This window comes from Olsenella uli, from assembly GCF_016900775.1.
Classification (GTDB): Bacteria; Actinomycetota; Coriobacteriia; order Coriobacteriales; family Atopobiaceae; genus Thermophilibacter; species Thermophilibacter uli_A.
This window is the reverse complement of the sequence record NZ_JACJKN010000001.1, coordinates 225955-283039: the sequence shown is the minus strand read 5'-3', so window position 1 is coordinate 283039 and position 57085 is coordinate 225955. Positions and strand designations below refer to the sequence as shown.

The 57085-nt window shown below is 68.7% G+C and carries 52 protein-coding genes (1 of these 52 cut by a window edge); 14 read left to right on the top strand and 38 right to left on the bottom strand.

What is annotated here, in order from left to right; all coding sequences use genetic code 11:
- The 14 genes from H6A23_RS01285 to rsgA all read right to left on the bottom strand — a co-directional run.
- On the bottom strand, positions 1-410 hold the 5' portion of the coding sequence (locus H6A23_RS01285) for an FHA domain-containing protein (RefSeq protein WP_204830385.1). It extends 127 nt beyond the left edge of the window; the window shows 410 of its 537 coding nt (coding positions 1-410); its start codon is at positions 408-410; the stop codon falls past the left edge of the window.
- A 13-nt stretch (positions 411-423) separates the two neighbouring features.
- On the bottom strand, positions 424-780 hold the full coding sequence (locus H6A23_RS01280) for a DUF192 domain-containing protein (RefSeq protein ID WP_204830384.1): 357 nt from the start codon (positions 778-780) through the stop codon (positions 424-426).
- The gene (locus tag H6A23_RS01275; RefSeq protein WP_286165710.1) at positions 780-1259 is read right to left on the bottom strand and encodes a hypothetical protein; all 480 of its coding nucleotides are present in this window, start codon (positions 1257-1259) and stop codon (positions 780-782) included. Before H6A23_RS01275 ends, H6A23_RS01280 begins: the two co-directional genes overlap by 1 nt.
- Positions 1256-3304, bottom strand: a complete 2049-nt coding sequence (locus H6A23_RS01270; RefSeq protein ID WP_286165709.1) for a hypothetical protein — start codon at positions 3302-3304, stop codon at positions 1256-1258. Before H6A23_RS01270 ends, H6A23_RS01275 begins: the two co-directional genes overlap by 4 nt.
- Entirely contained in the window at positions 3288-3761 is a 474-nt protein-coding gene (locus H6A23_RS01265) for a TadE/TadG family type IV pilus assembly protein (RefSeq protein ID WP_204830382.1), read from the bottom strand. The genes H6A23_RS01270 and H6A23_RS01265 overlap by 17 nt, the downstream gene beginning before the upstream one ends.
- A 1-nt stretch (position 3762) precedes the next feature.
- Positions 3763-3963, bottom strand: coding sequence for a hypothetical protein (locus H6A23_RS01260; protein ID WP_204830381.1), 201 nt, complete (start codon positions 3961-3963; stop codon positions 3763-3765).
- On the bottom strand, positions 3960-4391 hold the full coding sequence (locus H6A23_RS01255; protein WP_204830380.1) for a hypothetical protein: 432 nt from the start codon (positions 4389-4391) through the stop codon (positions 3960-3962). The genes H6A23_RS01260 and H6A23_RS01255 overlap by 4 nt, the downstream gene beginning before the upstream one ends.
- On the bottom strand, positions 4388-4567 hold the full coding sequence (locus tag H6A23_RS01250) for a Flp family type IVb pilin (protein ID WP_353652988.1): 180 nt from the start codon (positions 4565-4567) through the stop codon (positions 4388-4390). The genes H6A23_RS01255 and H6A23_RS01250 overlap by 4 nt, the downstream gene beginning before the upstream one ends.
- A 49-nt stretch (positions 4568-4616) precedes the next feature.
- Entirely contained in the window at positions 4617-5258 is a 642-nt protein-coding gene (locus H6A23_RS01245; RefSeq protein ID WP_204830378.1) for a type II secretion system F family protein, read from the bottom strand.
- Positions 5258-6199, bottom strand: coding sequence for a type II secretion system F family protein (locus H6A23_RS01240; RefSeq protein ID WP_286165708.1), 942 nt, complete (start codon positions 6197-6199; stop codon positions 5258-5260). Before H6A23_RS01240 ends, H6A23_RS01245 begins: the two co-directional genes overlap by 1 nt.
- A complete protein-coding gene (locus H6A23_RS01235; RefSeq protein WP_204830377.1) occupies positions 6166-7500 on the bottom strand; it encodes a CpaF family protein in 1335 nt (444 codons plus the stop codon). Before H6A23_RS01235 ends, H6A23_RS01240 begins: the two co-directional genes overlap by 34 nt.
- A complete protein-coding gene (locus tag H6A23_RS01230; RefSeq protein ID WP_204830376.1) occupies positions 7501-8739 on the bottom strand; it encodes a MinD/ParA family ATP-binding protein in 1239 nt (412 codons plus the stop codon). It abuts the gene before it with no gap.
- On the bottom strand, positions 8736-9473 hold the full coding sequence (locus H6A23_RS01225) for a hypothetical protein (RefSeq protein ID WP_204830375.1): 738 nt from the start codon (positions 9471-9473) through the stop codon (positions 8736-8738). The genes H6A23_RS01230 and H6A23_RS01225 overlap by 4 nt, the downstream gene beginning before the upstream one ends.
- 564 nt (positions 9474-10037) lie before the next feature.
- Positions 10038-11237 (bottom strand): ribosome small subunit-dependent GTPase A, encoded by a 1200-nt coding sequence (rsgA, locus tag H6A23_RS01220; protein WP_204830374.1) that lies wholly within the window; start codon positions 11235-11237, stop codon positions 10038-10040.
- Positions 11238-11421: 184 nt separating this feature from the next.
- Between rsgA and H6A23_RS01215 the strand changes: the two genes are divergently transcribed.
- Positions 11422-12732, top strand: a complete 1311-nt coding sequence (locus H6A23_RS01215; protein ID WP_204830373.1) for a GntP family permease — start codon at positions 11422-11424, stop codon at positions 12730-12732.
- A 74-nt stretch (positions 12733-12806) separates the two neighbouring features.
- Here the strand turns inward: H6A23_RS01215 and H6A23_RS01210 are convergent, their stop codons facing one another.
- From H6A23_RS01210 to H6A23_RS01200, 3 genes are all read right to left on the bottom strand, one after another.
- Positions 12807-13823 carry a hypothetical protein gene (locus H6A23_RS01210; RefSeq protein WP_204830372.1) on the bottom strand — a complete coding sequence of 339 codons (1017 nt, stop codon included), beginning with the start codon at positions 13821-13823 and terminating at the stop codon, positions 12807-12809.
- 337 nt (positions 13824-14160) lie between these two features.
- On the bottom strand, positions 14161-16836 hold the full coding sequence (locus tag H6A23_RS01205; protein WP_204830371.1) for a cation-translocating P-type ATPase: 2676 nt from the start codon (positions 16834-16836) through the stop codon (positions 14161-14163).
- A 140-nt stretch (positions 16837-16976) separates the two neighbouring features.
- Entirely contained in the window at positions 16977-18179 is a 1203-nt protein-coding gene (locus H6A23_RS01200; RefSeq protein ID WP_204830370.1) for an MFS transporter, read from the bottom strand.
- 279 nt (positions 18180-18458) lie between these two features.
- Between H6A23_RS01200 and H6A23_RS01195 the strand changes: the two genes are divergently transcribed.
- The 3 genes from H6A23_RS01195 to ucpA all read left to right on the top strand — a co-directional run bounded on the left by H6A23_RS01195 (position 18459) and on the right by ucpA (position 22206).
- The gene (locus H6A23_RS01195) at positions 18459-19463 is read left to right on the top strand and encodes a 2-hydroxyacid dehydrogenase (protein WP_204830369.1); all 1005 of its coding nucleotides are present in this window, start codon (positions 18459-18461) and stop codon (positions 19461-19463) included.
- A 49-nt stretch (positions 19464-19512) separates the two neighbouring features.
- A complete protein-coding gene (gene pyk, locus H6A23_RS01190) occupies positions 19513-20961 on the top strand; it encodes a pyruvate kinase (protein WP_204830368.1) in 1449 nt (482 codons plus the stop codon).
- A 453-nt stretch (positions 20962-21414) separates the two neighbouring features.
- Positions 21415-22206: an SDR family oxidoreductase UcpA gene (gene ucpA / locus H6A23_RS01185; RefSeq protein WP_204830367.1), complete on the top strand. Its 792-nt coding sequence runs from the start codon at positions 21415-21417 to the stop codon at positions 22204-22206.
- A gap of 222 nt (positions 22207-22428) precedes the next feature.
- Here ucpA and H6A23_RS01180 read toward each other — a convergent pair whose 3' ends face one another.
- The 6 genes from H6A23_RS01180 to H6A23_RS01155 all read right to left on the bottom strand — a co-directional run bounded on the left by H6A23_RS01180 (position 22429) and on the right by H6A23_RS01155 (position 28766).
- Positions 22429-23760, bottom strand: coding sequence for an alpha-amylase family glycosyl hydrolase (locus tag H6A23_RS01180; protein ID WP_204830366.1), 1332 nt, complete (start codon positions 23758-23760; stop codon positions 22429-22431).
- Between the two features lie 158 nt (positions 23761-23918).
- The gene (gene nagA / locus H6A23_RS01175) at positions 23919-25079 is read right to left on the bottom strand and encodes an N-acetylglucosamine-6-phosphate deacetylase (protein ID WP_204830365.1); all 1161 of its coding nucleotides are present in this window, start codon (positions 25077-25079) and stop codon (positions 23919-23921) included.
- A 12-nt stretch (positions 25080-25091) separates the two neighbouring features.
- A complete protein-coding gene (locus H6A23_RS01170; RefSeq protein WP_204830364.1) occupies positions 25092-25907 on the bottom strand; it encodes a glucosamine-6-phosphate isomerase in 816 nt (271 codons plus the stop codon).
- Positions 25908-26032: 125 nt separating this feature from the next.
- Positions 26033-27127, bottom strand: a complete 1095-nt coding sequence (locus H6A23_RS01165) for a substrate-binding domain-containing protein (RefSeq protein ID WP_204830363.1) — start codon at positions 27125-27127, stop codon at positions 26033-26035.
- A gap of 92 nt (positions 27128-27219) precedes the next feature.
- Positions 27220-28011: an ABC transporter ATP-binding protein gene (locus H6A23_RS01160; protein ID WP_204830362.1), complete on the bottom strand. Its 792-nt coding sequence runs from the start codon at positions 28009-28011 to the stop codon at positions 27220-27222.
- Positions 27987-28766, bottom strand: a complete 780-nt coding sequence (locus H6A23_RS01155) for an ABC transporter permease (protein WP_204830361.1) — start codon at positions 28764-28766, stop codon at positions 27987-27989. Before H6A23_RS01155 ends, H6A23_RS01160 begins: the two co-directional genes overlap by 25 nt.
- Positions 28767-29168: 402 nt before the next feature.
- Between H6A23_RS01155 and H6A23_RS01150 the strand changes: the two genes are divergently transcribed.
- The 6 genes from H6A23_RS01150 to H6A23_RS01125 all read left to right on the top strand — a co-directional run bounded on the left by H6A23_RS01150 (position 29169) and on the right by H6A23_RS01125 (position 36409).
- Positions 29169-30227: a LacI family DNA-binding transcriptional regulator gene (locus tag H6A23_RS01150; protein ID WP_204830360.1), complete on the top strand. Its 1059-nt coding sequence runs from the start codon at positions 29169-29171 to the stop codon at positions 30225-30227.
- Between the two features lie 118 nt (positions 30228-30345).
- A complete protein-coding gene (locus tag H6A23_RS01145) occupies positions 30346-31503 on the top strand; it encodes a class II fructose-bisphosphate aldolase (protein WP_204830359.1) in 1158 nt (385 codons plus the stop codon).
- On the top strand, positions 31504-32670 hold the full coding sequence (locus tag H6A23_RS01140) for a diphosphate--fructose-6-phosphate 1-phosphotransferase (protein ID WP_204830358.1): 1167 nt from the start codon (positions 31504-31506) through the stop codon (positions 32668-32670).
- Between the two features lie 42 nt (positions 32671-32712).
- Positions 32713-33549 (top strand): triose-phosphate isomerase, encoded by an 837-nt coding sequence (locus H6A23_RS01135; RefSeq protein WP_204830357.1) that lies wholly within the window; start codon positions 32713-32715, stop codon positions 33547-33549.
- 64 nt (positions 33550-33613) lie between these two features.
- Positions 33614-35110, top strand: a complete 1497-nt coding sequence (locus H6A23_RS01130; RefSeq protein ID WP_204830356.1) for a lactate racemase domain-containing protein — start codon at positions 33614-33616, stop codon at positions 35108-35110.
- A 9-nt stretch (positions 35111-35119) separates the two neighbouring features.
- A complete protein-coding gene (locus tag H6A23_RS01125) occupies positions 35120-36409 on the top strand; it encodes a hypothetical protein (RefSeq protein WP_204830355.1) in 1290 nt (429 codons plus the stop codon).
- A gap of 107 nt (positions 36410-36516) precedes the next feature.
- On the opposite strand, the gene H6A23_RS01120 is transcribed toward H6A23_RS01125, so the two are convergent.
- From H6A23_RS01120 to H6A23_RS01055, 14 genes are all read right to left on the bottom strand, one after another.
- Positions 36517-37182 carry a hypothetical protein gene (locus H6A23_RS01120; protein WP_204830354.1) on the bottom strand — a complete coding sequence of 222 codons (666 nt, stop codon included), beginning with the start codon at positions 37180-37182 and terminating at the stop codon, positions 36517-36519.
- 12 nt (positions 37183-37194) lie between these two features.
- The gene (locus H6A23_RS01115; protein ID WP_204830353.1) at positions 37195-38016 is read right to left on the bottom strand and encodes a YARHG domain-containing protein; all 822 of its coding nucleotides are present in this window, start codon (positions 38014-38016) and stop codon (positions 37195-37197) included.
- Positions 38017-38129: 113 nt separating this feature from the next.
- Positions 38130-40595, bottom strand: a complete 2466-nt coding sequence (pheT, locus tag H6A23_RS01110; protein ID WP_204830352.1) for a phenylalanine--tRNA ligase subunit beta — start codon at positions 40593-40595, stop codon at positions 38130-38132.
- Positions 40596-40732: 137 nt separating this feature from the next.
- Positions 40733-41812: a phenylalanine--tRNA ligase subunit alpha gene (gene pheS / locus H6A23_RS01105; protein WP_286165707.1), complete on the bottom strand. Its 1080-nt coding sequence runs from the start codon at positions 41810-41812 to the stop codon at positions 40733-40735.
- 681 nt (positions 41813-42493) lie between these two features.
- Complete coding sequence (locus H6A23_RS01100) at positions 42494-43819, bottom strand: lipase family protein (RefSeq protein ID WP_204830351.1); 1326 nt, start codon at positions 43817-43819, stop codon at positions 42494-42496.
- A 118-nt stretch (positions 43820-43937) separates the two neighbouring features.
- Positions 43938-44735 (bottom strand): sulfite exporter TauE/SafE family protein, encoded by a 798-nt coding sequence (locus H6A23_RS01095; RefSeq protein WP_204830350.1) that lies wholly within the window; start codon positions 44733-44735, stop codon positions 43938-43940.
- A gap of 72 nt (positions 44736-44807) precedes the next feature.
- A complete protein-coding gene (locus tag H6A23_RS01090) occupies positions 44808-45419 on the bottom strand; it encodes a hypothetical protein (RefSeq protein ID WP_204830349.1) in 612 nt (203 codons plus the stop codon).
- A gap of 32 nt (positions 45420-45451) precedes the next feature.
- On the bottom strand, positions 45452-46939 hold the full coding sequence (locus H6A23_RS01085) for an arylsulfatase (RefSeq protein WP_204830348.1): 1488 nt from the start codon (positions 46937-46939) through the stop codon (positions 45452-45454).
- A 51-nt stretch (positions 46940-46990) separates the two neighbouring features.
- Positions 46991-48112, bottom strand: coding sequence for a radical SAM/SPASM domain-containing protein (locus tag H6A23_RS01080; protein ID WP_204830347.1), 1122 nt, complete (start codon positions 48110-48112; stop codon positions 46991-46993).
- Positions 48113-48172: 60 nt separating this feature from the next.
- The gene (locus tag H6A23_RS01075) at positions 48173-49672 is read right to left on the bottom strand and encodes a sulfatase-like hydrolase/transferase (RefSeq protein ID WP_204830346.1); all 1500 of its coding nucleotides are present in this window, start codon (positions 49670-49672) and stop codon (positions 48173-48175) included.
- A gap of 69 nt (positions 49673-49741) precedes the next feature.
- Positions 49742-50575 carry a PTS system mannose/fructose/sorbose family transporter subunit IID gene (locus H6A23_RS01070; RefSeq protein WP_204830345.1) on the bottom strand — a complete coding sequence of 278 codons (834 nt, stop codon included), beginning with the start codon at positions 50573-50575 and terminating at the stop codon, positions 49742-49744.
- Positions 50575-51384 carry a PTS mannose/fructose/sorbose/N-acetylgalactosamine transporter subunit IIC gene (locus tag H6A23_RS01065; RefSeq protein WP_204830344.1) on the bottom strand — a complete coding sequence of 270 codons (810 nt, stop codon included), beginning with the start codon at positions 51382-51384 and terminating at the stop codon, positions 50575-50577. The genes H6A23_RS01070 and H6A23_RS01065 overlap by 1 nt, the downstream gene beginning before the upstream one ends.
- Before the next feature lie 105 nt (positions 51385-51489).
- On the bottom strand, positions 51490-51978 hold the full coding sequence (locus H6A23_RS01060) for a PTS system mannose/fructose/N-acetylgalactosamine-transporter subunit IIB (protein WP_204830343.1): 489 nt from the start codon (positions 51976-51978) through the stop codon (positions 51490-51492).
- Positions 51979-52064: 86 nt separating this feature from the next.
- On the bottom strand, positions 52065-52505 hold the full coding sequence (locus tag H6A23_RS01055) for a PTS sugar transporter subunit IIA (RefSeq protein WP_204830342.1): 441 nt from the start codon (positions 52503-52505) through the stop codon (positions 52065-52067).
- 306 nt (positions 52506-52811) lie between these two features.
- Between H6A23_RS01055 and H6A23_RS01050 the strand changes: the two genes are divergently transcribed.
- The 3 genes from H6A23_RS01050 (at position 52812) to lacB (ending at position 55070) form a co-directional block, all read left to right on the top strand.
- Positions 52812-53576 (top strand): DeoR/GlpR family DNA-binding transcription regulator, encoded by a 765-nt coding sequence (locus H6A23_RS01050; RefSeq protein WP_204830341.1) that lies wholly within the window; start codon positions 52812-52814, stop codon positions 53574-53576.
- Between the two features lie 481 nt (positions 53577-54057).
- Positions 54058-54486 carry a galactose-6-phosphate isomerase subunit LacA gene (lacA, locus tag H6A23_RS01045; RefSeq protein ID WP_204830340.1) on the top strand — a complete coding sequence of 143 codons (429 nt, stop codon included), beginning with the start codon at positions 54058-54060 and terminating at the stop codon, positions 54484-54486.
- Between the two features lie 62 nt (positions 54487-54548).
- Positions 54549-55070, top strand: a complete 522-nt coding sequence (gene lacB / locus H6A23_RS01040) for a galactose-6-phosphate isomerase subunit LacB (RefSeq protein ID WP_075279557.1) — start codon at positions 54549-54551, stop codon at positions 55068-55070.
- Positions 55071-55315: 245 nt separating this feature from the next.
- On the opposite strand, the gene H6A23_RS01035 is transcribed toward lacB, so the two are convergent.
- The gene (locus H6A23_RS01035; protein WP_204830339.1) at positions 55316-55789 is read right to left on the bottom strand and encodes a PTS sugar transporter subunit IIB; all 474 of its coding nucleotides are present in this window, start codon (positions 55787-55789) and stop codon (positions 55316-55318) included.
- Positions 55790-55893: 104 nt separating this feature from the next.
- Between H6A23_RS01035 and H6A23_RS01030 the strand changes: the two genes are divergently transcribed.
- Complete coding sequence (locus H6A23_RS01030; RefSeq protein WP_204830338.1) at positions 55894-56829, top strand: 1-phosphofructokinase family hexose kinase; 936 nt, start codon at positions 55894-55896, stop codon at positions 56827-56829.
- The last annotated feature ends 256 nt before the right edge of the window (positions 56830-57085 follow it).

Sequence of the window (57085 nt, the reverse complement as noted above, 5' to 3'; positions counted from 1 at the left end):
TCCTCGACCTCCATGCCGTCCGGGGTCGGTACCATGCTCAGGTGGCGCCGCGAGACGGCGAGCGAGTGGAGGACCACGTCGTTCGACGGGTCCCTCCCCACGCGGACGCCTCCCTCGGGCACGGGCGCCCAGAGGTCGACCGACGCCGTACGGACGACGATCCCGACCTCATCCCCCCTCCGCCGGGCAAGCGCCGTGGCGGCCGAGAGGTCCTCCGTGTCGCCCTCCCGCACGTCGGGCGCAGACGCTGCGGGAGCCGAAGACGGGAGCACGGGGGCCGGGCGCCCCACGTCCCGCATGAAGTCATAGAGGCACCCGTAGCAGATGCCCATGTCCGCATAGAGCTCCGCCCCGCAGCGAGGGCACCGCTTGGTCTTGTAGCTCCCTCGCGCGCTTCTGGTCATCCCCATCTCTCCTCCTTCGTCACATGGCGGGGGAGACGGCGAGCGAGACGACCCACAGGTGCTCCCCCTCCTCGATCCACTCCCCCTCGCCCGCCGGCCGCTCGACCGTGCACTCCGCCGCGGGGTGCGAGAGGAACGTCCCCGGAGCCACCCCGCGTCGGACCTCGAGGACCTCGCCGCGCTCCCCCACGAACGCCACGTCGAGCGCATAGCGCATGCCGAGCGTGTGGACGGACCCGCATCTCAGGAGCAGGACCGGCATGGCGTCCTCGCCCGTCCCGAGCAGCCCGCGCAGCCGCTCCGCCCACGTTGAGAGCACCCTGAGCTCGTGGCGAAGCCACGGTCGCTCGTCGGAGCACACCCTCACGACGCCCATCAGACCACCACGCCGGGCCGGTAGCGGTCGACCACGAGCTCGCGATCGTGCCGAAGGGCAAGAGGGGCCTCGTACGTCACCCCAGGCATCCTCAGCAGCCGGGGCCACGGGCGATAGATCAGCGTGCAGGTGTAGCGCGTGAGCAGCGGCGAGATGGCGAGGGACGTGGGCTCGTCCCCGCCGGAGACCGCCTGGGCGCTCACCTCGACCTCGCAGGCGCCCTCCCTTCCGAGCGCCTGCTCGAGCGCGGACTCGACCTGCGCGACGGCCGCCGCCTGCGTCTGCTCGCCCGCGGGAGAGATCCCATGAGCCACGACGGCGTCGAGCGCGGCCTGGTCGAACGCGGCGCATGCCTCGACAAACCACATGAGGTTGAGCACGATCAGCGCCACGACGATGGTCACGGGCACCATGACCGCAAGCTCCACGGTCATCTGGCCGCCCTCCCCCGCGCCCGCGCGGGCCCCCTCGGGCCTCATGACCCGCCTCCCAGCTCCGAGAGATTGATGGTGAGCGGAATGGAGAGGTCGGTCCCCGGGACGGGAATCTCCGCCACGGTGAACCTGTCCCCGCCCACCTCGTCCACGAGCCAGAGGCCCGCCGCGCGGGCGAGGTCGAAGGCGGAGCCGGAATCGGGCAGGGCGTTGACGAGCGAGCGCACCGTCGAGAGGCTCTCGAGGCCCGCCTGGTCGAGCACGTCCTGCGTGTTGGTGAGCACCGGCTTTCTCAGGCGCATGTCAACGGGCTCGAAGCCCGCCGCGCGCAGCACCTGCTCGAGGCGCTCCCGCAGCCATGCCCCCACGCTCCCGCCGAGAACCCCGTCAAGGCCGTCGAGAAACTCCGCGCCCGCGTCCCCCACGCTCTGATATGCCGAGCCATAGCCGACGAGCAGGTCCCCCCAGAGCCCCATCACCCCGTCAAGCGCGCCGCCGAGGGCGGAGTCCCCCGCCCCAAGGGCGTCAAAGAAGCTCGAGAGCACGTTGTTCTCCGCCGTGGCCTCATCCGGCGCGAGCGTCGCCGCCGAGACCGCAACGCCGTCGGGCAGCTCCGTCGCCGAGAGAAACGACGCGGTCAGCTCCGAGGGGACGGTCGAGCCCGAGCGCGCCACCACGGCGACGCACCCCCACGCCCCGGGCGGACAGAGCGAGGGGCGCGAGACGGAGAGCTCCTCGAGGGCCTGCTCGAAGGCACCCTCCCCCTGCTCGGCGAGGTCCCTCAGCCGCGCCTGCGCCTCGGCCTCGTCCCAGCGCGCCGCCTCATAGTCCCACGAGGCCTCGACGATGATGCGCCAGTGATGCTCGAACCCGTTGGCGATGGAGGTCGACGCCGAGGCGACGCGCCCCATGTCCCCGATGTCCATCCGGCACTCATCGCATGTGGCCACCGCACCCGCCTCGGCATCCGCAAGAGAGGCGTTCCCGGAGCGTGCGCCCGTGGCGCCGGGGCAGAGCGTCGAGGAATGCAGCGTGCGCGCGCCCTCCTCCACGGTGCACGGCCAGGCGGGATCGGTGTAGAGCCTGGTCCCGCGCGTCTGGTCGGCATTCCTCGGTAGGCTTGGCAGGTCGACGCCCACCGTCCCGTCGCCATACTCCTCATAGGAGCCGGACCGCACCTCCTCGAGCGCGTACTCGTAGAACGCGCGGCGGCAGGCCGAGTCCGTGATCTCCTCCGCGCTCGAGCCGCCGACGTGGGCCGACGCCAGCCGCGCGGCGTAATAGGCGCGAGCGCGCAGGAGCGGGACCCCGAAGGTCCACCCGTCGACCGTCGGGTAGTCGGGGTTCTCGCCCGCGCCGAGTCCCGCAAGCGAGGCGGCCCGCTCCCGCAGGCAGTACGGCTCGGTGACGCAGTCCGCCTGCCACGCCCGCTCCCGGGCCGCATCGGCGCGACGCTGCGCCTCGTCGACCTCGTCGGAGACGCCCTGCATCTGATCGGAGAGCTCGAGCAGCCCAGTCTCGTCGACGTCGGCCTCGAGGGCCGAGAAGTCAGACCGCGACTCCGTGGGAAACGGAATCGCGCATCCCACGTACGAGACGCCGCCGGCCTCGTTCGCCTCGACGCACGATGCCGAGTTGGCCACGATGAGCAGCGGCAGCGTCGCCTCGAGCCGCTCGATCCCCTCCCCCGCGCTCGACGCGAACGACCTGCGCGCCTCCAGTATCCTGCCGCCCGCCGACGTGACCTCGGCCCCGATGGCGGAGAGCCCGGGCACGCACGAGACCACGAGCCCCGCGCCGAGCACGATGACGCCCGTGAGGCCCATGCTGAGCACGCACGCGTCGACCACCTGGACCACCGTCGAGAAGCCCGCCACCGCATTCTCCCCCGCAAGGGCGCAGGCGTCCGCGACGCGCTGCACCTCGGAGGAGCGGCCCGCCACCCACGTCGCGCCAGCGGCGCTGAACACGAGTGAGAGGCTCAGGACGAGGGCGACGGCGACCGCGACGGTCGTGAAGCCGCCTTCGTCGTCCCTGAAGAGCGAGAGGACGGTCGCGCCGCGCGGGCGCAGCTCATCCCCAGATGCCAACCCATTCGCCATAGCTTCCCCCAATCCAGCTCGCGCGCAGGTCGCAGTCCGCCTCCACCCGCACGAGCACCACATCCCCCTCCGCCGTCCCCAGGGCGGAGACGATCGCGCCCAGGAGCGGCAGGGGCCGCACGCGCCCCTCGATCGACACGCTCACGCGCCCCGCGTCATCTGGTCCCTCGGCGCTTACCTCCCAGGCGTCGGGCCCGCCCTCATGGAACATCGGCACCTCGGGGACGGCCGCAAGCCTCCTCAGGGCGTACGAGCGCACGTCCTCGGCAGACCCCCGGCCCGTCGCGACCACGCGGGCGAGCTCGTGGGCGGTCGCCGCCATCACCGACCTCGTGTAGAGAACGCACGCCGGCTGCACGAGCAGCGCGACGATCGTGAGCACCACGGGAATGAGCAGGGCCGCCTCGACGGTCGACTGGCCGCTCCTTGAGAACGCCGCGCCCATCTCAGAACGCCGCCACGTCTTTGAGGAGCGCCGCGGCCCCCTGCCCCGAGCCGTGTGACGCCGCGCCCGTGGCAAGCGCGAGCAGCCTCCCGTCGCGCGCCGCGTGCCAGACGAGCGCGAGGGCGGCGATCATCGCCATGAAGCCGAGAAGGACGAGCAGGTACTCGAGGGTCGACTGACCCGAGCGACCAGGCCCCATCACGTCCCGCCCGCGACGTCGCCCGCGTCCATGTGCCACGAGGTGACCGAGCACCCTCCGGAGGGCCCCTCGCGAACCACGCATATCTCCACCCATCCCCCTCCGCGCACGACGCATGCCCACGCCCTCCCCGAAAGATCGATGTACCCGGCGTGGGCGAGGACGCAGTCGCCGCGCGCCTCATACCTCTCCAGCACGCCCGCGCCCTCGTCCACGACCGACCGACCGCTCTCGTATTCCGTCACCTCGGCCCCTGCCGGGACGGCCGCCCCCATGCCCGACGCCCCCTCGTCGACCCCCGGGGCGCCCACGCCCACGGCGTCGCCCTTTCCCGACGGGCCGCCCGCCCCTCCCCACAGCAGGGCCGTCGCCACCAGCACGCACGCAAAGGCGACGAGGGCGAGGGCCTCGCCGAGACGAAGGCTCCTCACAGCGAGTTGATGCCGTTTGCGATGGCGTCCCACAGCTCCGCCACCCGGTCCCTGAACGCGATGATCGCAACGATGGCCAAAACGACGAGCACCCCCACCAGGATCGCGTACTCGGTCGTCCCCTGGCCCTCCTCGTCGCGCGCGAGCGCGCGCACGCGGGTGGCAACGCCTCTCATGAGCGCCTTCTCAGCCATGTCCTTCTCCTCTCTCGAACGGGCCTTCGCCCTAGCCGACAACCGTTGCGGACCCGAGCAGCGGGCCCAGAATCGCCAGGAACATCGCGGGGACGATGAGCGTCCCCAGCGGGACGAGCATCTTCACCGGAACCTTCTCTATCTCCTCCTCCACCTGCGAGCGCTGCTCGTCGCGCATCGCCTGCGCCTGCCGCTCGAGGGCCCCGGCGAGCGGCGTCCCGAAGGCGAGCGACTCCCCCACGACCGTCGCAAAGCGCCTGAGCGGGGCGAGGTCGAGCCTCTCCGCGAGCGAGAGCAGCGCCTCCTCCCTCCCGCTCACCCCGATGTGCCAGCCGAGCATCGCCTCCTCGAGCGAGCGGGCGAGCTCGTTCTCACACCGCTCGCAGTACAGCCCCAGCGACGAGTCGAAGGAGAGCCCGGCCGAGAGGCCAAGCGTCACCACGTCGAGAAGGACAGGCAGCTCGGAGAGGCACTCCGCCCTCCTCCTCGCGGCCGCGCCGGCCAGGCGGGCCCGGCGCACGGGAGGCATCGAGCCCACAAGATCGCTCGCCCATGCGAGCAGCCGAGGCGCCTGCCGCCCCCGCCGCGGCGCGGGCGCGTCCGGGAGCGCGAGCGCGGCGGCACCGCAGAGCACGAAGGCGGCCAGGGGGGCGCCGAGGTCCTCGGGGGACATCACATCACCTCCCGCATCATCCGGCGGATGATTGCCAGCGCGAGCCCGTCGAGCGCCGCCGCGGCACAGACGCACCCGATGCCCGCCGGGGTGAGAAGGCCCCTCTGGAAGTCCGGGGAGAGCAGCGTCAGCGCACCCACCATGATCGCGGGCAGCAGGCAGACGATTCTCACGGAGAGGCGCACCTGGGCGGTCTTCACCGAGAGCAACCGCTCAAACTCGCCCTGGCGCTCGGCGAGGCGTGCCGACCTGAGCAGCAGGTCGCGCAGGGGGCTGCCCGTCCTGTGTGAGATGACGAGCGCGGTCGCGAGCAGCTCGGCGCCCGGCACGTCCAGCTCTCCCGAGAGCGCCTCAACGGCCTCCTCGGTGCCCATCCCGCAGCGAAGGCGCAGCGACATCCGGGCAAACGCCGTCGACGCAGGGCCACGCTCGTGCGTCCCCACGTACTCGACCGCCTGCGCGAGCGTCTGCCCCGAGCCCATCGCAACCGAGAGCGTCCGGTAGATGCCCGGCATGGCGTCGACGACCTCGCGCCTGAGGCGCCTTCCCCTTGCGGCGTCGCGCGACACGACGAGGCCGACGAGCACGATCCCCATCACGGGGCACGCGAGCGGGGATGCCAGCAGAACCCCGAAGATCGAGCAGAGGAGCGCGCCGGCGCACAGCAGCGCGGCGAGCGCCGCCTCGGGGCCGATCTCGAGCGCCGCCATGGCGGGAGACGAGGCCGCCTCCATCGCAAGCCTACGCCCCACCCCCGTCTCGAGCAGCGCGGCAATCGGCGATGACTCCCCCGCGCGCCGCAGGGCCCTCACGGCTCGGTGGCTGGCCAGGCGAGCGAGGCGCTCCGTCTGCCACGCGCCGCCCTCGGCCCCTCCGGGCACCAGGGCGAGCACCCCCGCGAACGTCATCAGCGCGACGACCGCGACAAGCAGTCCCTCCATCGGCTCACCTCCCCCTCGTCGAGCACGCCGTTCCCGACGGCTCGTCCCACGAACGACGGCTCCCGGACGACCCTCCACGACCGATCCGCCCGCTCGAAGGAGACGCACTCCTCCAGGAGGGCGCGCCCGTCCGGCCCGCGCGACACCTCCGTCATGGACGTCACGACGCGCCTGCCGTCCGCAAGGCGGCACATCATGACGATGAGGTCGATGGCGGTGGCGATCTGCTCCTCGATGAGGGCCGTCGGCAGGTCCATCCCAAACCGCGCCATGAGGATGAGGCGCAGGACCGCCTCCTCGGCACTGCCGGCGTGGAGCGTGGTGAGCGAGCCGTCGTGCCCCGTGTTGAGCGCGTTCAGCATGTCCACGCACTCCTCGCCGCGGACCTCCCCCACGACGATGCGGTCGGGCCGCATGCGCAGCGCGTTTTTCACGAGGTCCCTGATCGTCACCTCGCCCGAACCCTCGATCGAGGCGTCCCTCGCCTCGAGGCGCACCACGTTGGGGTGGGCGTCAAAGCGCAGCTCCGCCGAGTCCTCGATGGTGACGATCCTCTCGCCGGGCGGTATCTCGCATGAGAGCGCGTTGAGCAGCGTCGTCTTGCCCGATCCCGTGCCGCCGGCGACGGCCACCGAGGAGCGGGCCCTCACGGCCCACGTGAGGAGCGTCGCGTACCATCCGGGCAGAGAGCCCAGCTCCACCAAGCGCGCGAGCGTGCGAATGCGATCGGAGAACTTGCGAATGGTGACGGCCGGCCCGTCGATTGCGATGGGCGCCGCAACCGCGTTCACGCGGTCGCCGTTGGCGAGGCGGGCGCTCACGAGGGGGCTCGACCGATCGAGGCGCCTTCCCAGCGGGGCGAGAATCCGGTCCAGGACGATCATGATCTGCTCGGGGGAGTCAAAGACGGTGTCCGCGGCGTGAAGCTCTCCGTCACGCTCGTAGAACAGCGCGTCGCACCCGTTGATCATGACCTCGGTTATCCCGTCGTCCTCGAGCAGCGGCTGTATGGGCCCGAGACCGCAGACCTCGTCCAGGATCTGGCGGGAGAGAAGCGTCCGCTCGTCGGGGCCCAGCGACCCGAACCCCCGCGTGTTGAGAATCGCCTCGAGCGCCACGCCCAGCTCCGCGCGCGCCCTCCCCGGATCCTCGTGGGAGAGCATGCCGGCGATGATGGCGAGGCCGAGCCTCTCGACGAGCGCCGCCTTGAGCTGCTCGCGGGCAGCCCTCAGGTCCTGCCCGCGGGGCTCGCCCGTGCCCTGGGCGGACTCCGCCTCCCGCACCCTCTCGAGCAGCGACATCTATCTCGCCTCCCTTCTCAGCCCAAACAGGGCGGGCCTGCGGCGCGCCGTCGACCCCTCGGCGGCGCGGGCGGCGTCCTCGCACTCCGGGAGCCTCCCGAGCTCCGCGAGGAGCTGCGCAAGCGAGATGGCCACCGACTCCGCGAAGGGCCCGCCCGACTCGGGAAGCTCGAGTGCAAGTCCCTCGGCGAGAAGGTCCGCGACCTCGTCTCCCCCGTCAAACGCGCGATATACCCGAGCCACCTCGAGCCCGACCTCCGCCCGCGCCAGGGCGAGGTCCGGCCCGCGCCGGGGGCTCGCCCGGTTCTCGAGGCGTGCCACGCGCGTGCGGGCGACCCCGAGCCGCACCGCAAGGCTCCCGACGCGCGCGAGCGCCGCCGTCGTGCCCGGGCGGTCGTCCGAGACGATGACGAGCCGGTCCGCGAGCTGGGCCGCCTGCGCCACCGCGTCGGTGAACGTCGCAGACGTGTCAACGAGCAGGAGGTCGCACTCCCGTGCGAGCGCGGAGACGATCTCCGTGACGCGGGGCGAGACGAGCTCTGCGGACTCCGGCCTCTCGCACGGCCCCGCAAGCCCCAGCAGGGGCGTCACCGCAACGCTTGCCTCGGGCCCCGCGCCCTCGTGGCCCACGACCTCGGCCAGGCGGGCGAGGTCCGTCCCTCGCGGCAGGCCGAAGCAGCTGAATAGGTTTCCGCAGGAGAGGTCCAGGTCGAGGGCGCGCACCCGCATGCCCCACCGCTGTGCCTGCGCGGCGGCGGCCGCCACGACGGAGGTCTTCCCCACGCCCCCGCGCCCGGAGCAAAACGTCAGCACGGCCGCACCGTCCCGCCCGGGAGACGGCCCGGGCACCCTCTCGGGTTCCCCGACCGAGCGACCCCCATCGCTCCCGGGAGATCCCGCGCCCGGGCCGCCTCCGCCCTCGTCGAGGTCAACCACGTCGTCTATTCCCGCGCGCGCCGCGCGGGAGCGAAGCGAGCCAGAGACCCCGTGACGCGCGAGCACCACCCGACGGGCGTTCCCGTCGTGCGCGACCGCCGCTGCGAGGTTCACGTCAGAGACGCCGCCGTCGACCTGCCCCACAATCACGCCCAGCTCGCCGGGGGCCGCCTCGAACACCATCCTCCTCAGGGCATCCGGCGTCCCGACGAGCTCGACCTCCGCCGAGGCGTCGAGGGAGCGCGCGACGCGCCCCATCAGCTCGTAGTCCTTCTCGCCGCACACCGCGACCCACTCGCTCACGCGACATCCCCTCCCCCGTCAGGCGCCTTCTGCTCCGCCGCCCCCTCGGCCGGCGCCGCCGCGGAATCCGGCTGCACGACCTCCGCCCCGGTCTCGAGCCCCTCCGCGTCATCGGCGGGAAGCGCGAGGCGCAGGCTTCCCTCGGCGCTCGAGGCGAGAACGCTCGCCACGCTCCCGGGTGACACCGCAAGCGTGACCGCGCCGCGCGAGCCCACGGAGGAGCGCTCCGCGGGGGAGCACAGCACGGTGAGGTCGGCCGCGAGGAGGCTCACCCCCGAGTCGGTGACCTCATAGGCGGCGAGGGTGGTGCCCTCGGCGGCGGACGCGGGCAGGCCCAAGTCCTCCGTCACCGGAATCGACAGGGCCACGCGCCCCGAGGGGACGTCGATGGCATCCTCGCTGTCGCGGAAGTTGAGGTTGGTGAGCGGCGCCCCGGCCGCCGCCGGAACGGTCACCTCCTCGCCAATCACCGAGTCGATCCCGACGACGGCGCCCTCCGGTGCGAGGTCGGCGAGCCAGTCCCTCTCGACGACGTTCTGCCCGTCGACGACCTCCCCCACCTCGAGCCCATCCGGGGCCACGAGCAGGCTCACGACCTCTCCCCCGTAGCGCTCGAACGCCTCCGTCCGCACGCGCTCGGCCTCGTCGCGGACGTGCTGACCGTAGAGACCGCAGACCAGCGCCGCCGCCAGCGCGCAGGCGCCCGAGACCACCAACCTGAACCGCCGCCTCATCCGAACCCCCTTCCATGCCCCTGAAGACGTGTGAGGGGGATTCTCCGCCCCGTGGGCCCCCGCTCGGGCCCTCTTTCGGGAAAACCGCCCCCGGAGCCATACCGCTCGCTGACCGCACGCCGACCGAACGGCATCAATCCGCAGCGCAGTTTGGTTGACATAAGTTATTCGAACCGACGTGCAAAAAATCGCCTCCACAGGGCGTGCGCAATCGGTCCAAATCTTGTCCACATCGCCGTTCTTCTCGCCGCGCGGCGCTTAGGAAGGAGGGGTGATTGCACCAGAGGGCCACCGCCGCGTTATAAAGTCGGGCTCGTTGCAGCCCCCGCCGCGCTCAAAGGCCGTACCGGACAGCATCCGAAAAACCGCCATCAGGGAAAATGCAAAAGGCGACGCATCGGGACGGGCCGCGGCGCGCCGGCACGCGCGTCCCACGGGCGCCCACGAGGGCGGATTCATGCAACGCGCCCCGTTTTCTAACGAATCCGGGGGCCGGAGGGGCATCAACCCGCAATCCTTAAGCACGCGGCCACCCAGCGCACGCGGCCCCCAGCGCCCGGCCCCCTACAGCACGACGTCCGGGTCGAGCGAGGCCGCGCTCTCGCGCATCTCGGCGGCAAGCGCCACGTAGGTCTCGGCGCGGGCCGGCAGGATCTCCCCGACGTCCCGCCTCGCCAGCACCTCGCACCCCGGCTCGTGGGTGTGGGTACAGTCGCGGAAGCGACAGCCTTGGGCGGCCTCGGAGACCTCGGGGAAGACCATGGCGAGTCCGCGCTCGTGGCCCACTATCGGAAGGCTCCTGAGGCCTGGCTCGTCGACGATCACGCCCGCGCCCGGGAGCGACACCATCCGGCGCGCGACCGTGGTGTGGCGCCCCATGTCGTCTGCGGCGCGCACGGCGCCCGTCTCCAGCACCTCGCGGCCGAGAAGGGCGTTGAGCAGCGTGGACTTGCCCGCGCCGGACTCCCCCAGCACGATTGCCACCACGCCCCCCGGAACGAGCGACCGCACGGCGTCGACCCCCCAGGGCACGCCCAGTGCCCGCGCGCACGCAGAAACGCGCCCGACCTCGTCTTCCCGCTCGGTCGAGGACGTGAGCGCGAGCGGGCACGCCTCCCCGAGCACCTCGCGCACGGCCGCGACGTCACGCGCGAGGACGTCGTCCGAGGCACGGTCCGCCTTCGTGAGCACGACGGCGACATCGGCGCCGCAGTCGCGCGCGATCACCGCCGAGCGGGCGAGCCGCTCGCAGGACACGGGTCGCTCGCCGAGCTGCTGCACCACCAGCACGAGGTCGACGTTGGCGGCAAGCGTCTGGCGCTCGCCCCGCGCGCCGCCGCGCCAGCGGGCGATGTCGCTCTCGCGCGGGAGGATCTCCTCGATGAGGCCCATGTCGTGGCCGTGCGGCCGTCGTGCGCAGACCCAGTCCCCCACCGCGGCGCGGGACTCCGCCCTTCCCGCGAGCCCGCCCTTGGTAAGCCGCGCCGAGAACTCGGCACGAAAGACGGCGTCCTCGCAGAGCACGGCGGGAAAGCCCCGGTCAAGGCGCACGACGCAGCCCATGACGAGCTCGTCCTTCTCGGCCCCCGCCGCCACGGCCCGGTCCCGGGCGGCGCCGAAGGCGGAGCGCTGGCGCTCGGAGCAGGAGAGCTCGCCGAAGGCGGGAAGCTCGGTCAGGGAGGAGAGCGTCGGCAGCGAGGGAGCACCTGCCGTCGCGCCGCTCCCGCGCCTTCTCTTGGATGATTTGGGTGACCGTCGTGCCACGCGCGCCCTTCCGTCGTCCTGTCCGCAGCCAGTATAGCGCCAGGCTGACGCGGGACGCCCCCGTTGTTATCGCGCCGCTTCTGGCATGTAACGCGTCAGCGACGATACGTCGTCGACGAGGCGTCGACGCCGCGGGCGGCATACACTGACACCGCCTCGGAAGGCCCAGCGGATTGGAGCCCCCATGCTCGGCATCGCCGGACTCGTCCTCGCCGTCATCGCCATCGTCGCCCTCATCTGGCGCGGCTGGCACATGGTGGTGGTCTCGCTCGTCGCCTCGCTCATCGTCATCCTCGCCAACGGGATGGACGTCCTTTCCGCCATCAACGAGAGCTACATGGGCGACATGGCGGCCTTCGCGGGCAGCTGGTTCCTGCTCTTCGCCCTCGGGTCCGTCTTCGGGCGCGTCATGGGCGACTCCGGGGCCTCGGCGGGCATCGCCAGCAGCATGCTGCGCCTCGTGGGCGAGAAGCACGTGCTGCTCGTGATCATGGTCACCGGCCTCGTGCTCTCCTACGGCGGCATCAGCGCGTTCATCATCGCGTTCTCGGTCTACCCCATCGCGGCCGAGCTCTTCGAGCGCGCGGACATCCCCAAGAAGCTCGTCGTGGCCGCCATCATGGTCTGCCCCGCCACGCTCGGCATGGTCATGATGCCGGGCATCCCCTCCACGCAGAACCTCATCCCCGCGAGCTTCCTCGGGACGGACGCCTACGCGGGCGCGCTTCTCGGCGTCATCTGCTCCGTGGTGATGTTCGCGCTCTCCTACGCCTACCTGCAGTGGGAGATCGGACGCTGCCGCAGGCGCGGGGAGCACTTCTCCCCCAGCCCCGGGGAGGCGCTCGCCCGTCCGGACGATGCCGACACCCCGCCCGTCTGGGCGTGCTTCGCGCCGATTGCGCTTCTCGTCGTGCTGGTCTTCGTGCTGCAGCGTGCGGCGGGCATGCAGGCCACCGACGCCGTGGCCGTCTCGATGCTCGCCTCGGTGATCGCGTCGTGCCTGCTCTACCGCGGGCGGATCGAAAACGTCAGGCGCGCCATCGGCGAGTCCTGCACGAGCGGCCTGAGCTCGCTCGTCTCCGTTGCGGCCATCATGGGCTTTGGCGGCGTGGTGGTAGCATCGCCCGCCTACCAGGGCATCATCGAGGCGCTCATGTCCACGAGCCTGAACCCCCTCTGGCAGGGCTTCATCACGATCTTCGCCATCGCCGGCATCACGGGCTCGGCCATCGGGGCGCTCAACATCTACCTCGGCAGCATGGCGCAGACGCTGCTGGCCACCGGACTCGACCCGGCGATGATGCACCGCGTGCTCTGCATGGCGTCCGTGGGGCCGGCCACGCTGCTGCCCCACACCTCGGCGATGCTCGCCGCAAACCAGGCCGCCAAGACCGAGGTCCGTGACACGTACCGCTACGTGCTCGTCTCGTGCGCGCTGCTGCCGATCGCGGTGTCGCTGCTGGGCATGGCCCTCGGTCTCGCGGGCGTGGCGTAGGAACGGAGGTCTCCGTCAAGCCCCCGCCAGGGAGAACTGCCTTCTGACTCCCTGCAACCGCGTGCCGCCAGGCCCTACACGTGCACCCTCACCGCGCCGTGCGAAACCGGCACGCCAAAGAGCGCCCGCTCGAGCCCCATCCCGCACCGCGTTGCGCGCAGGAGCCGCTGGTGCAGCTCCGCCACCTCCTCCTCAGAGGCGGGACCGCCCGGCTGGCGCGGGACGGCACCCTCGAAGAGCGCGACCGCGCGCATGAGGGCCGCATGGTCTGCCATCTGGTCGAGCTTGATGGTGTTTATCGTCCATCCCATGTGCTCGAGCGCCTCCTTGCGACGCAGGTCCTTCTCGGGATCGAGGTGAAACTCCAGGCTGTCGTACTCCACGCCGCGACGAACGCCCGGCCAGGCAACGTCTATCGAGCAGCTCTTCGTCCCCGTGATGATCGCCGCGGCCTCGTCGAGCGGCACCTCGTAGTTGAGCTCGGGCCTCACGAAGGCGAGGCCCTTGTGCCGCCCGGGCAGGAAGAGCTCCGCCGACAGCGCCGTCTCCATCGGCGAGCGGGCGCCGTCACGCACCCAGCGCAGGGCCTCGCGCGCCCGGCTGACGCCATAGAGCCCGGGAAGGGCGCTCACGGCCTCCCCGATCTTCTCGACGGACGTGAGCGGCGGGCGCTCGTAGTATCCGGAGACCATCTCAGAGAAGTGCGAGTATCGGCCGCAGAGCTCGCAGCCCAGCACGACGGCGCCCACGGGGGAGGACTTCCGCGCCATCTGAATGAAGCAGAGCTCGGGCCCGGCGGCATACACACCCGGGGAGAGCTCCAGTAGCAGGCCGCCCGGCATGACGGCGAGGCCGAAGTGATGCGTCTTCACGCCGGATGACTGAATCTCACGTGCGGACCTCGACACGAGAACGTGGACGGGATCCCTTCGGATGCCAAACGAGCGCACGTCGAGTGAGCGGAGCTCTCGGGAATCGGTTGAGATGTCCGCAAGCCGCAGCGGCTCCGCCACGTGCGGATACATCCTCACCTGCGGCGGAACGGCGCGCAGGAGCTCAAGGGCAGAGCTGTGAGAAAGGATGACCGGCATACCACTCCCCTCGCTTGGGAGCGATGGGGGTCGCCTGAGGACACTCTAACACAGACGGGCTTGGCGGTCAGTCCGGACCTCACGAAGGTAGTTCGATGATTTACCTACTTCAAAACCATGTAGCAACCCGCCTCGGAAGGGCCATTTCCGACATTTGACCCGAGTTACTACATGGTTTTCCATGTGCTAAATACCTGAATTACCTAGGCGGACCGCCAGGCGAGAAGAACGGGCGGGTCGGGCCGCGGAGACGACCCGCCCGAGCCGGGCCCGGACCACAGAAAACGGGGACGGGGCCGAAGCCCCGTCCCCGCGGACGCGCGCATGCTGAGAAGGACTACTGGTTCTTCTCGATGCCGCGCATGACGGCCTTGTAGACCTCCATGATCGGGATGATCAGGAACGCCAGGCCGATGGCCCAGGCAAGCGCCTCGATCGGCAGCTCCATGAAGCCGAACATCTCGGCCAGGAACGGCACCTCCACCACCACGACGGTGAGGATGAGGGCCAGCAGGGCGGCGCCCCACAGCCACTTGTTCTGCTTCTTCATGGAGAAGAGCGACGCGCGGCGGCTGCGCATGTTGAAGCAGTGGAAGATCTCCACCATGGACAGCGTGATGAACGCCATGGTGACGCCCTCTTCGTCGGCGGTGCCGGCGATCATGTCCGCGATGTCGATGTAGCCCATGTCAAAGTAGACGCCCACGAAGAAGCTCGCCAGCACGAGCACCGTGATGATGACGCCCTGGACCGCGATGTCGAGGCCCATGCCGCCCGCGAAGACGCCGTCGGAGGCGTTGCGCGGCTTGCGCTTCATGACGTTACCCTCGGCGTCCTCCATGCCGAGCGCGAGCGCCGGGAAGCAGTCCGTGATGAGGTTGATCCAGAGCAGCTGCACCGGCTGGAAGATCGTGAAGCCCACGAGGGTGGCAACAAAGACCGAGAGCACCTCGGCGATGTTGGCCGAGAGCAGGAACTGGATGACCTTGCGGATGTTGTCGTAGATCCGGCGGCCCTCCTCGACCGCGCTGATGATCGTGGCGAAGTTGTCGTCCGCAAGGACCATGTCGGCCACGTTCTTGGTGACGTCGGTGCCGGTGATGCCCATGCCCACGCCGATGTCGGCGCGCTTGATGGAGGGCGCGTCGTTCACGCCGTCACCGGTCATGGCCACGATCTTGTTCTTGGACTTCCACGCCTCGACGATGCGCGTCTTGTGCTCGGGCTGGACGCGCGCGTAGACGCAGTAGCGCTCGATGTTGCGGTCGAGCTCGTCCTCGGACATCTTGTCGAGCTCGGCGCCGGTGATGGCCTGGCTGCGGTCGGACGCGATGCCGAGGTTCTTGGCGATGGCGAAGGCGGTGTCGATGTGGTCGCCCGTGATCATGACGGTGCGCACGCCGGCGCCCTGGGCCTCGCTGATGGCCGCGGCCACCTCGGGGCGCTCGGGGTCGATCATGCCGGAGAGGCCGCAGAAGGTGAGGTCGTGCTCGAGCGCCTCGGGCGAGCAGTCGGCGGGCACGGCGTCCCAGGTACGGCTCGCCAGCGCGAGCACGCGCAGGGCCTCGTCGGCCATCGCCTTGTTGGCGGCGAGCAGCTCGGCGCGGCGCGCCTCGGTCATCGGGACGACCTTCTCGCCGTCATAGACCTTGGTGCACAGGCCCAGGACCACGTCGGGGGCGCCCTTGGTGTACTGCTCGTAGGAGCCGTCGGCCTCCTCGACCACCACGGACATCATCTTGCGGCTGGAGTCGAACGGGGCCTCGCCCACGCGCGGGTGCTCCACGTCGAGCCCGGTCATGCCCGCCTTGGCGGCGTCGTTGACCAGCGCGGCCTCGGTGGGCTCGCCCTGGGACTCGCCCTTCTCGGCATCCCACTTGGCGTCGGAGCAGAGGGCCATGCCGGCGAGCAGCTTCTCCTCGGGCGCGGCGGCCACGTGCTTCACAACGGTCATCTTGTTCTGGGTGAGCGTACCGGTCTTGTCCGAGCAGATGACCTGCGTGCAGCCCAGCGTCTCCACGGCGGTCATCTTGCGGATGATGGCCTGGCGCTTGGCCATCTTGGTCACGCCCATGGAGAGCACGATGGTAACCACGGCCACGAGGCCCTCGGGGATGGCGGCCACGGCCAGGGAGACGGCCACCATGAAGGTGTCGAGGATCATCTCGGGGTGGGAGCCCAGCTCGCCGAAGTGGCGCACGATGTCCACCGCAAAGATGATCACGCAGATGGCCAGGACCAGCTTGGTGAGGATGCCGGAGAGCTCGTTGAGCTTCATCTGGAGCGGCGTGAGCTCCTTCTTGGCGGTGGTGAGGGCGCCGGCGATCTTGCCCATCTCGGTCTTCATGCCGGTGCCCGCCACGACGGCCTTGCCGCGGCCGTAGACCACGGTGGAGCCCATGTAGCACATGTTCTTGCGGTCGCCCAGGGGCACGTCGTCGGCGCCGGCGGCCAGCGCGATGGCCTCGACATGCTTCTCCACCGGGACGGACTCGCCGGTGAGGGCGGCCTCCTCGATCTTCATCGAGGCGCTCTCGAGGATGCGGCAGTCCGCGGGCACGGAGTCGCCGGCCTCAAGGAGCACGATGTCGCCGGGCACGAGCTCGGCGGACGGCAGGTGCTCCATCTTGCCGTCGCGGATGACCTTGGACTGCGCGGCGCTCATCTGCTGCAGCGCCTCGAGGGCCTGCTCGGACTTGGCCTCCTGGACCACGCCGAGCACGGAGTTGATGATGACGACCGCCATGATGATGATGACGTCCGCCCACTCGGGCTCGCCCTGGACCATGCCGGTCACGGCGGAGATGACGGCCGCCACAATGAGCATGATGACCATCGGGTCGGCCATCTGCTCGAAGAAGCGCTTCCAGAGCGGGGTCTTCTCCTCCTTCTCAAGCTCGTTGGGCCCGTACTGCGACAGGCGGCTCGAGGCCTCCGCCGCAGTGAGGCCGCTCTCCTCGCTCGAGGAGAGCTCGCCCAGGACCTTGTCCTTGGACTCTAGGTACTCCTTCATTCAGTTCCCCTCCTGGGAAGTAGGCGCCCGGCAGATTGATGCCCGATCATAATTCCCCAGGAAGGGGCAAGGGCCCATCAAGGCTGCCATGCCGGACGCGTGGACAAAAAACACGAGGCCTATTCTACCCGACGCGCGGCTTACATTTCCCTGTTCCTTTTGCTCGCCCGGCGGTCACGGCCCGCCGCGGCGGACAGCGCGGCAACGGCGACGGCCGCGGGAGCCGCCAGCGTGAGCGCCGGGAAGAACCAGGCGAGGTCGACCGCGCCAAAGAGCGCCCCGCCAATCACGGGGCCGAGCGTCATGCCCACGTCGAACCCCATGTAGTAGGTGCTGTTGGCAAGCCCCACGCGCTCGGCCCCCACCGCGCGCACGGCCGTGGACTGGCAGACCGAGCACATGACGCCGTAGCCGCCGGCCATGAGGGGCGCCGCGAGCAAAAGCCCCGCGGGGCCGTCCATGGTGGCGAGAAGGACGAGCGACGCCACGGAGGACGCCCCCGACGCCACCACGAAGGGCACAAACCCCACGCGGTCGAACGCGCGGCCGAGAAGGACGCGCAGCGCCATGAGCGCGGCGGCGTAGACCGTGAAGAACGCACCCGTGGGGACATCGAGCCCGCGCGCCTCCGCATAGCTCACGAGAAACGACTGCGTGGCCATATACGGGATCGTGAAGAGCGCCACCACGACGGCGGCCGGGACCGCACGGCGGTCGAGCAGGCGCAGGCGCGGCGCGGGGCGCGCGTCCTTCTCGCCCTGCGCGTCCTTCTCGCCCTTCTCGCCGCGTGCGGGCGCCTCGCCGCGCACGAGGAGGATCCCCACGAGCGCGAGCGCCGCGAACGCAGCCGAGACGCCGAGCGCGAGACGATAGCCCAGCGCGTCGGAGACGGCAATTCCGAGGGCTGGCCCCACCGCCATGCCGAGGGCGTTCATGAGGCCGAAGATCCCCATGCCCTGCCCCAGCCGCGCGGGTGGGAGCGTCATGGCAAACCACGTGGACATGCACACCGAGCAGAGCGAGTAGCCCGCCCCGTTGGCAAGCCGCATGGCGGCGAGAAGGACGGTGCTCGGCGCCAGGGCCTGCCCCACCGCGGTCACGAGCATGAGGACCGCGCCCGCGGCGGCGAGGCGGCGCTTGGGAAGGCGGTCGGCGAGGTTGCCTGCGACGGGGCGCACCACGAGCGAGCACGCGTTCATGAGGGCGGTGAGGACGCCCATCATGGCCGCGGTGGCGCCGAGCGTCCCGGCAAAGCCCGCGACGAGCGGGTTTGCGAGCATGGTGCTCGCGAGGTAGCAAAACGTCGCGGCGAGCATGACCGCGCCGTCGCGCGTCACCAGCATCTCCTCACCTCCTTGCGTGGCAGGAGGAACGGAGGAGTGTCGCCGCTCCGTCCTCGTGACACATCAATACTACTCACGGAGCGGCGACACTCCTCCGTCCCTCCTGTCGCATGGCGCCTGCTGCGCTCGTGACGCGCGCCCTGGCGCGCGGGCGCGTCAAGAGTGTGAGAACGTTCCCCAAAGCGACAAACACACGGCTTACACGATGCTTGCGTGTACTAAACTGTGGGAACGTAGGATAAAGTCCGTGCGTGCAGGCGCACCATGAAAGGACCAGCCATGAACATCCTCTTCTATGGAACGGCAAGCTACGACCGCGCCTCCTTCACCAAGGAGCTCAAGGACTACCCCGAGCTCAAGATCGACTTCACCGAGACCAACCTCACGCCCATGACGGCCGCCCTCGCCAAGGGCTACGACGCCGTCTGCGCCTTCGTCAACGCCGACTGCGGCGCCATGACGCTCGAGATCCTGGCCGGCTTTGGCGTGAAGCTCCTCCTCATGCGCTGCGCCGGCTTCGACGCCGTCAACGTGGCCGTGGCCAAGGACCTCGGCATGAAGGTCACGCGCGTCCCCGCCTACTCCCCCGAGGCCATCGCGGAGCACGCCATGGCGCTCGCCCTGGCCGCCAACCGCCGCATCTGCAAGGGCTATATCCGCGTCCGCGAGAACGACTTCTCCCTCGACGGCCTCGTGGGCAACACCCTGCACGGCAAGACCGCCGGCATCATCGGCACCGGCCGCATCGGCGCCGCCCTCTGCCGCATCTGCAAGGGCTTTGGCATGAAGGTCCTGGGCTCCGACCTCTACCCCAACCAGAAGCTCGTGGACGAGGAGCGCGTGGTCGACGAGTACGTTGACTACGACGAGCTCTACCGTCGAAGCGACCTCATCTCCCTCCACGCCTTCCTGAACGAGGAGAGCCGCCACATGATCAACGACGAGTCCATCGCCAAGATGAAGGATGGTGTGATTTTCGTGAACACCGGCCGCGGCGGGCTCGTGGACACGCAGGCGCTCATCCGCGGCATCCTCTCCGGCAAGATCGGCGCCGCCGGCATCGACGTCTATGACGAGGAGGGCCCCAACGTCTACCAGAACCGCGCTGGTCAGGTCATTGACTCCGTCACCGCGCGCCTCTGCTCCTTCCCCAACGTCGTCATGACAAGCCACCAGGCGTTCTTCACCCACGAGGCACTCGCCGAGATCGCGCGCGTCACGCTCGACAACGCGCGGGCGTACGCCAACGGCACCGACTTCGTAGAGCGCAGCGTCGTCTGCTAACATCGGTCAGCTGGCTCAGGCCACCGCACATTACAAGAGAGAGGTACACATGGCGTTCAACAAGAAGAAGACCAAGATCGTCTGCACGATGGGACCCGCGACCGAGGACGAGGAGGTGCTGCGCCAGCTCATCCTCCACGGCATGAACGTCGCGCGCTTCAACTTCTCCCACGGCAGCCACGAGTACCACCGCAAGAACATCGAGCGCGTCCGTGCCCTCTCGCGCGAGCTCTCCATCCCCGTGGCCATCATGCTCGACACCAAGGGCCCCGAGGTCCGCACCGGCCTGCTCAAGGACGGCGAGAAGGTCCAGCTGGAGACCGGCAAGACCTGCATCGTGACCACCGATGACGACGTCGTCGGCACCGCCGAGCGCTTCTCGCTCGACTACAAGCCGCTCCCCTCCGAGGTCGAGGAGGGCACGGTCATCCTCATCGACGACGGCCTCATCGGCCTTGAGGTCCTGAGCGTCGAGGGCACCGACATCACCTGCAAGATCACCAACGGCGGCCTGCTCGGCGAGCGCAAGGGCGTGAACTTCCCCAACCTCAACATCAACCTGCCGTCCGTGACCGCCCAGGACCGCGCGGACATCATGTTTGGCTGCGAGCTTGGCATCGACGCCATCGCCGCGTCCTTCATCCGCGACGGCAAGGCCGTCGAGGAGATCCGCAAGATCTGCATCGAGATGGGCGCGCCCGACGTCCTCATCTTCCCCAAGATCGAGAGCGCCCTCGGCGTCAAGAACTTCGACGAGATCCTCCACGTATCCGACGGTTGCATGGTCGCCCGCGGCGACCTCGGCGTCGAGGTTCCCGCCGCGCAGGTCCCGCACATCCAGAAGACCATCATCCAGAAGTGCAAGCAGCACTACAAGCCGGTCATCACGGCGACGCAGATGCTCGACTCCATGCAGCGCAACCCGCGCCCCACGCGCGCCGAGGTCAACGACGTCGCCAACGCCGTCTATGACGGCACCGACTGCGTCATGCTCTCCGGCGAGACCGCGGCCGGCAAGTACCCGATCGAGGCCGTGAAGACCATGTCCGAGATCTGCAAGGAGACCGAGAAGTACCTGCCGGAGCGCAAGGAGTACTTCGACCGTGGCGGCGTGCGCAACGTCAACGGCGCCACCGGCTTTGCCGCGCTCGAGATGGCCGACCGTGTGAACGCCAAGTGCATCCTCGCGCCCACGAACTCCGGCCGCTCCGCGCGCCTGATCTCCACGTTCCGCCCGAGGATGCCGCTCTTCGCCACCTCGCCGCGCGAGCAGACCATCCGCCGCACCTGCTTCTACTGGGGCGTCTACGCGTACCGCACCACCGAGCAGGGCTCCCTCTCGAGCACGCTCTACGACGCGCTGCTCACCGCCAAGCGCAACGGGCTCGTTGACACCGGCGACATCGTGGTCATCACGGCCGGCGACCCGCAGACCTCGCCGCGCCTGGGCGACTACACCACGTCCACCAACGTTGCGATGGTGGCCCAGGTCCAGTAGGGACCTCTTCCCGCGAGCTGTGAGGCCCCGCGATGCTTCCTCCAGGCGTGCTCTTCGAGAGACGTCCTTCGGAAGCATCGCGGGGCCTCTCGCTGTCGGGGTGCCCTTACCGGCTGGGGCTTGGGGCTCGAGGTTCTTCTCGCTTGTTGCGCAAATTGGGGTTGTGGCAATCACGTCGCTTCCGGCGTTGCGGGAACGGGGGCTATGGCAGCAATCAGCCTGCCATAGCCCCCGTTCCCGCAACGCATGATGAGAAACGCCCTGTTGACATGATCCAGCGATTGCCACAACCCCAATCGGCGCAACGCGCGGGGGACCCGGACTGCCGCAACCCCAATTAACGCAACGCACGGAGGAATCCAAGCTGCCGCAGCCTCGCCCACCCGTTGAAAAAGCTCCCCCGCTCGGCCACCATGGAAGGCAGGGCACGGCAGCAACGGACAAGGAGGTCGCATGGGCAAACTTGAGGGAAAGGTCGCCATCGTCACGGGGGCGTCCAAGGGGATTGGCGAGGGCATCGCCCGCGTCTTTGCGCGCCATGGCGCCAAGGTGGTGCTCGCGGCGCGGGGCGAGGACGTGATGGCGCTCGCACAGGAGCTGCGCGACGCGGGCTTTGACGCGCTCGGCGTGCGCTGCGACGTGTCCAGCTACGAGGACTGCCGGCGGCTCGCCCAGGCGGCGCTCGACGCGTATGGCCGCATCGACGTGCTCGACTGCAACGCCGGCATCTGCGTCCTCGGCGACTTCCTCTCCGCGGACGACTCCTGGCGCGACTCCCACATCGACATCAACGTCAAGGGCGTCTGGAACGCCTGCAAGGCCGTGGCCCCCGCCATCATCGACGCCGGGGGCGGCGCCATCGTGATCACGAGCTCGGTCACCGGCGACATGGTGGCCGACCCCGGCGAGGTCGCCTACGCCACCACTAAGGCGGCGCTCGTCGGCTTCACCAAGGCCCTCGCGCGCGAGCTTGCGCCCAAGAACGTGCGCGTGAACTGCATCTGCCCCGGCTACGTGCGCACCCCGCTCGTCGACGGCATGGCGCGTCAGTCAGACCCCGACGACCCCGAGCGCGCCATCGCGGCCATCGCCTCGGCGGTGCCCCTCGGCCGGCTCGGCACGCCCGAGGAGTGCGGCGAGCTCTGCGCGTTTCTCGCCTCCAGCGAGTCGAGCTACCTCACCGGCACGCAGGTCGTCATCGACGGCGGCTCCACGCTGCCGGAGACCTCGTCGATGGGCCAGTAGGGCGGGCGTCTCCTCCCGCGAGGTATGAGGCCCCGGGCGTTCCGCCGAGAAGTGCGCTGCGCGGAACTTCTCTCCGGAATGCCCGGGGCCTCTCGCTGTCGGGATGCCCTCACCGTTAGGGAAATAGCTCCTTCGTCGGCTGCGGCCGGCACTTCATAGGTGCCGGCTGAGGCCTCTGATCGGTGGAAGATCGCCGCGAGGCAGCCCGCGCGGCTACCGTCCCTACCGCTCGCAGCGCCAGTAGTAGGCCGAGAAGGGCTTGAGCTCGGAGCCGCCGCCGAAGTCGTGCTCCTCGCCGGTGATGAGGTCCACGGCGCGGCCGCACTGGGCGTCAAAGTGCACCGTCGCGGGCTCGCCGCTCGCGTTGATGGCCACGATCACGCGCTCGCCCTCGCTGCGACGTTGGAACACCAGCTGCTGGGGCTGGCACTGGAGCTGCGCGTAGTCTCCCCAGACGAGCGCCTCGGAGCCGGCGCGCGCCTGGGCGAGGGCGGCAATCCAGTCCGTGAGGGCATTCCACTCCGGGGCGTCCAGCGCGGGGCGCAGCTCGTGGTCGCCGGGAAGCTGCTCGCCCTCGATCCCCCACTCCGAGCCATAGTAGACCGCCGGCACGCCGGACATGGCAAAGAGCAGGCCGTAGAGCGGAACCAGCTGGTTCTTGTCATCCAGCTTGGTGGCGATGCGGGGCACGTCGTGGTTGTCCACAAAGTCGAGCATGTGACGGCCGGCATAGAGGTCCCACGGGTGGCTGCCGCTCTGGCGCTCCAGCGCGTAGGCAATCTCGTGCATGTTAGCGGAGTTCATCGAGGACCACAGGCCCTTGTAGGCCTCGTAGTTGGTCACGGAGTCGCAGAGGTCCTCGCCCATCCACTGGTTGTAGTCGCCGAACATGGTCTCGCCCACGAGCGGGAACTTCTGCCCCCGCTCCTCGCCGATCTGGTTGGCCAGGGCGCGCAGGAAGCGCAGGAACCCCTGGTCCAGGCAGTAGGCCACATCCAGGCGCAGGCCGTCGATGTCAAACTCGCGCACCCAGCCGCGGATGACGTCGGCCAGGTAGTCGTTGAGCTCGCCGTTCCAGTGGTTGAGCTTCACCAGGTTGACCGCCCCCTCCCAGCAGCTGTAGGAGAGGCCGTCGTTGAAGCAGTTGTTGCCGTTGAAGTCTATCTCGAACCAGCCCGCGTAGGGGCTCTCGCCGCGATGCGCCAGCACGTCCTGGAACGCCCAGAAGCCGCGCCCCACGTGGTTGAACACGCCGTCCAGGAGCACCTTGATGCCGGCGGCGTGGCACGCGTCCACCACGGCGCGCAGATCGTCGTTGGTGCCCAGGCGGCAGTCCACCTTGGTGTAGTCGCGCGTGTCGTAGCCGTGGGCGTCGGACTCGAAGACGGGGTTGAGCAGGAGACACGTGGCGCCCATCTTGGCCATGTGGTCGACCCAGCCGTCGTCGATAAGTCTGAGCAGGCGATGCTCGAGCACGCCGTCGTTCTCGTGGGGGGCGCCGCAGAGGCCCAGCGGATAGACCTGATAGACGAAGGACGGCTCAAACCAGCTCATGGGAGCTCCTCTCCAAGACGGCGCGGGCGCGCCGGTGCGGGCAGACCAACCTATTCTAGCCGCGCGCCGCTCACCTAATTTGTCCGCGGCGAGCGGCAGAGGCCGCGGGGGGCGGCCCCGGAAGGGCCGCCCCGGGAAAGGGGGCTCAGGACGACGCCTCAGCGCTCGTAGACGGTACGTCCGCCCACGATCGTGCGGACGACGTCATATGCGGCGTCGAGGAGCACGAGATCCGCACGCGCGCCGACGGCGATGCGGCCGCGGTCCGTCCAGCCGAAGAGGCGGGCGGGGTTCTCCGAGAGCGGCTTGGCCGCCTTCTCCACCGGCGCCCCGGTGAACTTCATGAAGTTGCGCAGCGCCGTGACCTGCGTGAGGGTGGAGCCGGCGCGCACGCCCGTGGTGGCGAGCTTGGCGTCGCCGCCCTCCACCACCACGTCGTTGACGCCGAGCTTGTAGTTGCCGTCCGGCAGGCCGGCGGCCATAATCGAGTCCGTGATGCCGAGCAGCCGCTCCCAGCCCTTGGCCTTGACGTAGAGGCGCACCGTGCCCGGCACGAGGTGACGGCCGTCGCAGATGGTCTCCGCGTAGATGTCGCTCTCGAGCGCCACGCCAAAGATCGCGGGCTCGTGCTGGTGGAAGAGGCGCATCGCGTTGCCCACGTGCGTGGCGGCCTTGGCGCCCGCCCTCACGCACGCCCAGGAGAGCTCGTAGCCCGCCCCGCTGTGCCCGATGGCGCAGGTGATGCCCAGGGCCTCGAGCTGCGGGATGAGCTCGGGCACGCCGGGGACCTCCGGGGCGAGCGTGGTGTAGAGGACATGCCCGCCGGCCGCCTCCTGGTAGCGGCGGAAGAGGTCGGCCGAGGCCTCGTGCATGAGCAGGTGCTCGGGCATGGCCCCCTTGTACTCGCTCGAGAGGCACGGCCCCTCCAGGTGAATGCCGAGAAGCGCGGCGCCGTCATAGGGCCCGCCCTCGATGACCTGGCGGGCCTGCTCGATGCACCAGAGCGTCTGCTCCGGCGTGTCCGTGAGGATGGAGCAGAGCCAGCCTGTGGTGCCCTGGGAGGCGAAGAAGCGGCCGATGGCGCGCAGGCCCTCGGCGTCGGCGGCGTTCACGTCAAAGCCGGCGGCGCCGTGCGTGTGCACGTCGATGAAGCCCGGCAGGGCGAGAAGCCCGCTCGCGTCGACGACCGGAAGGTCCTTCTCGTTGTCATACGCCGAGGAGAGGGCGGTGATGACGCCGTCCTCCACGGTGACGTTCAGCCGCGCAAGCTCGTCGCCCGCGAGCACCCGCGCACCGGTGATGTAGCAGCTTGACAGCATGGCCGCGCCTCCCTAGTACGCCTGGTGACGGGCGACGTCGTTCACGTAGATCCTGGCGTCGGGATGGCCCTGCAGAAGCGTTGCCGGGAAGGCGGCGGTGGGCTCGCCGTAGGCGGCGCGGCGCACCACGGCGCGATGCCAGTCGCGGAACACGCCGAGGCGGACCTTGCGGGCGCCCAGAATCTCGCGCATGCCGATGGTCACGCAGCGGCGGGGCATGTCCTCGAGCGCGCCGCCGAGGTCGCCCACGGAGTTGGTGGCGCGGGTCTCCGGGCGGATGTCGAGGGCGCGGGTCTCGAGCGCGGCGAACTCCCCGCAGGTGAGCTCCGGCTGGGGCTCGTTGAAGGCGAGGTGCCCCGTGATGCCGATGCCGCCGAAGGCGATGTCCACGCCGCCGAGCTCGTCGATCACGCGGCCCACCCGGCCGGGGTCATGCGGGTCGGGGAAGATGCGCTGGCACTCGGGCATCACGAGCTCGGGATCGATCCTGTCATAGACGCTGCGCGCCATGAAGCCGCGGAAGGAGAGCGGACTTTGGGGATCGATCCACTCGTCGTTGTCGTCCAGGTACTCGTCCATGTTGATGAACCAGCAGTCCCTGAGGGAGATGCGCTGGTCGTTGACCATCTTCACGAAGTAGGGGTAGTGGCCGACGGGGCCGACGGGGCAGATGAAGACGGTCTTCTCGCCCCGCGCGTTGTGCTCGCGAATGGTGCTCACCATCTCGAGGGCGAGGTCGAAGAACACCTCGGCGGAGTCGGCGGCGCAGACGAGCGGGATGCGCGCGCCCGCGCCCAGGTCCTCGGCAGAGATGTGATAGTAGTCCATGCTTCCTCCTTGTCTCACGGGGGCGAGACGGCCTCCCCGCGCGGATGGGGAGGGACATCCCGCGGCGGAGAGGCCGTACGTAGGGGACCAGAAGGGCCCTCGGGAGCTCATCGCGTCAGAGCGCGCTACTTGATGGTCTCGTAGAGCTCGTCGGACTCGGTGATGACGTCGACCAGGACGTAGTCCTCGACGGGCACCTCGGCCTCGATCTGGCCGCCGTCCAGGAAGACCTTCTGCTGCGCCTCGTAGTAGCCGGTGATGACGTCGGTCTTGCCGATGGCGTCGACGGCGCCCTGCCAGTCGCCCTCGCCCGTGGACTGCAGGAGCGTGTCCTCGGGGACGCCGAGCTCGGTGGCGAGGAGCTTGGCGACGTCGTCGATGTGCTCGTTGCGGTAGACCTTGCCCTTGTCGAGCGCGGCGCCAAAGCGGACGAGGACGTCGTGGTTCTCCTCGGCGTACTCGGGCAGGCAGACGTAGGAGCCGGGGAAGGCGACCTCGTCGGAGTAGTCGGTGTTGGTGCCGAGGACGAGGTAGTCGTCGCCGAGCTGCTCCTCGAGGGTGACGGTGTTGGGCGACCAGGTGGCGGCGGCGTCGATCTGGCCGGAGATGAGGGCCGTCGTCATGCCCGAGACGTCCATCTCGACGGTGTTGATGTCTTCGGTGGTGAGGCCGGCGTCCCTCAGCACGTACTGGAGAATGATCTCCGAGGAGGTGCCGGAGGCGACGCCCACCGTCTTGCCGGCGAGGTCGGCGCCGGTCTCGATGCCGTGGGACTTGTTCGCGACGACGCAGTCGGCCTGGGAGAGCTGGTCGAAGGCGAAGATCTTGGCCTGGCCCTGGATGCAGAGGGAGTGCGCGCCGTGGCCGATCTGCGCGATGTCCACGGAACCAGACTGCATGGCCGTGATCTCGGCGGGGCCGGCCTGGAACTGCTCGGTCTCGACGGTGATGCCGACCTCGTCGAAGTAGCCCTGGTCGATGGCCGAGAAGAGCGTGGCGGCCGATCCCAGGTTGGGCATGAAGGCAACGTGCACGGTGACGGGCTCGTACTCGCTGTCGGCCGGCTCCCCGGAGGCGTCGTCGGAGGAGTCGTCCGCGGCGGGCTCCTTGGCGCCGCCGTCGCAGCCGGCGAGGACGAGTCCCGACCCCACGACGCCGACGGCGCCGGCGACCTTGAGGAACGAGCGGCGGGTGAGCTGGTTCTTGTCGAGCTTCTTCATTGCGTTTCCTTTCCTTCCGACGGCGAGTCCTTCTCGCCGGCCTCCCATGCTGCGGGGGCGCACCCCCGCGAGAATCCCACGTGCGCCATGCGCTACTTGCGGACGGACAGGTACTCCTGGTAGACCTGGCTCCAGATGTGGTTCTTGAGCTCGAGGAAGCGCGGGCTCATCTTGGTCTCCTGCGTGCGGGGGTACGGGATGTCGATGTCCACGATCTCCTTCACGCGGCCCGGGCGGGCGTACATGATGACGACGCGCTGGGCGAGGATGATGGCCTCCTCGACGTCATGCGTGATGAAGAAGCAGGTCTTCTGCTCCTTCTCCCAGGTCTCGAGCAGCTCGGACTGGAGCTGGGTGCGGGTCTGGGCGTCGAGGGCGCCGAAGGGCTCGTCCATGAGCAGGACCTTGGGGTTGACCGCGTAGGCGCGGGCGATGGCCACGCGCTGCTTCATGCCGCCCGAGAGCTCCTTGGGGTAGGAGTGCACGAAGTCCTGGAGCTCGACGAGCTTGATGTACCTGAGCGCGATCTCCTCGGCCTCCTTGTCGGGCTTGCCCTGGAGCTTGAGGCCAAACTTGACGTTCTCGAGCACCGTGAGCCAGGGGAAGAGCGCGTACTGCTGGAAGACGATGCCGCGGTCGGGGCCGGGGCCCGTGACCTCCTGCCCGTCGACGAGGACGCGGCCCTCGGTGGGCTCCTCGAGGCCGCCGATGATGTTCAGGAGCGTGGACTTGCCGCAGCCGGACGGCCCGACGACGCACACGAACTCGTTCTCGTGGATGTCGAAGTTGGCGCCGTTGAGGGCGACCACCTCGCCCTTGCGGGTGTTGAACTTCTTGACGACGTTCTCGATGTGGACCTTCACTGCTGAATCGTTTCCTGCCATCCCGTGAACCTCCTCTCAAGGAACCGGACGATCTTCTCGAAGCAGATGCCGATGATGCCGAGCAGGATGATGCCCAGGAGCACGACGTCCATCTGGTAGTAGCCGCTCGCCTGCTGGATCATCATGCCGATGCCCTTGTCACCGCCGACGATCTCGGACGCCATGAGCGTGGTGAGCGAAGTGGAGAGGCCCAGGCGCGCCGCGACGAGGATGAACGGCGTGGAGGCGGGGATGGTGACCTTGAAGAAGATGTCCCTCTGGGTGGCGCCGAGCACGCGCGCCGCCTTGATGAGGGTGACGTCCACGCCCTTGACGCCCTGGTAGATGGTGATGACCATGACGAGGAACGCGGCGATGAAGATGACCGTGATCTTGGAGACCTGGCCGATGCCGAGGGCCGCGATGATCAAGAAGACGTAGGCGAGCGGCGGAATGTTGCGGATGAACTGGATCCACGGCTCGACGACGTGGCGGAACGGGTCGTACCAGGCCATGAGAAACGCCACCGGGATGGACACCACGAAGGCGATGCCAAAGCCCGTGAGGACGCGGGAGACCGACGCCCAGACGTGCTCCCAGAGCAGGCCGCTCTCGGCGCGCTCGAGGAAGGCCGCAAGGACTTGCTCAGGTGACGCAAAGACGGCCGGCCACGCGCCCGATGCGGCAAGCCACAGGGCCACGGCCAGCGCCAGGGAGATCAGCGCCCAGGCCCAGCTCGGCACCTTGCTCCAGATGGATACTTTCCTCTCTTTCAATGACGGCCTCCTTCGTTCGATTCCGCCTTCGCCCCGCTGGCGACCCGCGGGGGCGCGATGGGGGCATCCGGCATGTGAGCGTGCGGTGGTGCTAGAGAGCAAGAGCTGCAAGCAAGAGAACGGGGAGAAGCACGGTGCGAATCAGGTGCGTTTCTACTCAAACGATTAAGTTATGGACATGTAAGCACAGCCCTCTGGGAATTCCTAGGCTCGGTTCTCACAAAGACCGCTCGCAGCGAATTTGGTACCGCTGAGGACCTGTACGAGTCTTTAGCTCGGTAAACGGTAGTTTTTCTACCGCGAGCGCGTTTCTTCAAGTTTCCGCGCCCGCGCGGCGCGGGTCATGATAAACAGATACTATCTCGCTTAATCGAAAAAGCGAGCATGATGACAGGAGGCGAGATGGGCAGGCGAACCACGCTCAAGGACGTCGCGCAGGAGGCCGGGGTCACGGCCGCGACCGTCTCCTACGTCATCAACAACACCCCCGGTCAGTCCATCAGGCCGGAGACGCGCGAGCGGGTGCTCCAGGCGGCGAGAAGGCTCAACTACATGCCCAACGCGCACGCGCGCACCCTGAGGAGCCGCAACATCCCCTGCGTGGGCGTCGTCCTCAGGAGAAACCTCGCCGTCCCCCGCTTCAGCCAGATGGCCTACGGCATCCAGACGCGGCTCGAGCAGGACGACTACAACGTCCTTCTCCTTGGCAACAAGATCGACGGCCTCGGGCACGCCGACTACGCGAGCGCCTACCTCGCCGGCCGCGTGGGCGGCATCATCTTCATCGGCATCGAGAACGAGGGCCCCGACAGGGAGAGCCTCGAGCTCCTCCGGGAGGAGGGCGCGCCGCTCGTGGTCTTTGACTGCCAGCAGCAGGCGGACTCCTACAGCACCGTCGACCTCGACTACCGCGGCGGCGCCCGGCTCGTCACCTCGCGCGTCGTGGAGCGGGGGTGCCGGCGCGTCCTGTACCTGCGGCCGCAGATCGACACCGCCCAGGAGCGCCTGCGCGAGCAGGGCGTGCGCGACGTCTGCGAGGAGACCGGCACGCGACTCGAGGTCCGCTACGCGCCCATCGACCTGAGCAACATCGACGTCTGGGACGAGCGCTACACGGTCGGCAACACCGAGGACGGCCTCGCGCTCACCGCCCGGCTCCTCGAGATGGCCTCGGGCATCCTCTCCGAGACGCGCGACGGGGACGCCATCATCACCAGCTGGGCCACGTGGACCCACTTCTTCCGCAAGGTGAGGCCCAACCGCGGCATCATCTACGCCGAGCTCGCCAACAACGGGGAGAACTGGCTCGCCGCCAACTTCTACACCCGCCTCCCCAACTACGAGACGGGCGTCGTCTGCGCCGACGAGATCATCTCGCTCATGCGCGGCGGCGCGCCGTCCGCACGCATCATCAAGCTCACCAACGTCATCGAGCCCAAGATCGAGCCGCAGCGGGGCTAGCCGAGAAGGGCCCCGCCGGCGCGCACGGAGCCAGCGCCACCGCACGAAGCAACGAGAAGCAGTCAGAGCCACAGCCAACCAGCGCCCGGGGCCCGGGCACGAACAAGGAGATGGTCACATGGCACTCGTTCCACTCAAGCCCGTCCTGGACGCCGCGCGCCGGGGCGGCTACGCACAGGGGGCGTTCAACGTCAACGCGGTCTGCCAGGCGAAGGCCGTGATCGAGGTCCACGAGATGCTGAGGAGCGCCGCCATCCTGCAGGGCGCCGACCTCGCCAACGCCTTCATGGGAGGGCGCGCGGACTTTGCCAACGGCACGGTCGAGGACAAGATCGTCGGCGCCAGGAACATCGGCGAGGCCGTGAAGAGGTACGGCGAGCACAGCCCCGTCCCCGTGGTCCTGCACCTCGACCACGGCCGTGACATGGAGAGCGTGAAGGCCGCCATCGCGGGCGGCTACACCTCCGTCATGATCGACGGCTCGTCGCTTCCGCTCAAGGAGAACATGGAGCTCACGCGCGAGGTCGTCAAGTACGCGCACCCGCGCGGCGTCTCCGTGGAGGGCGAGCTCGGCGTGCTCGCCGGCGTGGAGGACCACGTCTTTGCCGCGTCGAGCACCTACACCAACCCGCTCGCCGCGGTCGAGTTTGTCCGCAGCACCAAGGTGGACGCCCTCGCCATCAGCTACGGCACCATGCACGGCCCCTCCAAGGGCGCGGACGTCAAGCTCCGCCGCGAGATCCCCATCGCCATCCGCGAGTGCCTGGCCCACGAGGGGCTCGACTGCGCGCTCGTGAGCCACGGCTCCTCGACCGTCCCCGCCTACATCGTGCGTGAGATCAACGCCCTCGGCGGCAGCATCCAAAACGCCCACGGCATCAGCCTCGACGAGCTCAAGGCCGCGATCCCCGCCGGCATCAGCAAGATCAACGTGGACACCGACATCCGCCTCGCGGTGACCCGCAACATGCGCGAGCTCTTCGCCACGCGCCCGGAGCTCCGGGAGAGCCCGTCAATCGGCGGCGTCTACCAGCTGCTCAGGGAGCACCCCGAGAATCCCGACCCGCGCGTCTTCCTCCCCGCCGTCTACGACACCGTCATGTACGGCGTGGTGGAGGACGACGACCGCGCGGCACTCGTCCGGGCCATAGAGGCCGGCGTGAAGGAGGCCGTGGCCACCCTCATCGTCGAGTTCGGCAGCTACGGCCACGCGCCCGACGCCGAGCTCGTCACGCTCGAGGAGATGGCCGAGCGCTACGAGAGGGCGGGGATCTAGATGGCGGCAGACGGCCTGCTCGTCGTCCACGGCGGCGGTCCCACCGCGGTCATCAACGCGTCGCTCTATGGCGCCGTCGACGAGGCCCTGGGCACGCCGGGCGTCGGGCGGGTGCTCGGCGCTCTCGGCGGCGTGGGCGGCATCGCCGAGGGCAGGCTCGTGGACTTTGGCCAGGTGCCGCGCGAGAAGCTCGACCTGCTGCCCTTCTCGCCCTCCTCGGCCATCGGCACGAGCCGCACCCCCCTCGAGAACGAGGACTACCGCGCGCTCGCGCACGCCCTGCGCGACCAGGGCATCCGCTGGCTCCTCTGCACCGGCGGCAACGGGACGATGGACACCTGCGGCAAGATCTGGCGCGCCTGCCGCGAGGAGGGCGTGCCCGTCGACGTGGTGGGAATCCCCAAGACCATGGACAACGACATCGCGGTAACCGACCACGCGCCCGGCTTCGCGAGCGCGGCGCGCTACATGGCGGCGACCACGTCGGCCATCTGCTGCGACGTGCGCGGGCTGCCCATCCACATCGTCATCGTGGAGGCCATGGGCAGAAACGCCGGCTGGGTCACGGCCGCGAGCTGCTTTGCCGACGAGTCCGGCTGCGGCGGCCCCGACCTCATCTACCTGCCCGAGCGCGACTTCGACGAGCGCGCCTTCCTCGATGACGCCCAGCGCCTCATCGACGAGAAGGGCTCGGGCGTCGTGGTGGTGAGCGAGGGCCTGCACACAGCCGACGGGGCCCCCGTTGCCCCGCCCCTCATGACCGTGGGCAGGGCAACGTACTTCGGCGACGTCTCCGCGCACCTCGCCAGGCTCGTGATCTCCGAGCTCGGCTACAAGGCACGCTCCGAGAAGCCCGGCCTCATCGGCCGCGCCTCCATCGCCTGGCAGAGCCCCGTCGACCGCGAGGAGGCCGTCGCCTGCGGGCGCGAGGCCACCCGCGCCGTGCTCGAGGGCGACTCCGGCACGATGGTGGGCATCGAGCGCGTCTCCAGCGAGCCCTACGAGGCGCGTCTCACCCGCATCCCCATCGAGCGGGTGATGCTCGACGAGCGCACGATGCCAGACGAGTACATCAACGAGCGCGGCAACGGCGTGACCGACGCGTTCCGCAGCTGGTGCCGCCCGCTGCTGGGACCCGCCCTCCCCCGCTTCGCGAGCTTCGTCTGACGCGCGGGACGGTTGTAGCCAGCCAAAAGAGAGGACCCCTTCATGAAGCACATCTTCCTCAACCTCAAGCGCTTTGACATCACCCCCGAGCGCGGCGGCGTGAACCGCCTTGCCGAGCCCGCGCGTTGGGGCGAGGCCGTCGCCGCGTCCATCAGGGGCGTTGCCGAGAAGTACGCGGGCGTCGCGGAGTTTGCGGCGTTTCTCCCCGAGGCGCACCTTGTGGGCGCCTGCGCCGCCGCCGAGGGCAGCCCGCTCGGCATTGGCTGCCAGGGCGTCCATGGGGCCGACACCGCCCCGGGCGGCAACTTCGGCGCCTTCACCACGCTGCGCACCGCCAACTCCGTCGCCCAGCTCGGCTGCGGGTGGGCGCTCGTCGGCCACTGCGAGGAGCGCATGAACCTCCGCGCGATCCTCGGCGAGGTCGGGGCGGACCCGGCCGAGGTGGAGGCCGCCGTGAGCCGCATCCTCTCCCGCGAGGTCCGCGCCGCGCAGGCGGCCGGCCTCAAGGTGCTCTTCTGCATGGGCGAGCGCGAGGAGGAGGTCGACGACTGGGAGGCCGTCCTCACCGCCCAGCTGACCCAGGGCCTCGAGGGCGCGGACCTCTCCGGCGTGCGCATAGCCTACGAGCCCGTCTGGAGCATCGGCCCCGGCAAGACGCCCGCCGACGCGCCCTACATCGCCAAGGTCGCCCGCCTCGTCAAGGGCGTCGTGCCCGGCGTCGACGTGGTCTACGGCGGCGGCCTCAAGGCCGACAACGCCGAGATGCTCGCCGGCATCCCTGAGGTCGACGGCGGCCTCATCGCCCTCACGCGCTTCACCGGCGAGATCGGCTTCTACCCCGACGAGTACGCCCAGATCGTCGACCTCTACCTCTCGTGACTCAAAAGGGGACAGTCCCCTTTTGAGTCACTTTCGCACGCCACCCCCCACAGAAAGGAAACCCATGCATCTGGACTTTGAGTACGGCAACGGCATGCTCGGGGCCGAGCTGCCCGACAGCACCGACGTCTTCGTCACCGGCGAGACCGTCAAGGACCCCGAGTGCCTGCCCCAGGACTGGGACAGCCTCTATAACGCCACGCTCGAGAGCATCCGCAACCCCATCGGCATGGAGCCGCTCGCCGACCTCGCGCACCCCGGCGCCAAGGTCGTCATCGTCATCCCCGACATCGTGAAGGGCGGCACGCAGCCCACCGCGCACCGCAAGGTGGCCATCCGCGCCTGCCTCGACGAGCTCTTCGCCAACGGCGTCTCCCACGACGACGTGCTCCTGCTCTTCTCCAACGGCCTGCACCCCCGCACCTCCACCGCCGAGGCCAGGCTCATCCTGGGCGAGGAGCTCTACAGCGAGTTCGAGGGCACGGGGCAGATCACGAGCCACGACTCCGAGGACTACGACCACCTCGTCGACCTCGGCTTCACGCCGCAGGGCGACCACGTGATCATGAACAAGTACGTCTATGACGCCGACATCGCCATCCTCATCGGCCACACGCAGGGCAACCCCTACGGTGGCTACTCGGGCGGCTACAAGCACTGCGCCACCGGCATCACCCACTGGCGCTCCATCAGCGCGCACCACGTGCCGCGCGTCATGAGCCGCCCGGACTTCGTCCCCGTCTCCACCTCCTCCCTTATGCGCGACAAGTTCGACCAGCAGGGCATGTTCATGGAAGAGAAGATGGGCAAGAAGTTCTTCTGCGTGGACGCCGTGCTCGACACCTGGAGCCGCCAGATCGCCATCTTCTCCGGCTACGCCGCCGAGATGCAGCCCGTCTCCTGGAAGCTCGCCGACAAGCGCACCTACGTGCACTGGGCCGAGAAGAAGTACGACATCGTGGTCATGGGCATGCCCACCAACTTCCACTACGGCGACGGCATGGGCACCAACCCCATCCAGATGATGCAGGCCGTCTCCGCCCAGGTCATCCGCCACAAGCGCATCCTCTCCGACCACTGCGTCTTTGTCATCGCCAGCTACTGCAACGGCTGGTTCCACGACGAGCGCTGGCCCTACCTGCGCGAGCAGTGGGAGCTCTGGCAGTCAGACAAGATGAACACCCTCGACGAGATGATCAAGTACGGCGAGTACTTCGCCACCAACGAGGAGTACATCCGCAAGTACCGCTTTGCGGGCGCCTTCCACCCGTTCCACGGCTTCAGCATGATGACCTGCGGAAACCTTGCCGAGAAGTACCTCAGCGCCACCTACATCGTGGGCGCGCAGAAGCCCGGCATCGCCCGCACCATGGGCCTCAAGACCCGCCCGACCTTCGAGGAGGCCATCGCCGACGCCACGCGCAAGTTCACCGACGGCAACCCCACCATCCTGGCGCTGCCGCACGCCTACAACCGCGCCGTGCCGCACCTCTGCATGAAGGACCCGTCCCAGAACAGCCACTTCCGCGACGACGCCCCCGCGCACCCCTGCGGCTGTTAGGCACAGCGGATGCTTCGGCTTAACGAGACGTATCTCGGCGCCCGGGTGAGCTCGGAGGAGGTCACCCGGGCCTCGGTCGAGCGCGCGGACGTGCTCGCGCGCTGCCAGGCAGGCGAAGAGCGCCACGCGGGATCGCTCGGCTGGCTCCACGTGGATAACTGGGCCTCGGACGAGAAGATCGCCCAGATCGAGAGCCTTGCCGCGCAGCTGCGCGAGAGGGCGGACACCTTCGTCCTCATTGGCGTCGGCGGCTCCAACAACGCCACCCGCGCGGTGCTCGCCGCCCTGGGCGCCCGGGACGGCTCGCTCGACGGGGCGCACCGCATCATCTATGCGGGCAACACGCTCTCCGCCTTTGAGCTGCGGCGCGTCCTGGAGGACCTGGAGGGTCACGAGGTCGTCATCGACTGCGTGGCCAAGAACTTCGAGACGCTGGAGCCCGGCTCGTCCTTCCGGCTGCTGCGACAATGGCTCGACAGGAGATATGGCGAGAAGGACGCGGCGTCGCGCATCGTCTGCTGCGGCACGCCGGGCTCGCACCTCGAGGGGCTCTGCCACGCCCACGGCTACGCGTTCACGACCTTCCCCGAGCCCGTGGGCGGCCGATTCACCGCGCTCACCGAGGTGCACCTCCTGCCGCTCGCCTTCGCCGGCGCCGACGTCCGCGCCCTCGTGGCCGGCGCCCGCTCCGAGGAGGCGCTCCTGCGCGACGGCACGGGGGACCCCCTGGCAAACGCCGCCTGGCGCTACGCGCTCATCCGCAGGCTCGCCTGGGACGCGGGGCTGCGCGTGGAGCTCCTGAGCTTCTTCGAGCCACGCTTCCGGTGGCTCTCCAAATGGTACGAGCAGCTCTTTGCCGAGAGCGAGGGCAAGCGCGGACGTGGCCTCTTCCCCGCCTCGGCCGAGTACTCCGAGGAGCTCCACAGCCTGGGACAGTACGTCCAGGACGGAACCCGCCAGCTCATGGAGACCTTCCTCGACGTCGTCGAGCCCGGCGAGGGAGACTCCCTCGTCCTGGGGGGCTCGGACATCGACGACCGCTTCGGCTACCTCGACGGCGCCGACTTCTGGGACATCAACAAAGCGAGCTTCGCGGCCACGCGCGCCGCGCACGCGCCGACGCTCCCCTGCCCCACCATCGAGCTCGACCGCCTGGACGCCGAGCACCTGGGAAGGCTCCTCTACTTCCTCATGTTCTCGTGCTACCTCTCGGCGAGCCTGCTCGACGTCAACCCCTTCGACCAGCCGGGGGTGGAGGCCTACAAGCGGCTCATGTTCCGCACGCTCGGACGCCCCTAGGGCAGCGCCGCACGCCCCCTCAGGCACGCCCCCTGTGCCACGTTCTTCTCGCCATCTGCGGCAATGCGAGAAGGGCCGCGCAGGGGGCGCGCTTTCCCGTGCCGGGACTAGCCTCGGCGGCCGGCGAACAAGCGCAGGCCGCGCACGATGGTGTCATGCGCCTCCTGGCGGGCCGTTTCGAAGAACTCCGCGCTGAGCAGCTGGTAGACGGGTACGCCGCTCACGTGCTCCTCGCAGTTCTTCTCGACGATCCGTCGGGCCACGTCCGCGGCGGCGCGCGCGTCGCGCTCGAGGATCGTGTACGGCGGGAAGGCGGCGCACTGCTCGAGCAGGGACTCGCCGACGCTCGGGACCATAGAGATGTCGAGCGTGCGCCCAAAGAGCGCGAAGTCCGCCTGCTTGCCGATGCGCGCCCGCTCGCCGGGCTTCACGCCGATGAGCTCCAGGTAGCGGCGCGTGTGGGCGTTGTAGACGTGGTCGGTCACGAGATGCGCCCACGCGCCGAGCGCAAGGTCGCTCACCCGCTCCTGGCGCGCCACGTAGAAGCTCCAGAACTCGTCGTAGCTGGGCAGCGGGATGTGCTCGCGCAACGCCTGGTGCGTGAGCTTGTAGTCGATGCGATACGTGATGTCGGGCACCATGTAGCCCACGTAGATGTCCGGCGCGAGGTTGCCCATGAGAAACGCGTTGGGGTCGCGGACGCCAAGGGCGGCCGCACCCTCCTCCCGGAGCAGACGCTCCACGTGCGCGACATGTATGTTCCAGCTTGGCATGGAACCTCCGGGCTAGATGTAGGCGGAGCCGCGCGACTGCTCGAGCGAGAGGATCGTCGCGGCGTTGCGCTGCTCGGTGTAGCTGAGAAACGAGTCCACGCGCGCGTCGAAGTCATCCGGGGAGTAGAGCGGGGTGTACCAGGACTTGTCACCGAAGTAGCGGACGAGGTCGTCGTTTCTGAACTCGCGGCCGTGACGGGCGTAGATCTCGTTTCTCGCGAGGTAGAGCTCCCAGTCGCTCAGGTGGGAGATCTCGCTCGTGGAGTACTCGTACGTTGCGCTGTACGGGAGGATGTAGTCGTCGGAGCTCGTGTGCACGACGGTCGAGCGGGGCGGGGCGGGCGCGTGGTCGTTGCCCTCCACCACCACGACGACGTTGTTCTGCTGCGTGCCGGCTGCGGCGTCCGCCTCATCCGCCGCGGCGTCATCGGCGCCCGCGTCGTCCTCGGGGCCGGCGTCCTGCGCGGCGCCCTCGTCGTCCTTCTCGCCCGCGCTCGACGGCTCCTCGGCGGGGTCCGCGCCGTCCGCCGGCTGCTCCTGCGCCGGCTGCTCGGACGCGGGCTGCGAGCCGGCGCCAAAGGGGTTGGCCACCACCACGACGAGCGCGACCACCGCGACGAGCGCGACGACGGACATGACGACGGCCACGACGGAGCTGCCGTGGGTACGCGGCGCGGGGGAGCCCTGCTCGGGCGTCGGGGAGGCGGGCGGCGTAGGCGCGCCCGGAGGGGCGACGGCGGTCTTGTCAGCGTCGCCCGCGCCGACGGGGGCGCCGCACGTGTCGCAGAACTTTGCGCCGTCGGAAACCTCGGCGCCGCAGTTGGTGCAGAACATAGGCCCTCCTCGCAGCATCACTCGTAGAAACAGTGTAACCCTAACGCGGCGCGGCCGGACGCGTTGTGCGCCCGGCCGCGACCATGACAAACGACCCTGACACCTTTGTCAGGTTAGCTGCGGACCTCGCCGCCGGTGGCCTTGCAGACCTTGGTCACGAGCTTGGCGTGCGCCTTCTCCACCTCGTCGGAGGTGAGGGTGCGGTCGGCCGCGCGGTAGGTGAGCGAGAAGGCCATGGACTTCTTGCCCTTGCCCACGCGCTCGTCATCGCGGTAGACGTCGAAGAGGCGGGCGTCGGCGAGCAGCTTGCCGCCGGCGGAGGTGATGCGCTGCATGAGGGTCTCGCAGGTCACGGACTCGTCCACGACGATGGCGAGGTCCACGTCCACGCCTGGCAGCGTGGGCACGTCCTCGTAGGGCAGCTCGTCCGCGGAGAGGCGCAAGAGCGCCGCCTGGGAGAGCTCGAAGGCCACCACGGGCTCGTCCACGCCCATGGCCTTGAGGCCGCGCGGGTGGACGTTGCCCACCCAGCCGATGACCTCGCCGCGCGAGAGCACCTCGGCGGCGCGGCCGGGCTGGAGCCACGGGTACTGCTTGGGGTCGGCCACCTTGAAGCGGACCTTCGTGAGACGCAGGGCGTCCAGGAGCTCCTCGACCACGCCCTTGGCGTCGAAGAAGTCATACTCGTCGAAGCGCTGGTTCCAGGCGTCGTCGGCGCGCTTGCCGCACAGGACGCCGCAGACGTAGCTCGGCTCGTCGGGCAGGCTCGCGTGCTCCTTGCCAAAGAAGACGCGGCCGATCTCGTAGAGCGCCACGTTCGAGACGCCGTGGTCGAGGTTGTACGCCACCGAGCGCAGCAGGCCCGGGAGCATGTCGCGGCGCATCTCGGACTGCTCGGCCACGAGCGGGCGGATGATCTTCACGGGCACGCCGCGGCCGGTCTCGGGGATGCCCAGGCGAGCGAGGTCGTCCGGCGCGGCGAAGCAGTACGTGGAGGTCTCGGAGAGGCCGCAGGCGCGCAGGACCTGGCCGATCTTGCGCACGCGGCGCTGCTCGGGCGTGAGGCCGCCGGCGTGGTTCTTCGCGGCGGGGATGGTGGGCTCGATGTCGCCCTCGCCCCAGAGGCGCACGACCTCCTCGATGAGGTCGACCTCGCGGGTGAGGTCGGGGCGGTTGGTCGGGGCGGTCACGACGTAGTGCGCGATGTCGTTCTTCTCGACCGTGCAGCCGAGGCGCTCGAGGCGCGACATCATGAACGAGTTGGTGATGGGGGCGCCGGCGAGCGCGCGGGCGCGGTACGGGCGGAAGTTGATCTTGACCGGCGCGTCGTCGGCCTCGCCGGGATAGACGTCCACGATGCCGGGGCAGACCTCGGCGCCGCAGCACTCCTCGAAGAGCGCCGCCGCGATCTCGGCAACGTTGGCGCAGTTGGTGCCGTCGACCTTGCGCTCGTAGCGGATGGAGGCCTCGCTCATGAGGTCGAGGTTGCGGCTCGTGCGGGAGGTGTGGCCGCTCGAGAAGTTCGCGCTCTCGAGAAGGACGTCCACGGTCTCCTCCGTGATCTCGGAGTCGAGGCCGCCCATGACGCCGGCAAGGGCGATCGGGGTCGCGCCGTCGTCGGTGATGAGGCACATGTCGTGCGTGAGCACGCGCTCCTGGCCGTCGAGCGTCGTCAGGCGCTCGCCGTCCGCCGCGGCGCGCACCACGATGTGGCGGCGTCCGTCGCGCTCGGTGAGCTTGCCCAGGTCGAAGGCGTGGAGCGGCTGGCCCGTGAGGTACATCACGTAGTTGGTCACGTCCACAACGTTGTTGATCGAGCGCCCGCCGGCGGCGGCCACGCGCTGGGCGAGCCAGTCGGGCGAGGGGCCGATCTTCACGTTGCGCACGACGCGCGCGGTGTAGCGCGGGCAGAGCTCGGGGTCGGCGATCGTCACGTCGACGAGGTCGGCGGCGTTGGGGCCCTGCTCGACCTTGACGCTCGGCAGCTCGATGTGGGTGTCCTCGTCCAGGATGGCGGCGACCTCGGCGGCGATGCCGGTCATGGAGAGGCAGTCGGGGCGGTTGGGCGTGATCTCGCAGTCGATCACGGTGTCGGACATGCCGAGGTAGTCGGTGAAGTCCATACCCACCGGGGCGTCCTCGGGCAGGATCATGATGCCCTCGTGGTCGTTGCCGAGGCCCAGCTCGCGGGCCGAGCAGTTCATGCCGCAGGACTCGACGCCGCGCAGCTTGCTCTTCTTGATCTTGAAGTCGCCGGGCAGCACCGCGCCGATCATGGCGGTGACGATGTGGTCGCCCTCGTTGAAGTTCTGGGCGCCGCAGACGATCTGCAGGGGAACGGGATTGCCGTCCGCATCCACGTTCTTGTCGCCAACGCTGACCTGGCAGAGCCACATGTGGTCGGAGTCGGGGTGGGGCTTCTTGCTCACGACCTGGGCCGTGACCACGTGCTCGAGGTTGGCGCCGACCTTCTCCACGCCCTCGACCTCGGTGCCGGTGCGGGTGAACTCGGCCACGAGCTCGGCGGGGTCCGCCGGCACGTCGACCATGCTCTTGAGCCACTCATATGAGACGCGCATTCTTCTTCTCCTTCTCGCGCGATTCGAAACATGTTTCCGCTGGTTCTGAGGGTTTCACTGGTGCCTGAGATTGGTGCGAATGATGACAATCTCCCCGGTCACCTTTGTCATCATGACAAAATGCCCCGGCACCTTTGTCAGAACTGACGGAGGAAGCGCATGTCGCCAGTCATGAGCATCCTAAGGTCGGGCAGGTCGTAGCGCAGGCACGCGATGCGCTCGACGCCCATGCCGAACGCGAACCCGGTGTACTTCTCCGCATCGATGCCGCAGTACTCGAGCACGTTGGGGTCGACCATGCCGGCGCCCAGGATCTCGAGCCAGCCGGTGCCCTTGCAGAAGCGGCAGCCCTTGCCGCCGCAGACGCCGCAGGAGACGTCGACCTCGCAGGAGGGCTCGGTGAAGGGGAAGAAGTGCGGGCGGTAGCGCGTGGCGCGGTCCTTGCCGAAGATCTGGCGCAGGAAGTAGTCCATCGTGCCCTTGAAGTCGCCGAAGGTGATGCCCTCGTCCACGACCAGGCCCTCGATCTGCGTGAACTGCGGAAGGTGGTTGGCGTCGGCCGTGTCCGGGCGGAAAACCGTGCCCGGGCAGATCATGTAGATGGGCGGCTTCTTGTTCTCCATCACGTGCACCTGGACGCCGGAGGTCTGGGTGCGCAGCAGGATGTCGGACTCACCCTGGACGTTGGTCTCCTCGGCGTGCGCCACGGTGCCCGGGGCGTTATCCACGAGGTAGAAGGTGTCCTTGGCCGAGCGGCTGGGGTGGTCCTCCGGGGCGTTGAGCGCGGTGAAGTTGTACCAGGTGGTCTCCACGTAGGGGCCGTCCTCGACGGTGTAGCCGAGCCCCGCGAAGATGTCCTCGACCTCCTCGCGGATCTGGCTGATGAGGTGCTGGGTGCCCTGGGAGAGGCGGCGGCCCGGCAGCGTCACGTCGACGGCGTCGGCGGCCATCTTCTGCTCCAGGAGCGCGGCGGAGAGCTCCTCGCGGCGTGCCTTGAGCGCGGCGTCCACGTTGCCGCGCACGGTGTTGGCAAGCTGGCCCATGGCCGGGCGCTCCTCGGGGGCAACCTTGCCCATGGAGCGCATGATCTGGGTGAGCGAGCCCTTCTTGCCGAGCACGCTCACGCGCAGGGCCTCGAGGGCCTCCATGGTCTCGGCGGCGGCGAGCCCCTGCTGGAACTGAGCCTCAATCGCCTTGAGGTCGTCGGACATCGACATCGTGCAATCCCTTCTCTACTAAAAAGCCGCCCTCCGGCAGCCATGCTGCTGCCCAAGGACGGAATGCTCCGCGGTACCACCTCGGTTGACGGGCGGGTTTTCTCTCCCGCACGCCCTCTCGTTATGCCCCGTTCCGTGGGACCCCCGGCTTCCCTACTGAGCGTGCGGAGGGGGCGGTCGCTTTCGCGCGTGTCGCGCGTGACCGTCCGAGCGTGCAGAAGTGACTGTCCCCTCTGCGCGCCGCACGACCGTTCAGGTCGCGGCTGGTGGAGTGAACTCCGGGCCTCTGCCTTGGAGGGGGCTCTCAGCCGGTGACCCCCATCTCTTGTCCGCTGGCAACGCGACGCCCAGACCTCTCCGTCATCGCCTAGCGTGACATGGTAGCACAGCCAGGCAGGCGACGCACCTCCATGCGCAATTACCCCCTTGGTGCGAAGAATCGAGCCCCGCCCGCGCAATCAGAGCCTTGGTGCGAAGGGTTTTTCACCCTATGGAGGAAAGGCGCCTTCCGGCCACCTGCGATTATGTGAGATGAAAGCATCAGCGGGCGGTCGCAGGGCGCATGCCTGAGCGAAATGGCTTCGCACCAAGGCGCTGATTGCGCAGGCGGGACCAAACGATTCGCACCAAGGCCCCAATTGCGCAGAAACGGACCCCCTCGCGCCCGCACCAAGCCAGCTGCTACGAGAACGTCAGGGCGGAGGCGTCCGCGGCGTCGAGCCATGCGATGTAGGTGTTGGGATAGTGGCTGGCGAGGAGGCGCCCCACGTCGACGCTCAGGCAGAGCCGCGTCAGCGTGAGCAGGCCCGCGGGCGACGTCAGCTCCTCGAAGCTCGAGACCTCCCCGGCAAGCTCGTTGACCACCCGCTCCACCGTCTCTCGATCGGACGGGTCGTATGGGCACTCCGCCCCCATGCTCCCCTCATACGACGAGCGCATGGCGGCATACGCGCGGCCAAACCCCTCCTGCCCCTCCGCGGGCAGCCACACGTCCTGCCCGTAGCGCCCGTAGCCCCACCCCGAGAGGGGCAGGCGCGGCACGAGGTCGGAGGGGTTGAGCACGTTGAAGATGTTGTCGTAGGCGGACCCGCGCGCATCGTCCGCGGAGGTGCAGTTGGGCGTGGCAAAGGTGTACGCCCGCACGTCGCTGGCGGAGGGAATCGCGCCGTGGGCCCCGGCGGCGCCGTCCGCGTAGCTCGCCAGGAGGTTGGCCACCGCGCCGCCGCGGCTGTGCCCGCAGAAGAGGTAGCTCCGCTCCACCCCGGGCTCGAGCTCGGCGGCGCGCGCCTCGAGGTCGGCGACGATCTCCGCGGCGGCGAGCGTGAAGCCGAGGTGGTCGGCATCCCCCAGCTCGCTCGCCACGTCGGAGGTCCCCTCGATCCGAACGTTGGAGAGCCACTCGGACCCATATGACCCGCGCACCACCACGACGCAGAGCTCCTTCTCGGCCCCGGTCTCCCGGGAGCGCAGGCGCTTGGTCGCAAGGGTGTAGGCGACGACATCGGTCCCGTCGAGAAGCCCCCTCAGCTCGTCGAGCACCTCGCTGCGATATCGATAGGACGCCGTGGAGACCTCGTCGAAGCCCAGGCTCGCAAACGCGTTCTCCGCAAAGGCGGGCGCGGTCGAGCCCTGCTGGTAGTACGCGCTCTCCGCGTTGGCCACGGCGGACAGGACGGCGCAGGTGTGCGCGAGCTCCTGGTTGTAGGCGGTGGGGTCCTGGAAGAACCACTCGTCGTCCCACACGACCGAGGAGCTGACCTGGTGGCCCTCCCCCGAGAAGAGGGCGGCGTACTCGATGCTCGTCGTGAACGACGAGGGGCGCTCCACGGCGCTGACCTCGGGCGCGATCACCGCGTTGGTGCCCGTCGCCTGCTCGATGCGGCGGGCGTGCAGCACCGCGGCACCGGCAAGCGTGGCGCTGTCGAGCAGGACCACGGTGACGAGCAGGGCAAACAGCAGGCTCCGCCGCCTCCTGGGACGCGCCCGTCTCCCGCCGTGAAGCTGCATTGCCACCTCCGTCCGCCCTTTTGACCATGATACCCGGCAACGCGCCGCAGGTGACGGCCGCCGGGCAACGTGAAGAAACCGTTAGGAAGACGGCGGGGCGCCGAGGGGGGTCGAGTTCCTAGAGGAGCGCGAAGCGCACGAAGTTGTACGCGCAGATGACGATGATGAGCAGCAGCGCGAAGATGTAGAGCCGGTCGACGGCCGAGCCGTCCATGTGCCTCAGCAGCTTGCGCCCCACGACGGACCCGAGCACCGCCATGAGGCACATCCCCACGAGCACGGCGATCTCGAACTCCGGCATGACGCCACTCGCAAGCGAGTAGAGCAGGCTCGCGGACTGCGAGAACGCGATGATGAAGAGCGACGCCTGGGCCGCCACCTTGCTCTCCATGGCGAAGAAGAACACGAGGATGGCCAGGTTGAAGGGGCCGCCGCCAATGCCCAGAAAAGACCAGCACGCGCCGGCCAGAAAGCCGATGACGGCCTGGGCCGCCGGGCTCTCCAGCCTCATGCCCTCGATGCGGGCTTTGTTGAGGGTGTAGGCCAGCACCAGAACGGAGAGGGCGATGAGCACCGCGGCCTGGACGGCGCCCACGAGGTCGGCGTCGGGGAAGACCGCGCTCAGCTGGTTGAACACGACCTTGCCGCAGACCCCTCCCACCGCGGAGCCCGCGGCAATGGGGACGAGCCTCCGGGAGTCGATCGAGGACGAGTGTGTCGCGGCGTTCTGGATAAGCGTCGAAAGGGACATCACGAGCACGGAGACGCTCGAGAGAAAGCTCACGGCGCTCACGCTCATGACCCCCATCGCGTCGACGATGGGCTTGATGATCACGCCGCCCCCTATCCCGCAGAGCGGGCCGAGGAGGGACGCGAGGAAGCAGACAACAAAGACGGGGACAAACTGAAGGCTCATGCCTCACTCCTCATGGTTGCAAAACGGAACGCCCCCTCCTCAGGCGGGGCGGGAGCCAGCCGACGGGAGGGCCTATGCGTCGGGAGGGCTCGCCTCGAAGACGTCGCGCACCTGCTCGAGGTACGCGTTCGCGCGCTGGGTGTCCCCCTTGTTCTCGTATTGCACGGAGAGCAGGTAGAGCAGCGTGGTCCGCTCCGGCCCCGTGGCGTCCTTGAGCTCGGCCTCCATCTGGTCGATGTAGGCCGAGCTCTTCTCGGCAAAGATCGCGTAGGTGCGCTCGCACCCGGCGAGCTGCTCGGGCGAGGCCTTCTCGCGCAGCTCCCCGAGCAGTTCGCCCGCGCGGTCGTAGTCCTCCTGCTCCACGAAGAAGTTGAAGGCGCGCAGGAGCAGCACGAGCCGCTGCTTGTCGCTCGAGCCCAGGGCGAGCATCTCGTCGATGGTGGCGCGCGCCGCCTCGGCGTCCGAGAGGCACATCTGCGCGTTGAGGCGCATGTAGAGCTGGTTGTAGCGCGGGTAGACGACTCTGGCGACCGGCCCGTCAAGGACGCGCAGGCAGCCCTCGAAGTCGCCCTGCTCGAAGAGCTTCTCGTAGCGCGAGAAGATGAGGCGCTTCTGGACCTCGGTGTAGACGAGCGAGATGACGCAGAGCGCCACCACGATGATTCCGATCAGCCTGAGGTCCATGTGCCTCTCCTCCCGGCGCCCCGCTGGGCGCCCTAGTCCCTCCCGAGCACGGTGCGCGGCGTCCTGCCCACGACGAGCTCGTCGTTTGCGACGTAGCCCTCCTCGCGGCCGCGCAGCTCGTCTATGAGTATGGCACGGAGCTCCGCCACGCGCTCGGCATGGGCCGGGTCGCGGGAAAGATCGTGCTCCTCGCGCGGGTCGGCGTCGAGGTCGAAGTAGCGCTCCACGCCCGTCTGGGTGAACCAGACGTACTTGTCGTGCCCGGTCAAGATCCACTGGTTGGACTGCTCGCGGCTGCCGGCGTGCTCGCCGTGGAGATAGGCGCGCTCGAGGTTCTTCTCGCCCGTGATCTCACCTCTGAGCGAGGAGCCCTCCACGGTATCGGGCACCTCGGCGCCCACGAGGTCGAGCAGGGTGGGCATGACGTCCATGAGCTCGACCACCGCGTCCGAACGCCGGGGCGCCGGCCGGCCCCCCGGCAGCACCTTGGAGCCCACGCGCACGATGAGGGGGATGCGCGCGCTCCCCTCGTAGGGCAGGACCTTGCGAAACGAGCTGTGGTCGAAGAGCATCTCGCCGTGGTCGGCCGTGAAGAGCACCACGGTGTTCTCGTAGGTCTCGTCGTTCTCGAGCGCCGTGATGAGCCGGCCGATCTGGTGGTCGAGGTGCGTGATGCAGCCGTAGTAGCCCGCCATGGCCTCGTGGCGCAGCGTGGCGTCGCGGCAGCCGTGCGGGCTGTCGAGGACCATGCCGTCGCGCTCGGTGGCCTCGGCGTCGTCCCAGTCGCCGTGCGCCGGCTCGCGCAGCTTACGGTCGAGGTACGGCTGGTAGTAGGCCGCGGGGGCGTCGAAGGGCGGGTGCGGGCGCACGAAGCTCGCCATGAGGAAGAACGGGCGGGTGCGGTCGCGTGTCTCGAGGAAGCGGATGGACTCGTCGACGACCCAGTTGGTGGGGTGCAGGCGCTCCTCGTAGACCCAGGGACGCGCGATCCAGGAGTTGTTCTCCACGCCCGTGCCGTTGACATCGGCCTCAGGGCCCAGCTCGGAGCGGAGGAAGCGCAGGTAGTCGTCAGAGACGTCCTGGTGCATCCAGTGCGGGAGGTTGGCCTTGCGGTAGTGGCCGATGTAGCCGTCGTGCAGGCGCAGGTGCTGGAAGCCGCAGGCCAGGCGCGGCGGGTGCACGTGCATCTTGCCCACCATCGCCGTCTGGTACCCGGCGGCCGAGAACTCCTCCGGCATCATGTGCTCGTAGCGCCAGGGGACGCCGTCCTGGTAGCCCACGCGGCCGTTGGTGGCCGGCGTGGTGCCCGTGAGCAGCGACGCGCGCGCCGGGATGCAGCTCGGGCACGCGGCGTGGGCGTTCTCGAAGTAGGTGCCCTGCGCGGCGAGCGTGTCCAGATAGGGCGTCTTCACGTCGGGGTGGCCGTCAAAGCCGAGGCAGTCCCCCCTGAACTGGTCGCACATGATCAGGACGACGTTGGGACGGCGGCTCTCGAGGCCGTCATCAGAAATGCCTGCCATCAGTCCTCCCTGTCTGTGAATTGGGGACAGTCCCCGATTTGCAGAAACGTTTTATGTGAATTGGGGACTGTCCCCAATTCGCTGGCGCACGAGCGCGTGGGCCATCTCGGCGAGAGGCTTGTACGCGTGCTCGAGAAACTCCCGGTAGCCGCAATACGTCTCGTCATAGTACGAGGCGTTGAGGCGCTTGCAGTTCCGATGGCAGATCCCCTCGAACGGGCAGTCGGCGCAGGCCGCGCACTCCCGGCGCGGCTCTGCCAGAAACCCGCGCATGACCGCGCAGGAGGCCATCTCCTCGAGCGAGTCCTCCCTAATGTTGCCGCAGCGGTACTCGTCGAGGGCATAGAAGTCGCAGGGATAGACGTCGCCGTTGCTCTCAACGACGAACTGGGGGGCGCATCGGCCGAGCATCCCGCAGGCCTGGGGCCACTGGCCCAGCGAGAGCTGCATCACGTTGTCAAAGAGCCCCACCGAGAAGGCGCGCCCGGCGCGTGCCTCGCGCAGCCAAAGGTCGAAGAACGTGCGGTAGAACGAGAAGAACGCGCGCGGGGTGAGGGCGTACTCCTCCCCCTCCCCGTCGAAGCCCGCCAGGCACGGGATGAGCTGCACGTAGTCGATCTTCTCGCGCTGGTAGAACTTGAACACCCGCTGCGGGTGCCGGGCGAGCTGCGCCGAGAGCACCGTGAGCACGTTGAACTCGACGCCCGCCTCGCGGAGCATCCGGATGGACTCCATGACGCGCGCGTGCGTGGGCCCCAGGCGGATGTCGCCGCGAAGGCTGTCGTGGAGCTCGCGGTAGGCGTCGACGGAGACGCCCACGAGAAAGCCGTGCTCCCGGAAGAAGGCCGCCCACTCGGGCGTGAGGGAGTGGCCGTTGGTCTGAAGCGCGTAGCTCACGGTCTGGTTGGTGCGGCGCGCGTCCACGTAGGCCGTGAACGCGCGGAAGAAGTCGAGCCCTGCGAGCGTGGGCTCGCCGCCCTGGAAGGCAAAGGTCACCTGCGCGTCCGGGCCGAGCCCGAGGGCCCGGTCCACGAGCGCGCGCACGGTCCCCTCCGACATGCGCTCCCTCACCGCGTGCGCGCGGTGGTCCGCGACGTCACGGTAGAAGCAGTACGAGCAGCGCATGTCGCACGCGCTCGACGCCGGCTTTATGAGGAAGCTGATGTACTTCACGTCTCTCCACCCGTCACGCGGCCCAAAACCTGACAAACTACCCTGTCACCTTTGTCAGGTTTACGCAAGGCCGAGGCGGGCGAACTGCTCGGCGGGGGCGCCGTGCTCGGCGAGGCCGCGCCTGAGCAGCCCGATCATGCGCTCCTCCGCGGCGGCGTCCCTGCCCACGAGGTTCACGGTCTGGCCGTAGTCCGCCTCCAGGTCGAAGAGCATCGAGTCGTGGACCTCCTCGAGGCAGTCCTCGCGCTGGTCGATGTTGGCGGGCTTCCTGCACGGGAACCTGTAGACGGGGTAGTCCGTCCACGAGAGGAAGCGGCCCATCTCGATCTCATCCACGCAGTCGGTGCCCATCTTCTTGCGGATGGTGTGCGGGATCGCCGCGTACTCGTAGCAGGGCTGGTTGCCCGGCACGGGCGCGCGGAAGTAGGTGTGGCGGCCGTCGGTCACGTTGACCGTCATGGCGTGGACGCCGTAGAGGGCGTAGTCGCGCGTGGGCGCCGCGGCGTCCGTGGCGAGCGGCATGAGCGAGGTGCCCATGACGGTCTCGGGCACGGGGCAGCCGTGGGCCTCGAGCACGGTGGGCATGAGGTCGATGGCCTGGGTGAGCTGGTGGGCCCGCTCGCCCGCGCGCTCCCCGTGGGGGAACTTCACGATCAGCGGCAGGTGGGCCATCTCGTTGTACATGTGCATGTAGTTCTTGCCCAGGTAGTCGCGGCTCCCGAGGAAGTAGCCGTGGTCCGTGGTCACGATGACGGTCGTTCCCTCGTACATGCCCTTCTCCTTGAGCTTGTCGACGAGGGTTCCGAACCAGTGGTCGGTCATCGTGACGAGCGCCTTGTAGCGGCGCTGCACGTAGTCGACGGCGCTCTCGGGGATGTCGGTGTCGGAGACGCGCTTGTAGGGCGGGATCTCAAAGTAGTCGCGGTCAAGCCCCTCGGAGCCGCCGTACTCGTCCATGTAGCGGTCGGGCACGTCGAAGGGCTCGTGCGGGTCGAAGGCCTCGACCATGAGGAAGAAGTCGTCCTTCCCCTCGTTCTGGTCGATGAACTCGCACGCGGAGCGGAAGGTCCTCGGGGAGGGCATGTCCTCCTCGCTGGGCCACCTGAGGCGGTTCTTCTGGTACTGCTCGCGCACGCGGCCATAGAAGGTCTCGGGCATGTTGTCCGGCTCGTCGATGCGGCTCACCCACGGGTCGCCCTCCTGGCCGCGGAAGAACTCGAAGGTGTTGAAGAGCTGCAGGTAGCCCTCGCCGCCGGTGCGCGCGTAGTGGCAGTGGTCCGTTGAGATGTGCGTGCGGACGCCCCCGGCGCGCAGGCAGTCCACGAGCGTCACGTCAAAGGGCTCGATCGGGCCCCAGGGACGCTCGAGGAAGTTGTAGCGCCCGCACATGATGTCGCGTCGGGCCGGCATGCAGGGCGCCGAGCCGATCCAGTGGTTGTCGAAGGTGACCGCCTCGCTCGAGAAGGCGTCGAGGTTCGGGGTTCGCGCGCTGCCTCCGGGGTTGTAGCACCCGAGCGCGTCCCGGCGCAGCGTATCCATCAGGACGAGTACGGTTCTCATGGGTCCTCCGAAAATTGATACGAGGCGCCCCGCCCAGAGGGGTGGGCGGGGCGGCGGGCAGGGCGCGTCTTACGAGAAGATCTTGGGGAAGCCGGGGATGTAGTAGTTGAGGGCGAAGAGCGCCAGGCACACGGCGATGATGCCGAGGATGATCTGGGCGGAGTTCTTGCCCTGCCCCTTCTTCAGGAGTCGGTAGCAGATGAAGGTCACGATGATCGGCAGCAGGCACGGCAGGACGGAGTCGAGCTGGGTCTGGAGCACGAGCGGGTCGCCCTCGCCGAAGGAGAACTCGATGGCGGTCTTGAGCTTGACCGTCGTGGCGATGAGGCCGCCGGTGACCATGACGCCGAGGACGTTGGCGGCGTCGCCGAGGCGGTCGAAGACCTCGACGCCGAACTTGTCGACGAGCGCCATGCCGGACTCGTAGCCCTTGTGCAGGCCGAAGTACTTGAGCGGCCAGTACAGGAGGTTGATGAGCAGGAACATCACGAGCGGGCCGATGAGGCTGCCGTTGTCGACGCACAGGGAGGCGCCGATGGAGCCCGCGATCGGGAACCACGTGAGGTTGAGCAGCGAGTCGCCGATGCCGGCGAAGGGGCCCATGAGCGAGGTCTTGATCGCGGTGACGGTGTCCTTGTGGTCCTCGTCGGTGTTCTCCTCAACCGCCGTGGCAATGCCGAGGATGAACGGAATCGCGATGGGGTGCGTGTTGAAGTACTCGAGGTAGCGCTGCATCGCCTTGACGCGCTGCTCCTTGGGGGCGTCCTTGTAGAGCTCCTCGAGGACCGGGGAGACGCAGTAGGTGAGCGAGAGAGACTGCATGCGCTCGTAGTTGTGGGCGAACTGGCAGCCCTGGGTCCTCAGGAGAACCCGGTTGAGCGTCTTCTTGGAAATCTTACCCATTAGAGATCATACTCCTCGTCCTCGTCGCTGACAGGGGCGTCGACGGCTGCGGTGGCCTGGGGCTTCTTGGTTCCCTCGACGACGAAGTCATAGAAGCCCGCGGCAGCGGCGGCCACGAGGGCGATGCCGATCGTCGGGACCTTGAGGAAGGCCGCGAGCACAAAGCCGCAGATGAGGAAGATCCACATGTTCTTCTTCATCATCATGGTGAGCAGCATCGCGAGGCCGACGGCGGGCATCATGCCGCCCGCGGTCGAGAAGGCGGAGAGGACCCAGGGCACCTGGTTCTGCAGGAAGCTCATGATGCTCTCGACCACGACCGAGCCGATGCCCGTGGCGATGAACACCGGGACGGCGCGGGTCAGGAAGAAGCAGGCGGCGCCGGCCCAGAAGTACTTGTTGACGGACCTGAACTCGCCGCTCTCGGCCGCCTTGTCGGCGCCGTGCAGGAACGTGATGTTGGTGGTCATCACGAGGATGTTGAGCTGCTGGACGAGCGTGGCGGTGGGGATGCCGATGGCCACGGCCAGGGCGATGGCGCTCGCGGTGTCGCCGCCGGACATGATGCCGAGGGCCGCGCCCACGATCGTGCCGGAGATGACGTCGGGCGGCACGTAGGCGCCGATGTTGTTGACGCCGAGCCACATGAGCTCCATCGTGGCGCCAATCATGATGGCCGTGGGCATGTCACCAAGGATGATGCCGACGCCCACCGAGGCGAGCAGCGGCTTTCTGAATCCGAGGTGCGGGCCAAACTGGTCCCAGGTACAAAGACCCGCCCAGATGGCAAGCAGCAGTGCTTGGATCATTTCTCCTCCTTCTGACGAAGTCGTCGCATGCTGACGGCGCGCCCTCTCCGCGCCGACGGTGCCTTGTGGTGCCCGGCCGCCGGGCCCGGCCGCGCGGGGGCGGCGCTAGGCCTCCGCGTGCGCGCCGGTGAGCAGCTCGGAGACGGAGACCTTGGGGTCGCGCGTGGTGGGCTGCATCCAGCACTCGACGCCCATGGCGATGAGCTGCTCAAACGCCGCGCGCTCCTCGGGGGTCACGGACATGTTCTTGTGCAGGCGCGTGCGCTGGTCGTTGTAGCGCATGCCGGAGACGTTGAGGTAGTCGAACGGCAGGCCGTTCTCGTGCATCCTGAGGGCGTCGATGGGGTTGGTGAAGAGCACCATCGTCACCTTCTTGAGCGTGGTCTTCTTGAGGACGTCGATGAACTTGTCGACGCCAAAGACCGAGACCTTGACCTTGGGGACGGCAAGCCCCGCGACGGACTTCTGCACCGGGTCGTTGGCGACCTTGTCATCCACGATGATCACGGACTCGATGCTGTTGTCCGGGATCCACGTGGACGCCAGCTGGCCGTGGATGAGGCGGTCATCGATGTCAACGAGCTTGAGTGCCATGTTCTTCTCCCTTTCTCTGGGGCTTTCGTTTGGTGCCTGGGGCCCGCGGGGCGCTCCGGACGGGCCTGGTGCCGGTGGCGCGCGGGCTAGAGGTCGAGGTCGTCCTCGTCAGAGCCGTCCTGGGCCATCTCGACCTTGATCTCGGCGAGGGTCTGGGCGTGCGCCGCCTCGATGAGCTGGCGAATCTCGTCGGCGTCCGCGGCCTGGTCGCGGGAGAGCAGGAGCTCTATGAGGACGGGCAGGCTCAGGCCGGTGAAGGCGACCATATCCATGCCCTTGAGGATGCTGCGCGAGATGACGTTGAACGGGGTGCCGCCATGGATGTCGCAGATGGTGACGATGAGGTCGCAGGTGGCCCTGAGCTCCTCGTAGGCCTGGGCGAACTCCGCCTCGAACGCCTCGGCCGACTTGTTCGCCGTGAGCGCGAGCGCGCGCACGTCCTGCTGGGGGCCGGCGACCATCTCGACGCTGCCGAGCGCCGCCCGCGCAAACTCGCCGTGGCTCGCAACGATGACGCCTACCCTCATGGTGCTTCCTCTCCTCCGCGCGGCCGTGCGGCCGCTCTTTTTTCATAACAGAACAGAATTGGATTTAAATTGTTCGTTTCTGTTCGGAATGATGGTATCCAAATGTTCGGAATTTGTGTGTGTAACTCGTCATCTCAGCGTAAGAATGGGGGCGGACGGTAGGGAATCGTCGGCGACCGTACCGATAGAGCTGCCGCTCGAAGGAAAATCTGCAAGTTGTCAAAAGTTGTCAGCTTGCGGACGCGATGTGCGACTCGCCCGGTATAGTGTTGTTCGAACAGTCATGCGGAGGTGACGGAAGACCCCATGCTCAAGGCCGAGCGACAGGACCGGATCGTAGAGATGTGCCGCGTACGCGGCACCGTCTCGGTGCACGAGATCGCCACCACGCTCGGCGTCTCGGACATGACCGTGCGGCGCGACCTCGAGGAGCTCTCGGACGAGGGGCGCATCGAGCGCCTGAGGGGCGGGGCCAAGACGTCCGAGGGCGTGCGCGACCGGGCGCTCATCCGCGAGTCCGCCCACCTTGAGCGCCAGCTTCTCCACATAGAGGAGAAGACCAAGATCGCCAAGGTCGCGGCCTCGCTCGTGAGCGAGGGGGACACGATCTTTCTGGGCTCCAGCACCACCGTCGAGCTCGCCGCGCAGTTTCTGCCCGTCATCCCGCTGCGCATCGTGACCAACAGCCTTCCGATCTTCAATCTCTTCGTCGACGGCGACATCCGCGAGATCATCATGCTCGGCGGCACCTATCGCCCAAGGTCCGGCACCTTCATGGGGCCCATCACCGAGAACGCGCTCGCCTCGCTCGGCTTTGACAAGGCCTTCATCGGCGTCGACGCCCTGCGCGACGGCCGGCTCTTCACGAGCACGCTCGACGCCGGCAGGCTCTACAGCACCGTCTTCGACCACGCCACGGAGTGCTTCGTGCTCGCCGACAGCAGCAAGATCGGCTCGCGCGGGTTCTACTCCTTCTTCTCGCTCAGGCCCGAGGACACCGTGATCTGCGACGACGGCGTGGACCCCGAGGAGCTCGAGGCGCTCCGCGCGCACGCGCGGGTGCTGTTCTAGGGCACGCGCCCAGACGGCGAGAAGAACCCGGCTGCCGGCAGGCTCCCTGCGCGCCGCTGTGCGGGGCCGTGGCGACGTTCTTCTCGCCGCGTTTGTCGCCAGGCCTCCGCACGTCCGCTGTGCGGGGCCGCCGCGACGTCCCCCACACCGCATCCGTCGCCGAACCCCCGCACGTCCGCTATGCGGAGCGGATGCGACGTTCCCCACGCCGCGTTTGTCGCCAAACCTCCGCGGAAGGCTGTGTGGAGCGGCCGCGACGTTCTTCTCGCCGCATCCGTCGCCAAACCTCCGCGCAACCGCTGTGCGGAGCCGTCGCGACGTTCCCCGAACCGCGCCCGCCGCACGGCGGCCCCGCAGCCGCCGGCGGAATCCTCCCCACAGCGGCATCGTGCCAATTTGTTCGAATCTGTTTGAAGCAAATGAAATCGAGTACACTTCTCGCAGATTCACCTTTGCAGGCCATCCTGGGGAAAGGACAGCTATGAGAATCGTCATCGGATCTGACGCTGAGGGCATGCCGCTCAAGGAGACGGTCAAGGCCTACCTCGCGGAGCTCGGTCACGAGGTCGTGGACAAGAGCGAGGAGCCGGCCGCGGACCTCGTGGACTCCACCCTCGCTGTCGCGCGCGACCTGCTTGAGAACCCCGACAGCCTCGGCTTTGCCTTCGACCGCTACGGCGACGGCTCCTACATGGCCGCCTGCAAGGTCAAGGGCATGGTTGCCTGCGAGTGCTCCGACGAGCGCTCCGCCTTCATGACGCGCCAGCACAACAACGCGCGCCTCATCACCATGGGCTCTGCCGTCGTGGGCGACGAGATCGCCCGCGGGATCGTGCGCGAGTTCCTGTCTGAGCCCTACGCCGGCGGCCGCCACCAGATCCGCGTGGACATGCTCAACAAGATGGCCTAGCAGGCGCGTTGACCCAGCTCCGGCGCCAAGACCCAAGACCCAAGACCCAAGGAGGACTCACCATGATCATCGCGATCGGCTGCGATCATATTGTCACCAACGAGAAGATGGCCATCTCCGACCACCTCAAGGCCTGCGGCCACACCGTCATCGACTGCGGCACCTACGATCACGCGCGCACCCACTACCCCATCTACGGCAAGGCCGTGGGCGAGAAGGTCGCCTCCGGCGAGGCCGACGCCGGCGTGGTCATGTGCGGCACGGGCGTGGGCATCACCAACGCCGTGAACAAGGTCCCGGGCGCCCGCTGCGCGCTCGTCCGCGACATGTCCACCGCCGTGCACGCCCGCGAGTGCCTGAACGCCAACGTCATCGGCTTTGGCGGCAAGATCACCGGCGAGTTCCTCATCGCCGACATCGTGGACGCGTTCCTCGCCGCGAGCTACCAGCCCACGCCCGAGCGCGACGCCCTCGTCGCCAAGATCGACGCCATCGAGGCCGGCTGCGACGCCGAGGCCCAGGCGGACCCGCACTTCTTTGACGAGTTCCTGGAGAAGTGGGACCGCGGCGAGTACCACGACTAGCCCCCGCGCTCTCCCCGGCGTCGCCCGCAGGCCGCCGTCGAACGCAAACCTCTGGCGATTGGGTGGCATTCCTTATATCAATCCGTTTCTTTATAAGATATGCCACCCAATCGACGCCAAAACAGCGCAGAACAATAAACCATCGCATTAAAAAGCGAGAAGAACTCGGCGAAGAGCCGGCGGGGACATCAAACATGCCACCCAATCGCACCCGGGTTCTGCGGGGGTGACGCGCGGCGCGCCCGCTACAGCCAGTCGAGCCCGGCAGACGGCGACGCGGGGGTGCGCCGCGCCGTCAGCTCAACGCCGCGCTCGCGCAGGGCGCGCAGGGCGGCGAGGTCGCGCTCGTCAACGGCCACCGCCGGGGCAACCCGGCGCTTGCCGGCCGCCATGTGCAGGTTGCCCACGTTGACCGCCCGCGGGCGCACCCCCGCCTCCACGAGCGCGAGGGCATCCGCGGGCGTCTCCACCACCGCGAGCGTCGGGGTACCGCCTGACGCCCGGAGCGTGCCCGCCGCCTCGGCCACGCCCTGGAAGAGCGCCTCGACCCCCTGGGGGACGGCCATGCGCATCACGCGCTGCCGCATGGGGTTGGCGGCGACCTCGTCGTTGGCCACGACGATGCGGCGCGCACCGAGCGCGCGCACCCACGCGGCCGCCACCTGCCCGTGCACGAGGCGGCTGTCGATGCGCACGAACGTGCCGTCGGGCCCCGTCATTTCCGGCCTTTCTCCCAGTGGTACCCCAGTGGTTTCTATCTTACCCGCACGCAACGGGATAAGATGCAGTGAGGACACGCCGCAATGACCCAGAAGGAGACGCCATGATCTCTACCGTCACGCTCAACAGCTCCATCGACAAGGCCTACCAGCTTTCCTGCCCGCTCGTCGACGGCACCGTCATGCGCGTTGAGACGTGCATCGACAACGCCGGCGGCAAGGGACTCAACGCCGCCCGCGCGGTGGCCACCTGCGGCGAGAAGATCGTGGCCACGGGCTTTGTGGGCGGCAACAACGGCCGGCTCCTCTGCGAGCTCCTGGACGCCGACGGCATCGAGCACGACTTCGTCCACGTGGCCACCGAGACGCGCTGCTGCATCAACGTCCTGGAGCCCGACGGGCGCTCGACGGAGTTCCTCGAGCCCGGTCGCCCCGTGACGGCCGACGAGGTCGCCGCCGTGCGCGAGAAGGTCGGCCAGATCGCCGCGCGCGCCGACGTGGTGACCTTCAACGGAAGCGTGCCCAAGGGCTGCGGCGACGCCATCTACCGCGAGCTCGTGGAGATCGTGCGCGCGGCGGGCAAGCCGGCGATCCTGGACACCTCGGGGGCCCTCCTCGTGGGCAGCCTTCCCGCGCGGCCCGCGATGATCAAGCCCAACACGGACGAGATCCAGGCGATTCTGGGCCGCAAGCCCGAGTCCATCGACGAGATCTACGCCGCCGCGCGCGAGGTGCACGAGACCTACGGCATCGAAAAGGTCGTGGTCTCCCTGGGCGGCGACGGCTCCGTGATGGCCTGCGCGGACGGCGTCTTCCGCGGGCGGGCTCCTAAGATCGACGTGGTGAACCCCGTGGGCTCCGGCGACACGATGGTGGGCGCCTTCGCCGTGGCCATGGCGCGCGGCATGGCCGTGGAGGACCAGCTCGCCTTTGCCATGGCCTGCGCCTCCGCCAACTGCCTCACCCCCTCGACCGGCCACTTCGACATGGCCGTGGCCGACGAGCTGCGCGCGGGCACCAGCGTGGAGCGCGTAGCGTAGAGCCGGCACCAGCGCAACCACCCTCCGATTGGGTGGCACCCTTGATGCATGGGCATCCATCCGGACCACAATGACCGCCCGGCGAGAAGAACGACCTGCAGAGACGTTCTTCTCGCCGGGCGGTCTTGTGGATGCGGGCACCGGGGGCGCTCCATCAAGGATGCCACCCAACCGCGGGCTCCTCTGGCTCGCACGCCGCCGGAAAGCGCACCCTCTGCGCCAAACCGGCCGCGTCTTCCCACATGACACAGCGCAC

Coding starts and splice junctions, on each gene's coding strand:
- H6A23_RS01280 (WP_204830384.1), bottom strand. CDS start 780: ATGGGCGTCGTGAGGGTGTGCTCCGACGAGCGACCGTGGCTTCGCCAC.
- H6A23_RS01275 (WP_286165710.1), bottom strand. CDS start 1,259: ATGAGGCCCGAGGGGGCCCGCGCGGGCGCGGGGGAGGGCGGCCAGATG.
- H6A23_RS01265 (WP_204830382.1), bottom strand. CDS start 3,761: ATGGGCGCGGCGTTCTCAAGGAGCGGCCAGTCGACCGTCGAGGCGGCC.
- H6A23_RS01250 (WP_353652988.1), bottom strand. CDS start 4,567: ATGAGAGGCGTTGCCACCCGCGTGCGCGCGCTCGCGCGCGACGAGGAG.
- H6A23_RS01245 (WP_204830378.1), bottom strand. CDS start 5,258: ATGTCCCCCGAGGACCTCGGCGCCCCCCTGGCCGCCTTCGTGCTCTGC.
- H6A23_RS01240 (WP_286165708.1), bottom strand. CDS start 6,199: ATGGAGGGACTGCTTGTCGCGGTCGTCGCGCTGATGACGTTCGCGGGG.
- H6A23_RS01235 (WP_204830377.1), bottom strand. CDS start 7,500: ATGTCGCTGCTCGAGAGGGTGCGGGAGGCGGAGTCCGCCCAGGGCACG.
- H6A23_RS01225 (WP_204830375.1), bottom strand. CDS start 9,473: ATGAGGCGGCGGTTCAGGTTGGTGGTCTCGGGCGCCTGCGCGCTGGCG.
- H6A23_RS01215 (WP_204830373.1), top strand. CDS start 11,422: ATGCTCGGCATCGCCGGACTCGTCCTCGCCGTCATCGCCATCGTCGCC.
- H6A23_RS01210 (WP_204830372.1), bottom strand. CDS start 13,823: ATGCCGGTCATCCTTTCTCACAGCTCTGCCCTTGAGCTCCTGCGCGCC.
- H6A23_RS01205 (WP_204830371.1), bottom strand. CDS start 16,836: ATGAAGGAGTACCTAGAGTCCAAGGACAAGGTCCTGGGCGAGCTCTCC.
- H6A23_RS01200 (WP_204830370.1), bottom strand. CDS start 18,179: ATGCTGGTGACGCGCGACGGCGCGGTCATGCTCGCCGCGACGTTTTGC.
- H6A23_RS01195 (WP_204830369.1), top strand. CDS start 18,459: ATGAACATCCTCTTCTATGGAACGGCAAGCTACGACCGCGCCTCCTTC.
- pyk (WP_204830368.1), top strand. CDS start 19,513: ATGGCGTTCAACAAGAAGAAGACCAAGATCGTCTGCACGATGGGACCC.
- ucpA (WP_204830367.1), top strand. CDS start 21,415: ATGGGCAAACTTGAGGGAAAGGTCGCCATCGTCACGGGGGCGTCCAAG.
- H6A23_RS01180 (WP_204830366.1), bottom strand. CDS start 23,760: ATGAGCTGGTTTGAGCCGTCCTTCGTCTATCAGGTCTATCCGCTGGGC.
- nagA (WP_204830365.1), bottom strand. CDS start 25,079: ATGCTGTCAAGCTGCTACATCACCGGTGCGCGGGTGCTCGCGGGCGAC.
- H6A23_RS01170 (WP_204830364.1), bottom strand. CDS start 25,907: ATGGACTACTATCACATCTCTGCCGAGGACCTGGGCGCGGGCGCGCGC.
- H6A23_RS01165 (WP_204830363.1), bottom strand. CDS start 27,127: ATGAAGAAGCTCGACAAGAACCAGCTCACCCGCCGCTCGTTCCTCAAG.
- H6A23_RS01160 (WP_204830362.1), bottom strand. CDS start 28,011: ATGGCAGGAAACGATTCAGCAGTGAAGGTCCACATCGAGAACGTCGTC.
- H6A23_RS01150 (WP_204830360.1), top strand. CDS start 29,169: ATGGGCAGGCGAACCACGCTCAAGGACGTCGCGCAGGAGGCCGGGGTC.
- H6A23_RS01145 (WP_204830359.1), top strand. CDS start 30,346: ATGGCACTCGTTCCACTCAAGCCCGTCCTGGACGCCGCGCGCCGGGGC.
- H6A23_RS01140 (WP_204830358.1), top strand. CDS start 31,504: ATGGCGGCAGACGGCCTGCTCGTCGTCCACGGCGGCGGTCCCACCGCG.
- H6A23_RS01135 (WP_204830357.1), top strand. CDS start 32,713: ATGAAGCACATCTTCCTCAACCTCAAGCGCTTTGACATCACCCCCGAG.
- H6A23_RS01130 (WP_204830356.1), top strand. CDS start 33,614: ATGCATCTGGACTTTGAGTACGGCAACGGCATGCTCGGGGCCGAGCTG.
- H6A23_RS01125 (WP_204830355.1), top strand. CDS start 35,120: ATGCTTCGGCTTAACGAGACGTATCTCGGCGCCCGGGTGAGCTCGGAG.
- H6A23_RS01120 (WP_204830354.1), bottom strand. CDS start 37,182: ATGCCAAGCTGGAACATACATGTCGCGCACGTGGAGCGTCTGCTCCGG.
- H6A23_RS01115 (WP_204830353.1), bottom strand. CDS start 38,016: ATGTTCTGCACCAACTGCGGCGCCGAGGTTTCCGACGGCGCAAAGTTC.
- pheT (WP_204830352.1), bottom strand. CDS start 40,595: ATGCGCGTCTCATATGAGTGGCTCAAGAGCATGGTCGACGTGCCGGCG.
- pheS (WP_286165707.1), bottom strand. CDS start 41,812: ATGTCGATGTCCGACGACCTCAAGGCGATTGAGGCTCAGTTCCAGCAG.
- H6A23_RS01100 (WP_204830351.1), bottom strand. CDS start 43,819: ATGCAGCTTCACGGCGGGAGACGGGCGCGTCCCAGGAGGCGGCGGAGC.
- H6A23_RS01095 (WP_204830350.1), bottom strand. CDS start 44,735: ATGAGCCTTCAGTTTGTCCCCGTCTTTGTTGTCTGCTTCCTCGCGTCC.
- H6A23_RS01090 (WP_204830349.1), bottom strand. CDS start 45,419: ATGGACCTCAGGCTGATCGGAATCATCGTGGTGGCGCTCTGCGTCATC.
- H6A23_RS01085 (WP_204830348.1), bottom strand. CDS start 46,939: ATGGCAGGCATTTCTGATGACGGCCTCGAGAGCCGCCGTCCCAACGTC.
- H6A23_RS01075 (WP_204830346.1), bottom strand. CDS start 49,672: ATGAGAACCGTACTCGTCCTGATGGATACGCTGCGCCGGGACGCGCTC.
- H6A23_RS01070 (WP_204830345.1), bottom strand. CDS start 50,575: ATGGGTAAGATTTCCAAGAAGACGCTCAACCGGGTTCTCCTGAGGACC.
- H6A23_RS01065 (WP_204830344.1), bottom strand. CDS start 51,384: ATGATCCAAGCACTGCTGCTTGCCATCTGGGCGGGTCTTTGTACCTGG.
- H6A23_RS01060 (WP_204830343.1), bottom strand. CDS start 51,978: ATGGCACTCAAGCTCGTTGACATCGATGACCGCCTCATCCACGGCCAG.
- H6A23_RS01055 (WP_204830342.1), bottom strand. CDS start 52,505: ATGAGGGTAGGCGTCATCGTTGCGAGCCACGGCGAGTTTGCGCGGGCG.
- H6A23_RS01050 (WP_204830341.1), top strand. CDS start 52,812: ATGCTCAAGGCCGAGCGACAGGACCGGATCGTAGAGATGTGCCGCGTA.
- lacA (WP_204830340.1), top strand. CDS start 54,058: ATGAGAATCGTCATCGGATCTGACGCTGAGGGCATGCCGCTCAAGGAG.
- lacB (WP_075279557.1), top strand. CDS start 54,549: ATGATCATCGCGATCGGCTGCGATCATATTGTCACCAACGAGAAGATG.
- H6A23_RS01035 (WP_204830339.1), bottom strand. CDS start 55,789: ATGACGGGGCCCGACGGCACGTTCGTGCGCATCGACAGCCGCCTCGTG.
- H6A23_RS01030 (WP_204830338.1), top strand. CDS start 55,894: ATGATCTCTACCGTCACGCTCAACAGCTCCATCGACAAGGCCTACCAG.